Origin of the sequence: Paraburkholderia sp. BR10937 (assembly GCF_040965695.1) — a bacterium.
GTDB lineage: Bacteria > Pseudomonadota > Gammaproteobacteria > Burkholderiales > Burkholderiaceae > Paraburkholderia.
The window spans coordinates 1-56,266 of record NZ_JBFRCL010000041.1 but is presented as its reverse complement, the minus strand read 5'-3'; the positions used below and the strand labels follow the sequence as shown (position 1 = coordinate 56,266).

Sequence of the window (56,266 nt, the reverse complement as noted above, 5' to 3'; positions counted from 1 at the left end):
GCCCGATCCGGTGCAGGGCGAGCGCGTGAAGGTGTTCATCGTGAAGCGCGATCCCGCGCTCACGGAAGCCGCGTTGATCCAGTTCTGCCGCCAGCAGCTCACAGGGTACAAGGTACCGCGCATCGTGGAGTTCCGTGCGTCCCTGCCGCAATCCACCATCGGCAAGATCCTGCGCCGCCAGCTGCGCGACGAAGAAATCGCGAAAGCGGCGAAGAAGCCGCCGACGTGAGATGTCGATGCGCGATCGCCAAGGTTGCCTCAAGCGAAGTCGCGCAGCGTCACCCCGCTCGCGCTGGCGAGCCGCGCGAGCACGAAACGGTCCGAGGGACGCAACGCGCCAGTCAAGGCCGCGCCGGGCTCGAGCCGCTGCGCAATGCGTGCGTGCCACAGGGTGCCGATGTCGCTAGCGGCCGTGTCGCCGCAGCCGTCGCCGATGGCCCACGCAACGCATCCCGCGCGCGCAGCGGCGCGTGCGAGCACGCGGCCCTGGGTGAGCGCCGGGTCGTACACCGCAACACCACGCGCAAACGCTGCACCCGCACGAGGCGCGCGTTCGCCAAACGCTACGCTGAGCGGATGCGCCTGCCATGCCGCGCCTAGCACCACGGCACCGCCATCGCAGAGAAAAGCCCGCCGGTCCATCGCGTCCTCCGTGTGCCGTCCTGTCAATCCTTGCTGCCTGCCTTTTCTGCCAATCGCTACGCAGTCTTGATTAAATCGATCACGTATAGCCGCGCTCCGCACGCCACGCCTCGGGCCAGATGCCCTGCTTGCCCGGCGAGAGCACGCCCTGCGGATCGAGTGCGTCTTTCACGGTTTGCGCGAGACGCAACAGCGCGCCGTCGTTGAAGGCGTACTGCGCCGCGGCGTAATCCATGTAGAGCAGATGCGAGCGGTAGACGCCGTAGCCGGCCGCGCCCGCGTCGCTCATCAGCGCGCGTAGCAGGTCCCCCGCGCGCGCAGCATCGTCACGGCGCTCACGCGCGAAGATCGCCGCGAATACGTGATGCAGATAGCGCCCCGCCGCCGTGAAGCCGCCGTAGTAATCGAAACCGTACTCGGCCGCGCGCGCCTTGACGAGCGCGTACTGGCGCAGCGCATCGCGGCCGTCGGCGGGACACAGCGGCGAGAAGTCCACGTGCGCGCCGTCGCCGCCGCGCCAGTCGAGCATGCGAAACGCGCTCATCGCGGGAATACCGGCGAGATTGCGGTCAGCGCCGCCCCGCGGTTCGTCGCCTTCGGCATAGCGCCGCGCCGAGAAACGCACACCCGGCACGCCGGCAAACGCGCGCTCGACGATGCGCCGCTCCACGTCGATCACCTCGGGATCGCCATAGAGCGCGTAATGCAGATTCCAGCGGCCCACGCCCAGATCGCGCTGCATTGCGGCGACGGCGGACTCGGGCATCGCGCCCTCGCCTTCGTACCAGCGCGCGCGCGGCGCGAGGCTCGCGGCGCGGCGGATCGCGCCTTCGATCGCTGCGTGCTGGCGTATCGTGCCGCCGAGCTGCAGCGCGCGCAGCGTATCGACGAGCACGCCGAGATCGTCCTCGCGCGCGAACTGGATCTCGCCGATCACGAAGGCCTGCGGCGCCGGCATGAGCCAGAGCCCCATCTTCGTGACGACGCCGTAGTTCGACTGCGTAAAGAGCGCATCGAACGACGGCCCATAGCCCGGCCGGTAGAGTTGCCACGCCGTGCCGTTGTCGATCGCGCCCATGCCGGTGCGCACCACGTCGCCGTTGGCGAGCACGACCTCCATGCCGCACTGCGACGCAGCGTGGTCGCCGTAGGCGGTCGTGCCGAAGCCGCGCTCGAGTGTGTTGCCGACCACGCTGCCCCAGCCCGCCGCGGGCGGATCGACCCACAGGCGCAGATGCTGCTCGCGCAGATGCGCATGCAAATCGAAGTAGCTCACGCCCGGCTCGACGCGTGCCCATGCGAGGCGCTCGTCCACCTCGAGGATACGGTTCAGGCGCTGCAGGTCGAGCACGACCGAGCCTGCCAGACGCGGCGCCGCGCCACCGTAGGCGAAGTTGCGCCCCGTGGACACGGTCCACAGCGGCACGCGCGTTTCGTTCGCGACGCGCAGGATCGCGCGGATCTCATCGACACTCGCGGGGAGGATCGCAGCGGAAGGTGCGAAGGCGTGTGCATCGGCGAGCGGCACGAACGGATCGAAATACGGATCGAGCGCTGCGCCGCCACGGCAGACGTTCGGCGCGCCCACGATGCCTTCGAACGCGGTGAGCGCACTCGCGAAACGGGCCTCGTCGATGCGGTGAGGCAAGGTGGGCGCGGGATGGCGCGCGGCGTCGCTCATGGGCCCGCTCCGCCGGCGTCGCGCATCACCACTGCCCGGGCTTGCCGCCCAGCGCGCCGCACACGTCGAGCGCGATCTCGCGCAGCTTGGGTTCTGTCTGCGGACCGGAGAGCGCGTAGCCCGTGCGTTCGGTGCTCCAGTAAAACGTGCGGCGGTTGCCATCGCGCAACAGGCGCACGGGGTCCCTATCCCTTGCCGAACTGCCCACGTAGAGCGTGAGGCGCTCGCCCGCATCGTTCTCGTACATGAATTGCGCGGCCGGCCCCGTGTTGCCGGGCAAGAGACGCCCGCCCACGAGCGTATAGCCGTATTCGGCCAGCGACGGCACCGAGAGCGGCTTGCCGAGCCGCTTGGAGAGCCACGCGACGAGGTGCGCCTCGTCGGCCGCGCCCACTTCCACGGGATGCCGCTGCTCCGGCGAATACACCGCGTAGGCGATGTCGGCGCGGCGCGCGAACGCCTCGGGCGTTTCGCTGCGCACGGCCGCAGGCGCCGAGACGGCCGCCAGTTCTGGAGCCAGGCCCGGCGCGAGCCGCGGCACGAGCGCCGTGGCCGCCAACGCGAGCCCCGCACCCACCGCCACCCATGCCGCCGCGATACCCGCGCGCCACCACCACGGCGCGCCCGGACGCAGGACGAGCACGGCAGCGCCGGGCGCGGCATCCACGTCCGACACGCGCGCGCCTTCGCACAACGCCTGCAGCGCGGCCTTCTGAGCGCGATAGGCCGCGACGCGCGCCGCCGCGCGCGGGTCGTCCGCGAGGCGCGCCTGCAGCGCCTCGCTCTCGCCCGCCGGCAGTTCGCCGTCGACGAAAGCGCCCAGCATCGTGAGGTCCTCTTCAGGCGAAGCGGGCGGCACGCCTTCGCCGTCGCGTTCGTGGCCGAGATCGTTGTCGTTCATCGTAGCGTCCCCACCACCCTGAGCGGCGCGGTGCGTTGCGCCGGATCGCGCCCCGGGTCCTGCACCGGCCCCGTATCGAGCAACGCTCGCAGATGCTCGCGCGCCCGCGACAGGCGCGACATCACCGTGCCGGCCGGCACCCCGAGCACCGCCGCCGCCTCGCTGTAGCTCAACTCCTCCACGCACACGAGCAGCAGCACCTCGCGCTGCGCCGCCGGCAATGCATAGAGCGCGCGCTGCAGATCGCGCAGCACGAGGCCGTCCACCTCGCCGTGCGGCGCCTCGAGCGTGCGCCACGGCGCGGCTTCGTCGTCGACGGCGATCTCGCGCCGGCCGCGCAACTGATCGATGTACAGATGCCGCAGGATCGTGAGCAGCCACGCGCGCAAATTGCTCTGCGGGCGAAACGAAGTCCAGCGCGAGAGCGCACGCTCCGCGGCGTCCTGCACGAGGTCGTCAGCCCAGGCGGCGTCGCCAGTCAAGGCGCGCGCATAGCGGCGCATGGGCCCGAGTTGAGCCACGACCTGCGCTTCGAACTCCGGCGACGGATGACGCAACACGCCGCACGCCGCTCAGTAGCCACCGCCCGACGAGCCGCCCGAACTGCTCGACGACGCCCCGCCTGAATTCATGTCGCTGCAAGCCGTGAGGCCGGCACCCGCGACGCCTGCCAGCGCCGCACAAACGAGACACGCGAGAACTTTGCGAAACCGCTCCATGACCACCTCCATTGAGTTCATCGCCGATATCGCGTTAAACGTTGCAAGCGGTGCGCTTATTCCGCGCAAGCGGTGATTTCGCCTTGCGTGTGCCGCCGCACGGAACGAAGCCCTCGGGCACCGCGAGAATCGTCGCAAGCGGATCGAAATCCATCGTGTAAGCGCGGGTCCGGCCTCGAATCGGTCGAGCATGGCCCGCCGTCATGGACTACGCTGTGTGAGTGAGTGCATGCGCGTCGAAAGGTCGCGCGGGTTTGACGATCCGCGGGCGTATCGCCGGCAGGCCTCTGTCCGAAAACCGCTGTCGCTGCCCATCGCAACCTGTCATCCGGACGCGCCGCTTGCCGGCAGCCGACGACGAGGGACGCAGCGATGCATTTTTCGTCAATCTGCGGTCGCGGCCGCGAGCCGGTATAGTTCTGCAGTAAGCTTACTTTCCCGCACGCGCGCTTCGCCGACACAAGGTAGAATCGCGGCGAGCAAACGTTTCCAACTGATTGCGGCATTGCGCCGCCTGGCCAAATCTAGTCCATGCCTTCCGCAGAATCGCACCCGCAAAACGACTTCATGAACGCCGCGCGTAAGGAAAGAAAGCGCGTCGAAATCTATCTGGTCAACGGCATTCGCCTGACCGGATGCATCGAGTCGTTCGATCAGTACCTGGTGATGCTGCGCACGCCCGTCGGCCTGCAAGGCATCTACAAGCGCGCCATTTCGACCATCCAGCTCGACACCGGCACCCGTCCGGGTCCACGCCCGGGCGGCGCTCGCAGTTCGCACGGCGAGCATACGAGCCGCGGCCCGCACGGCAGTCACGGCGGCCATGGCCCGCGTGAACAACGAGAACCGCGTGAACAACGAGAACCGCGTGAATCGCGCGAGCCGCGCGAGAGCTGGTCGGCGCCGTCCGGCGCGCCATCGGGCGCATCGAGTGCCCCCGGCAATGACCGTGGCTCTCAGGACGGCCCAGTCGTCGTGACGCGCCGCCGCCGCCTATACGGCGCGGTGAACAACGGCGGTAACGGCGGCGAAGGCTCGGGCAACAGCTAAGCCGCTGGTGGCTGGCGCACCCGCTGCACGGTACGCCGATCACGCCGATATTTCAGTACAGTACGGGCGCGCCTTGGCGCGCCCGCTTGTTTGCGCGCGCAGTTTCATACAACTGCGGTGCAGTCGCGTTCAGTTTCGTCCCGTGTCTTCCGAAGCGCTCTGGCGGCCGTGGCTCACAGTCACGATTCTGGCTTTGCGTTATTCTGGGCGTGACGCATATCGCCACGGAGGCCGCCATGAGCGCATCCAAGCCGAAAGCCCCGCAACCCCCGCAGGAAGACCCGCTCGACGAAGCGCTCGACGAAACCTTCCCCGCGAGCGATCCGATCGCCGTCGACCCCTCGCCGACCGGCTCTCAACCGAAGCCTCATTCCGCAGACGAAACCCACAAGGGCCGCGACACGCATCGCCACGGCAAGCACTGAGCGCGCCCTGAACGATCGCACCATGAAGAAAGGCGGAGCGCCCACGACGCTCCGCCTTTTGCGTGTCGCATCGGCGTGTCTTGCTCAACCGGTGGCACGACCCGGCGCCTGGCGAGCACACCGGGCACACCGCGTACCGGCGATCAGCGGATCGGCAGACCGCCTTCCACTTGTTGCTGCAGCTCACGCACCTGACGCTGAACCGTACGCAGTTCAGCCTGGGCAGCCGTCTTCTGCGCCTGCAATGCGTTCGCCTGATCGCGGCCCTGCTTCTGCCGGTCCGCGACGAGCGCCTGCTGCTCGCGCGCGATGGCCAGATCCGCCTGGAGCCGGTTCGCGTGGTCCTGCGTGAGGGCGATCATGCGGTCCGTGAACGCCTTCTGCGCTTCGAGGCGCGTGCGGCGGATTTCCACTTCGGCGAGTTGCCCTGACTTCACCGCGAAGTCGCGATAGATCGCTTCAGCGCGCGTCTCGTCGCTCGTCTTGATCACGCGCCAGAACGTCTTGTTCTGGAACAGCGTGACGTAGTACGTCATTTCCTTGCCGTAAAACAGCAAGCTCGCGCCATACGAGCCGTTGTAGGTCGTGCGCAGCTCGGCGAGATCCGAGCCTCGCAGCATCTGCTGCAGCTCGGCGACGTTGCCCGCGGCGTTCTGCTTCGCTTCATCCGGCGTGAGCACGCCCGGCTGGCTCGCTGCCAAAGGCGGCGCAGGGGTCGCGGCCTGCTCGTCCTGCACTGCGGGTGCGGCGGTGGTCTGTGCTACGGGCGCCGCTGCTGCATTCGCTGCTGCTGAATTGTCAGGCGGCGTCTGTGCGCAGCCAGTACCGATTCCCCCGATTAATACCAGCGCCGCCAAGGCGGTGCGACGAACTCTCCACTTGTAGTCCATGTAGTACCTGCTTTGAACAGTTCTAATTTTTACAAATCGGCACAATTATTACTCACTTTCACGTGTTTCGGGCCCCTCGTAGAAAATTTGCCGATTACGTATCTTTTCCCGCAACACCTGGCAAGAAATTCCTGGAAATTGCGCGGTGTCCTTGCGTCGCCCGCCGTTTTGGTCCAGCGCGGCGAGGAGACCGGCCAAACTAGAGTGCCTTCTCTCAAACGCGCGCGATGCTTTCCAGTATCCTGCCCTGACCTTGCGGCGTGCCAGGCGCGACGCAGGGTCGGCATCGACACGACAAACAACATCAGTGGAGGAAGACATGAACCGAGTCATCGGACGCGCGGCGCGCCATGTCGCGCTTGCGAGTGCCCTGCTGTGCGGCGCCCTCGCCGCACACGCTCAAACCGACACGCCCGTCGGCGTCTGGCAGACCATCGACGATCACACCGGCCAGCCGAAAGCGCTCGTGCAGATCAGCGCCGACGCCAACGGCGATCTGAGCGGCAAGGTCATCAAGGGACTCGGCGCGAATGACCAGCCCGACCGGCGCTGCACGGCCTGCACCGACTCGCGCAAGGATCAGCCGATCCTCGGCATGACGATCATCGACAGCATGAAGAAGACCGGCGAGGGTTATGACGGCGGCCACATTCTCGACCCTGAGAACGGCAAGCTGTACCGCTGCAAGATGCATACGGAAGACGGCGGCCAGAAACTCGTCGTGCGCGGCTATATGGGCATTTCGCTGCTCGGCCGCTCGCAGACGTGGGTGCGTCAGCAGTAAGTGGATGCGTGAGCGGATCGACCTGAGGACCGGTGCGCAAACCGGCAAGGGGACCTGAGAGACGAAACCGGCCGAAGCGCACGCAAGAGCGGCTTCGGCCGGACTTCGTAAGCGCCTGGATTACGCCGTGTGACGATACACGGAGCGATAGTGGAAAGGCTGCGACGACGCGGACGGGCTCGCCACCGATACGAACGGCGAATTGCGCGGCGTGTTGCGCGCCGCTTCCTGCCTGCGCGCCGCTTTTTCCGCACGGCTCGCATGCTTGCGCATGCGCGTTTCGATCGTGCCGCACAACCTCACGCCGTCTTCGCCGAACAGTTCGCCCATCACGCGCTTGAGCGCGCCGTTGTAGTGCCAGGTCTTGAAGCGGCGATGGCAGGTTTGATACGAAGGGTAGCGGCGCGGCATGGCCGACCAGTTCGCACCGCTATATATGACCCACAGCACGCCGTTGAGCACCGAGCGCGTATTGGCGAGCGGCCGGCCGCGCAACTCGGTGCGCGGGCGCAGTTCGGGCAGGAGCAGCATCACGCGCTGCCATTCTTCGTCGGTAATATCGCGATGCGGGGTCATGGAAGGTCCTTTGTCAGAGGGTGTGCTGACAAACGATATCCACTCGCCCTCGTCGCCCATATCAGACGAGTCCGAATCTTGAAAATGGTGCCGCCGCGCTATTTTGAGACTGGCTCGGCACCGGCGTGGCGCCAGCTCGACACAGGAGTGTCGCCGCATATGCGCCCACGGCCCGCGCCCGCGGTGCGGGTGCCGTGCGCTCAGGTCAGGGCCGTATCGACGATGCGGCGCGGCGTTTCGAGATATTCCTTCGACTGCATTTCGACGATGCGCGACACCGTGCGCGTGAACTCGTTGGCCATCGGGCCTTCCACGTAGAGTTCCTCGGGCGGCACCGCGGCCGACATCAGCAGCTTGACCTTGTGGTCGTAGAATACGTCGATGAGCCAGGTGAAGCGGCGTGCTTCGGACTGCATACGAGGCGTCATCTGCGGCACATCGGAGAGGATCACGGCGTGAAAGCGGCTTGCCAGCTCCAGATAGTCGTTCTGCGAGCGCGGACCGCCGCACAGCGTCGCGAAATCGAACCACACCACGCCGTCTGCCTTGCGCAGCGCCTTCAGTTCGCGCTTTTCGATGCGCAGCAGCGGGCTTTCGTCGGGGACGGCGGCCAGCTCCGCGAACGAGTGTCGCAACGCCTTGTCGGCGGCGGCGCCGAGCGGCGTGTGATAGACCTCGACCTGCGCGAGCGTGCGCTGGCGATAGTCGATGCCCGCATCGACGTTGAGCACGTCGAGCTTACTCTTGATCAGTTCGATCGCAGGCAGCATGCGGTCGCGATGCAGGCCATCGGGATAGAGCAGATCGGGATCGTAGTTGGACGTCATCACGAACTGCACGCCGTTCTCGAAGAGACGGTCGAGCAGACGGTAGAGGATCATCGCGTCGGCGATGTCCGAGACGTGGAATTCGTCGAAGCAGATCAGGCGATAACGCTTCGCAATGCGGCGCGCGAGTTCGTCGAGCGGATCGGCCTGGCCCTTGAGCTCTTCGAGCTCGCGGTGCACCTCGCGCATGAATTCGTGAAAGTGCAGACGCGTCTTGCGCTGCAGCGGCACGACCGCATAGAAGCTGTCCATCAGGAAGCTCTTGCCGCGCCCAACCCCGCCCCACATGTACACGCCGCGCGGCAGGTCCGGGTGAATGAGAAACTTCTTGAAGGCGTTCGAACGTCGCGACTTGTAGGCGACCCACTCGTCGTAGCACCGCTGCAGCCGGTCGATCGCGACGCGTTGCGCCGTATCGGGCTTGTATCCCCGCTTCTGCAGTTCGTTTTCGTAGTATTCGGTGACGTTCATTTTCCGGGCCGCAAATGAGGAAAGGCGGGAGAGCAAAAGCCCACCCGCCTCCGTACGTGATGCTGGGTACTGCGGGGCAGCGCGGCCGAAAAAGCCGGCCGCCCTGCCCTTGGCGCTTACATGTTGAGCGCGCGCTTGTCAGTGGCGAGTGCAGCTTCGCGCATGACTTCGGACAGCGACGGGTGCGGATGGCAGATGCGGCCGATATCTTCGGCGGCAGCCTTGAATTCCATCGCCACCACGGCTTCCGCGATCAGGTCCGATGCATTGGCCGAGATGATGTGCACGCCGAGCAGTTCGTCGGTCTTCGCGTCCGCGATCATCTTCACAAAGCCGTCGGCCTTGTTGATGCCGAGCGCGCGGCCGTTCGCCATGAACGGGAACTGGCCCGTCTTGATGTCGCGGCCTTCCGCCTTGAGCTGCTGCTCCGTCTTGCCGACCCATGCGATTTCCGGCTCGGTGTAGATCACCCACGGAATGCAGTTGTAGTCGATGTGCGGCTTCTGGCCGTCGATGATCTCGGCCACCAGCACGCCTTCGTCTTCGGCCTTGTGCGCGAGCATCGGGCCACGCACCACGTCGCCGATCGCGTACACGTTCGGCACCGACGTTGCGCAGTGGTCGTCCACGTCGATGAAGCCGCGCTCGTTGGCCTTCAGGCCGATCGCTTCGAGACCGAGGTTGTCGGTGTTCGGCACGCGGCCAACCGACACGATCAGGCGGTCGGCTTCGAGCTTCTGCGCGTTGCCGTCCTTGTCCGTGTAGTTGATCGTGACGCTCTTGTCGGTCGTCGTCACTTCGCCGACCTTCACGCCCACGTGAATGTCGAGACCCTGCTTCTTGAAGAGCTTCGCCGCTTCCTTCGCGAGCGCCTGGTCAGTCGCGCCGAGGAATTCCGGCAGCGCTTCGAGGATCGTGACGTCGGCGCCGAGACGGCGCCACACCGAGCCCAGCTCCAGGCCGATCACGCCTGCGCCGATCACGGCCAGCTTCTTCGGCACGCTGTCGAACGTGAGCGCGCCTTCGTTGTCGGAGATGATCTTGTTGTCGACCGGAATGCCCGGCAGATGACGCGCCTTCGAGCCCGTCGCGATGATCACGTTCTTCGCCGTGACGACTTCGGTTTCGCCTTCGCCGCTCACTTCGATCTGCACGCCGGCTTCGTTCTTGCCGGTGAACTTGCCGTGGCCCTTGAGCCACGTGATCTTGTTCTTGCGGAACAGGAACTCGATACCCTTCGTCATCTTCTCGACGATGCCTTCCTTGCGGGCGATCATCTTCGCGACGTCGATCTTCACGTCGCCCACGCTGATGCCGTGGTCGACGAGGTGATGCTGGGCGTTTTCGAACTCTTCCGACGAGGCGAGCAGCGCCTTCGACGGAATGCAGCCGACATTCAGGCAGGTGCCGCCGAGCTTCAGCGCGCCGGCCGGGTTCTTCCACTTTTCGATACATGCAACCGACTTGCCGAGCTGCGCGGCGCGGATCGCCGCGATATAGCCGCCGGGGCCGGCGCCGATCACGACGACGTCAAATTCTTTGGACATGGTCATCCTTTCGAGACGTGAGCGCGGCACGCGGAGCCCGGTTTCCGGAGTCCGCGCGCACGGCGCTCAGTGTGAGACTTGATGCTTGAAGAGGCCGATCTTTACAGGTCGAGCAGCAGACGAGCCGGATCTTCCAGCGCGTCCTTCATCGCGACCAGCGACAGGACGGCTTCGCGGCCGTCGATGATGCGGTGGTCATACGACATCGCGAGGTAGTTCATCGGGCGGATCACGATCTGGCCGTTCTCCACCACGGCGCGTTCCTTCGTCGCGTGCACGCCGAGGATCGCCGACTGCGGCGGGTTGATGATCGGGGTCGAGAGCATCGAGCCGAACACGCCGCCGTTCGAGATCGAGAACGTACCACCCGTCATTTCCTCGATCGAAAGCTTACCGTCCTTGGCCTTCTGGCCGAATTCGGCGATCTTCTTCTCGATGTCGGCGAGGCTCATCTGGTCTGCGTTGCGCAGGATGGGCACCACCAGACCGCGCGGCGAGCCGACCGCGATACCGATGTCGAAGTAGCCGTGGTAGACGATGTCGTTGCCGTCGATCGATGCGTTGACGAGCGGGAACTTCTTGAGGGCGTGCACTGCAGCCTTCACGAAGAACGACATGAAGCCGAGCTTCACGCCGTGTTCCTTCTCGAACTTGTCCTTGTACTTGTTGCGCAGATCCATGACCGGCGCCATGTTCACTTCGTTGAACGTCGTGAGGATGGCGTTGGTTTGCTGCGACTCGAGCAGACGCTCGGCGATACGCGCACGCAGACGCGACATCGGCACGCGCTGTTCCGGACGGTCGTTGAGCCAGCTCGCAGCCGATGCCGGCGCGTTGACTTGCGGCAGCGACGGCTTGGCGGCAGCCGGCTTCGCAGCCGGTGCCGCTGCGGGAGCGGCCTTCGGCGCGCCTGCGCCCAGCACGTCCTGCTTCGTGATGCGGCCGTCACGGCCCGTGCCGGCGACGTCACCGCCCGACAGACCCTTCTCGGCCATCAGCTTGTTCGCTGCAGGCGAGGCGATCGTGCTGCTCGCCGTCGTTGCGGCGGCAGCGGCAGCCGGTGCAGCGGCGGGAGCCGCGGCAGCAGCCGGAGCAGCAGCGGCAGCGGGAGCCGCAACGGCGCCAGCCTTGGCTTCCGTGTCGATCTTTGCGATCACCTGTTCGCTGGTGACGGTGGCGCCGTCGCCGATGAGGATCTCGGCCAGCACGCCGGCAGCCGGCGCGGGCACTTCGAGCACGACCTTATCGGTTTCGATCTCGATGACAACTTCGTCCTGGGCGATAGCTTCGCCCGGCTTCTTCTTCCACTGCAGCATCGTGCCTTCCGACACCGACTCCGAGAACTGCGGGACTTTGACTTCTACGATAGCCATGTGATTTTCCTGAATACGTATCTGGGTACGAACCGGGTCGCGCACTTGAGCGCGGGAAAGCGCGCGTCGTTCGGCACGCCTTCCCGGTTCGATTTGCTCTAGTGCTTACTTCGCGACCTGCGCGCCCTTCAGGCGGCCGAATGCACCTTCGATCAGCGCCTTCTGCTGCTCGTAGTGCTTCGCGTAGTAGCCAACAGCCGGCGATGCGGAAGCAGGACGGCCGCTGTACGCGAGCTTCATGCCTTCCTTCATGCCTTCCTTCAGGTGGTGCTCGATGTAGAACCACGGGCCCTGATTCTGCGGCTCGTCCTGCACCCAGACCACTTCGGTCGCGTTGTCGTACTTCTTCAGCTCGGCTTCGAACTGCTTGTGAGCAAACGGATAGAGCTGTTCGATACGGATGATCGCGACGTCGTTCGCCTTCGATTCGCGGCGGTGCGCGACGAGGTCGAAGTACACGCGGCCCGAGCAGGCGACCACGCGCTTGACCTTCTTCGCGTCGATGGCTTCGTCCACTTCACCGATGACCGGCTGGAACGAGCCTTTCGCGAGTTCGGACAGGTCCGACACGGCTTCCTTGTGACGCAGCAGCGACTTCGGCGTGAAGATGATGAGCGGCTTGCGGAACAGGCGGATCATCTGGCGGCGCAGCACGTGGAAGATCTGGGCCGGCGTGGTCGGCTGAACGACCTGCATGTTGTGCTCGGCGCACAGCTGCAGGAAACGCTCGATACGTGCCGACGAGTGCTCCGGACCCTGACCTTCGTAGCCGTGCGGCAGCAGCATCGTGAGACCCGAAACGCGGCCCCACTTCACTTCGCCCGACGAGATGAACTGGTCGATCACGACCTGCGCACCGTTGACGAAGTCGCCGAACTGGCCTTCCCACGCGACGAGCGTGTTCGGCTCGGCGGTCGAGTAGCCGTATTCGAAGCCCAGCACTGCCTCTTCCGAGAGCACCGAGTCGATCACCGTGAACTGCGCCTGGTTCTCGCCGATGTTCTGCAGCGGCACGTATGTGCCGTCGTCCCAACGCTCGCGGTTCTGGTCGTGCAGAACGGCGTGGCGGTGCGTGAACGTGCCGCGGCCCGAGTCCTGGCCCGTCAGGCGAACTGCGTAGCCCGAAGCGACCAGCGAGGCGAACGCGAGGTGCTCGCCCATGCCCCAGTCGAGCTTCGCTTCGCCCTTGCCCATCGCGCGGCGGTCGTTGATGACGCGCTCGACCAGCGGGTGAACCTTGAAGTTCTCGGGGATCGTGGTGATGCGCTCGGCCAGACGCTTGAGTTCGGCGAGCGGCACAGCCGTATCGGCTGCGTCGGTCCACTTGCGGTTCAGGAACGGCACCCAGTCCACCGCGTACTTGCTCTTGTAGTTCGAGAGCACGGGGTCGACCGTGTGGTGGCCTTCGTCCATCGCGGCGCGGTAGGCCTTGACGTAGTTGTCTGCGTCTTCAGCCGTGATCACGCCCTGCTGGACGAGCTTCTCGGCGTACAGCGCGCGGGTGCCCGGGTGCTTCGCAATCGTCTTGTACATCAGCGGCTGCGTGACCGCCGGCGTGTCCTGCTCGTTGTGGCCCAGCTTGCGGAAGCAGATGATGTCGACCACGACATCCTTGTGGTACTGCATGCGGAAATCGACCGCGAGCTGGATCGCCAGCACGACCGCTTCCGGATCGTCGCCGTTCACGTGCAGCACCGGCGCTTCGATCATCTTGACCACGTCGGTACAGTAGAGCGTCGAACGCGCGTCGCGCGGGTCCGAGGTCGTGAAGCCGATCTGGTTGTTGATGACGATGTGCAGCGTGCCGTGCGTGCCGTAACCGCGCGTTTGCGCGAGGTTCAGCGTTTCCATCACGACGCCCTGGCCTGCGAAGGCCGCGTCGCCGTGGATCTGCACCGGCAGCACCTGCAGGCCGTCTGCATCGCCGCGGCGATCCATACGGGCCTTCGCCGAACCCTCGACCACCGGGTTGACGATTTCGAGGTGCGACGGGTTGAACGCGAGCGACAGGTGGACCGGACCGCCTTCGGTTGCGACATCCGACGAGAAGCCCTTGTGGTACTTCACGTCGCCTGCCGGCAGGTCGTCGACGTGCTTGCCTTCGAATTCGGCGAACAGGTCAGCCGGCATCTTGCCGAGCGTATTGACCAGCACGTTCAGACGGCCGCGGTGAGCCATGCCGATGACGATTTCCTGCACGCCCTTCGCACCCGCGTGACGAACGACTTCGTCCATCGCGGCGATGAAGGACTCGCCGCCTTCGAGCGAGAAGCGCTTCTGGCCGACGTACTTGGTGTGCAGGAAGCGCTCGAGGCCTTCGGAGGCCGTCAGGCGCTGCAGGATGTGTTTCTTTTTTTCAGCCGTGAAGCTGGGCGTCGAGCGGATCGACTCGAGACGCTCCTTCCACCAGCGCTTCTGTTCAGGATCGCTGATGTACATGTACTCGGCGCCGATCGTACCGCAGTACGTATCGCGCAGCGCCTTGACGATCTCGCGCAGCGTCGCGCGCTCGAAACCGAAATACAGGTTCGTGGCGCTGAACGTCTGGTCCATGTCGGCTTCGGTGAAGTCGTAGAACGCAGGCTCGAGTTCGGGGATGTTCGGACGTTCGCGACGCTTGAGCGGATCGAGATTGGCCCATTGCGAGCCGAGGAATCGATAAGCGCCAATCAGGGACTGAACGTAGACTTGCTTGCGTGCCGTGGCGAGATCTTCGCCGCCGCCGCGCGGAACAAAAGCATTGGCCTTCGCGCGTTGAGCGAAGGATTCGACGATCGGCCCGTGGGCGATGTCGTTGTCGGCCGTGCCACTCGACGACGGCACGTTTTGCAATGCGTCGAAGTACTCACGCCAGTTGTCCGGAACGGACGCAGGGTTATCAAGATATGCTTCGTATAGCTCTTCGACATACGGAGCATTGCCGCCGAACAAATAGGAGTTCAGCTGGAATTGCTTCATCGTTTCCGACATTTACGCTCACCTTTCTTCGAGTTTCTCGAGAAATAGCGGGTTACTCAACCTTCCGCGCCACGGCCTGACCGTTTAGCGGATTGCGAATCAAGTCTGCTTGGAAGGACCTAAATCATGCATCCGCGGAGTATAGCGCATATGCGCATCTCGCCACAGGATGCAATGCGACCGAACACCACGCGGGAACCCTTTTTACACGGGCCCTTGCGGCATTCGCAACGCACTCTTCCCGCACCGCAATGCAATCCCCGCCAGACGCAAAAAAGCCGCCCGTAAAGCGGCGGCTTTTCTGTGAGTCTTTGTGCATTGCAGTGCAAAAAAAGCGCTAAAAATGCAGATTACTCGGCAGCGCCTTCGCGGCTCGCGCGGCGACGCTCGTGCTCTTTGAGGTGGCGCTTGCGCAGACGGATCGACTGCGGCGTGACTTCCACGAGTTCGTCGTCGTCGATGAATTCGACGGCGTATTCGAGCGACATCTGGATCGGCGGCACGAGACGCACGGCTTCGTCGGTGCCCGAGGCGCGCACGTTGGTGAGCTGCTTGCCCTTGATCGGGTTCACGACGAGGTCGTTGTCGCGGCTGTGAATGCCGATGATCATGCCTTCGTACAGCGCGTCGCCCGGCTTCACGAACATGCGGCCGCGGTCCTGCAGCTTCCACAGTGCGTAGGCGACAGCGGCGCCGTCGTCCTGCGAAATCAGCACGCCGTTGCGGCGCTCGCCGAGCGAGCCTTCCTTGATCGGACCGTACGCGTCGAACACGTGGCTCATCAGGCCCGTGCCGCGCGTGAGCGTCATGAACTCGCCCTGGAAGCCGATCAGGCCACGCGCCGGAATACGGTACTCGAGACGCGTGCGGCCGCGGCCGTCCGAAGCCATATCGAGCATTTCGCCCTTGCGGCGGCCCAGTTCTTCCATCACGCCGCCCTGGTGGCCGTCTTCGACGTCCACGGTCAGCATTTCGTACGGCTCCTGCTTCACGCCGTCGACTTCGTGCAGCACCACGCGTGGACGCGACACGGCCAGCTCGTAGCCCTCGCGGCGCATGTTTTCGATCAGGATCGTGAGGTGCAGCTCGCCACGGCCCGACACTTCGAACGTCGTTTCGTCGCCGGTGTCCTTCACGCGCAGCGCGACGTTGTGGTTCAGTTCCTTCGTGAGACGGTCGCGGATCTGGCGGCTCGTCACGAACTTGCCTTCGCGGCCGGCGAGCGGCGACGAGTTCACGAGGAAGTTCATCGTGAGGGTCGGCTCGTCCACCGTGATCATCGGCAGGGCTTCAGGGGTGTCGACCGCGCAGATCGTCGCGCCGATGCCGATGTCTTCGATGCCGTTGATCAGCACGATGTCGCCAGCTTCAGCCGATTCGACCTGCACGCGCTCGAGGCCGCTGAACGACAGCACCTGGTTGATCTTGCGGTTCATCACCTCGCCTTCCGGGCCGAAGCGCAGCGCCACCGGCTGACCCGGCTTGATGCGGCCACGCTTGATACGGCCCACGCCGATACGGCCGACGTAGGTCGAGTAGTCGAGCGAGGTGATCTGCAGCTGCAGCGGGCCTTCCGGATCGGCATCGCGAACCGGCACGTGCTCGAGCACGGCTTCGAACAGCGGGCGCATGTCGCCTTCGCGCGCGTCCGGCGACAGCGAAGCGTAGCCGTTCAGGCCCGAAGCGTAGACCACCGGGAAGTCGAGCTGCTCTTCGGTCGCGCCGAGCTTGTCGAACAGGTCGAAGGTCTGGTTGATCACCCAGTCGATGCGGGCGCCCGGACGGTCGATCTTGTTGACGACGACGATCGGCTTCAGGCCGAGCGCGAGCGCCTTCTTCGTGACGAAGCGCGTTTGCGGCATCGGACCTTCGACGGCGTCGACGAGCAGCAGCACCGAGTCGACCATCGACAGCACGCGTTCCACTTCACCGCCGAAGTCGGCGTGGCCCGGGGTGTCGACGATGTTGATGTGGGTGCCTTCGTACTCGACCGCGCAGTTCTTCGAGAGAATCGTGATCCCGCGCTCTTTTTCGATGTCGTTCGAGTCCATGACGCGTTCGGCGACCTGCTGGTTGTCGCGGAAGGTGCCGGACTGGCGCAGCAGTTGGTCGACGAGCGTGGTCTTGCCGTGGTCGACGTGGGCAATGATGGCGATGTTGCGAAGAGCGCGGGACATAGGAACCTGGGTACAGTTGAGTGCGCCGCGCATGCCCTGCTGGCAGGCCCTGCGAGGGCGCGCGGCCGCCGCTTCGATCCGCCCCGGACTACTGCCGGCGGGTCAATTCAGCATCGCTGCGATGACGCACTTTTGGGAACCTGAAATTATAGCACGCGCAGATGAATTGATCTTGCGCATATCAGGGAGCACCCTGGATCGGCGCGGCCGGCGTCGCAACCGCGCAACGCGGGCCAAGATTCGACGGGCGCCGCGCGGCGCGCCGTTCACGCCGCGTTCTCCCATGCCCATGGGGCCGGATTAAGCCCCTACCCTGCAAAGGTTTCTCGGCAAAGGCAGAATAAACCTTGCCGCGTCAACTAACCGCCCCTATAATCCCTGCCTGGTCAACCATTGCAGTCGCAGCAGAATCATGACGGATCCGACTCCCATGCCCCCGCCCGAAGTCCGCGACTACGACCTCGGCGAAAGCGTCGGCTACCTGATCTCGCGGGTGAAATCGACGATGTCGAACATGGTCACCCAGCGCGCCGTCACCGAACTCGGCGTCACGAGCCAGCAGGCCAGCATCCTCTTCATGGTGGCGACCGGCAAATGCACGCTCGCGGCCGAACTCGCCCGCGAGTACGGCATCGACGCAAGCGCCGTCACGCGTCTCGTCGACCGGCTGGAGAAGCGCGGGCTCCTGAAGCGCGTGCGCAGCTCCGAAGACCGCCGCGCGGTGCGCCTCGCGCTCACGCCCGAGGGGCTTGCCATCGCCGCGCGCATGCCGGCGATTTTCCGCAGCGTGACCGAGCATCTGTCGGCCGGATTCACGCCTGAGGAAGTGGGTTTTCTGAAGAGCATGTTGCGGCGGATTCTTTCGAATAGCTGCGAAGCTAGCCAGAGTTCGAACCCGAATCCGCCCGAGAATTGATGACGGGGCAAGCAAATTTGAAAGCGCCGAACAAGAAAATAGCTGCATCGTCCAGTATCACCACACACTCTCACGCATCGAGACGAGCAATGAAATCCCAAACCGAGTTTGCGCCAGTTCCGGCCGGGCGGGCACTGTCCGGCCGGGCGGCGGTCGCCGCCGCGGTGGCGGCGCTCGCCCTTTCGGGTTGCGCGAACTACATCGGCATCAAGAGCGACAAGACCATCGATCAGCCGCAGCAGTTCGAAAGCTCGCAGAGCATTCCGTCGCAAGGCGGCCAGTGGCCCACGCTCGACTGGGCGAACCAGTTCGGCGATCCGCAGTTGCCCAAGCTGATCGACGAGGCGCTCGAAGGTAGCCCGACCATCGCTCAGGCGCAGGCGCGGCTCGCCAAGGCCTCGTCGTATATCGAAACCTCGCGCTCGGCGCTCTTCCCGAAGGCCAACCTGAGCTACTCGTGGACCCGCGAGTTGTACTCGGCCAACGCCCTCTTCCCGCCCCCCTATGGCGGCACCTGGTATAGCGAGAACAACGTGCTCGCGAGCGCCTCGTGGGATCTGGACCTCTGGGGCAAGAACCGCCAGCGCCTCGCACAAGCCGTGTCCTCGCAGCGTGCCGCGGAAGCCGACATGCAGCAGGCGCGCATCACGCTCGCCTCTTCGGTCGCCCGCACGTACAACCAGCTCGCCCAGCTCTACGAGCTGCGCGACATCGCCGTGCACGAGATCGACAACCGCAAGACCATCGGCACGATCACGAACGGCCGCGTGGTGGCGGGCCTCGACACCAACGTCGAGAAGCAGACCGCGAACGGCAACATCGCGACGAGCCAGGCGAATCTCTCGCAGATCGACGGCCAGATCGAATCCGTGCGCTATCAGCTCGGCGCGCTGCTCGGCAAGGGCCCCGACCGCGGCCTGCAGATCGCGAAACCGGTGCTCTACCCGGTCGCCAACGTCGCCCTGCCCGACAATCTGCCCGCCGACCTGCTCGCGCGCCGCCCCGACATCGTCGCCGCGCGCTGGCAGGTGGAAGCCGCGATGCACGACGTGAAGGAAGCCAAGGCCGAGTTCTATCCCGACGTCAACCTCGCAGCCGGCTTCGGCTTCGACGCGTTCGGCTGGGGCAAATTCCTGAACTTCACGAGCCGTCAGATGAACATCGGCCCAGCCGTGCATTTGCCGCTCTTCGACGCGGGCGCGTTGCGCGCGCAACTCAAGGGCCGCTATGCCGACTTCGAGCTCGATGTCGCGAACTACAACCAGACGCTCATCGGCGCGTTCCAGGACGTGGCGACGAACGTATCGTCGATCCACTCGGCCGACCGGCAGCTGGTGGATGCCGACCGCGCGCTCGACGCGTCGACCAAGGCCTGGCAGCTCGCCGTGATCCGCTACAAGGCGGGGCTCTCCGAGCAGCTCCAGGTGCTCAACGCCGACCAGAACCGCCTCGCCGCGGAGCAGACGGTGTCGAACCTGAAGGCGCAGCGCCGCGACCAGCAGATGGCGCTCATCAAGTCGCTTGGCGGCGGCTTCGAAGCGCAAGGCGCGGGGCTCACGCCGCCCGCCGAAGTCGGCAGCGAAGCGCGCGGCCAGAGCGACGTGAACGGCGCACCGTGGCGCGGTACACGCTCGCCGCAGAACGCGGCGGCAGCGGCGAACGCGGCCAACGCCGCGCCCGTGTCGAACTGACCGGCGAACCGAGCGCCGAGCAGCACACGAACATCAAAAACTGAACGAACAGCACGCAAGCATCCGGAGATCCTTCCATGAGCACCCCCCAGCAGCCGGCGGCCAATCCGCAGCCGAACGCGAACAGCGGCAAGCGCAAGCGCATGATGACGCTGCTTGTCCTCGTGATCGTGATTGCAGCCGTTGCCTACGGCCTCTACTACTTCCTCGTCGCGCGCTTCACCGAAAGCACGGACGACGCCTACGTGAACGGCAACGTCGTGCAGATCACGCCGCAGGTCACCGGCACGGTGATCGCACTGAAAGCGGACGACACGCAAACCGTGAACGTCGGCGACCCGCTCGTGCTGCTCGACCCGGCCGACGCGCGCGTCACGCTCGAGCAAACCGAGGCGCAGCTCGCGCAGACGGTGCGCCAGGTGCGCGGCCTCTTCGCCGACGACAGCCAGTACGAAGCGCAAGTCGCGCAGCGTCAGTCCGACCTCTCGCGCGCGCAGGACGACCTGCGCCGCCGCATGCAGGTCGCACAGACGGGCGCCGTCTCACAGGAAGAGATCTCGCACGCACGCGACGCCGTGCGCAGCGCCGAAGCCGCGCTCGAAGCCGCCCAGCAGCAGCTCGCCGCGAACCGCGCGCTGACCGCCAACACGACCATCGCCAATCACCCTAACGTGGAGGCCGCCGCCGCCAAGGTGCGCGACGCCTATCTGGCGAATGCGCGCAACACGCTGCCCGCGCCGGTGACCGGCTACGTGGCCAAGCGTTCGGTGCAGGTGGGCCAGCGCGTCTCACCGGGCAATCCGCTCATGTCGGTGGTGCCGCTGAACTCGCTGTGGGTCGACGCCAACTTCAAGGAAGTGCAGCTCAAGCACATGCGCATCGGCCAGCCGGTCGAGATGACGGCCGACGTGTATGGCTCGTCGGTCGTCTACCACGGCAAGGTCGTGGGCTTCTCGGCGGGTACTGGCTCGGCCTTCTCGCTGCTGCCCGCGCAGAACGCGACGGGTAACTGGATCAAGGTGGTGCAGCGCCTGCCGGTGCGTATCTCGCTGGATCCGGAAGACCTGCAGAAGCACCCGCTGCGTATCGGCCTCTCGATGCAGGTGGACGTGAACATCCGCAACGATTCGGGCACGCAGCTCGGCAATGCGCAGAACACCGTCTACGAGACCGATGTGTTCGCCAAGTACGGCGCGGAAGCCGACGCGGAAATCGCGCGCATCATCGCCGAAAACGCCGGTCCGAACGCGCACAAGGCGGCTAGCGCCAGCAACAACGCCAGCGGCGCGACCGGCAACGCATCCGCAAAGGCGCAGGTGTCGTCTGCTCACGCGGCGAAACCGGGCGCAAAAGGCTGATTGAAGCCCTGATAAAAGCACTCGCAAACGCCGGCGCGGGCTGATCCTCAGCCCGCGCCGCTTTGTTTCGCGCGGCCTCCAACCGGTCAACAAGAAAGGACGCAATGGCAGCAGCACAACAACCCGTCGCGCATCCGCCGTTACAGGGCGCGCAACTCGTGATCGGCACCATCGCGGTGTCGCTCGCGGTGTTCATGAACGTGCTCGACACCTCGATCGCGAACGTGTCGATCCCGTCGATCTCGGGCGACCTCGGCGTGTCGTCGGACCAGGGCACGTGGGTCATCACCTCGTTCGCGGTGGCCAACGCGATCTCCGTGCCGCTCACCGGCTGGCTCACACAGCGTTTCGGCCAGGTGCGCCTGTTCATGGCGTCGATCATCCTGTTCGTGATCTCGTCGTGGATGTGCGGCCTCGCGCCCACGCTGCCCTTCCTGCTCGCCTCGCGCGTGCTGCAAGGCGCCGTGGCCGGCCCGATGATCCCGCTCTCGCAAACGCTGCTGCTCGCGAGCTATCCGCGCGCGAAGGCGCCCATGGCGCTCTCGATGTGGTCGATGACCACACTGATCGCGCCGGTGGCCGGCCCGATTCTCGGCGGCTGGATCTCCGACAACATCTCGTGGCCGTGGATCTTCTACGTGAACATTCCGGTGGGCATCGTCGCGGCGCTCGCCACGTGGGCGATCTTCCGCAATCGCGATTCGGAGGTGCGCAAGGCGCCGATCGACGGCGTGGGCCTCGCGCTCCTCATCATCTGGGTGGGCTCGCTCCAGGTGATGCTCGACAAGGGCAAGGACCTCGACTGGTTCTCGTCCACCACGATCATCGTGCTCGCGCTCACCGCCGTGATCGCCTTCGCGTTCTTCGTGGTGTGGGAGCTGACCGCCGATCACCCGGTGGTCGACCTGTCGCTGTTCGCGCGACGCAATTTCACGGGCGGCACGATTGCGCTTTCGGTGGGCTACGGCCTGTATTTCGGCAATCTCGTGCTGCTGCCGCTGTGGCTGCAAACCACGCTCGGCTACACCGCAACGGACGCGGGCCTCGTGATGGCGCCGGTGGGCTTCTTCGCGGTCATGCTCTCGCCGATCACGGGCAAGATCCTGCCGCGCACCGACCCGCGCTATATCGCCACGACCGCCTTCCTCGTGTTTGCGCTGTGCTTCTGGATGCGCTCCCAATACACGACCGGCGTGGACACCTGGGCGCTCACGCTGCCGACGCTGATTCAGGGCATCGGCATGGCGGGCCTCTTTATTCCGCTTGTGTCGATCACGCTTTCCGGCTTGCCGGGCCATCGCATTCCCGCAGCATCGGGCCTATCCAACTTCGTGCGGATCATGTGCGGCGGCATCGGCACGTCGATCTTCGAAACCGCGTGGGATCACCGCACGACGTTCCACCACGCACGCCTGACCGACGTGGCGACGCCGGGCAACCCGGTGTTCAACCAGTCGATGCAGCAGTTCCAGCACGGCCTCGGCATGGACACTGCGCAGGCGCATGGCCTCTTCGACCGGATGCTCTCGCAGCAGGCCGCGCAGCTCGGCGTGAACGATCTGTTCTGGATTTCCTCGATGATCTTCATCGTGCTGATCGCGCTCATCTGGATCACGCGGCCCGAGCGTGCCGGTGGCGCGGACGCGGGTGCGGCAGCTTCGGCTGCGCATTGAGGTCGATGGGCTAGCCCTCGCGGCTGCCGATAGCAAAACGGCACGTCCGGTTGTTCACCGGCGTGCCGTTTTTGTTGGTGCGATTGTTTGTGCGCTCCGCGCGCGATGCGAGTGCGCTCAGGCTGCGCCGCTGACCACCAGCCGCTCGGGCGCAAGCACGCCGTTCGCGGCCTTCGCGACGCCGAGCAGGCGCCCATCCTCTGCATAGACGCGCACGCGTTCAGCCGCTTCGCAAACCGCGCGATCGAGCACCAGCTCGTTGAGCGGCAAGCGCTGGCCATGCGTGAAGCGGCGCGCCGCCTCCGCGTTGAGCGTCACGGCGGGAAACGTGGAGAGCAGCGCATCGACGGGACGCAGCCAGGTGTCGCGCTCGGGCTCGTCGGCGGCGGTGAGCGCGTCGAGCGTCACCGCATGCTCGAGCGTGAGCGCGCCCACAGCCGTGCGCCGCAGCATCACGAGATGCGCGCCGCAGCCGAGCGCCTCGCCGATATCTTCGGCCAGCGTGCGGACGTACGTGCCCTTGCTGCACGTCACGCGAAATGTCACTTCGGGAATCTCGGGAAGCGCGCAGGCGATCATCTCCAGCGCAAGGATCTTCACCTCGCGCCCTTCTCGCTCGACCGTCTGGCCCGCACGCGCATACTCATAGAGCGGCTTGCCGTCGCGCTTGAGCGCCGAATACATCGGCGGCACCTGCACGATGTCGCCGAGAAACCGCGTCATCGCCTCACGCACGGCGGTTTCGTCGCAGGTGACCTCGCGCGTTTCGATCGCCTCGCCTTCGGCGTCGCCGGTGGTCGTGCGAATGCCGAGGCGCATGGTCGCCTCATAGGTCTTGTCGGCTTCGAGCAGATCCTGCGAGAACTTGGTCGCCTCGCCAAAGCACAGCGGCAGCAGACCCGACGCGAGCGGGTCGAGCGTGCCGGTGTGGCCGGCCTTCTTCACGCGGTACAGGCGCTTCGCACGAATCAACGCGTCGTTGCTCGAAAGGCCAACGGGCTTGTCGAGCAGCAGCACGCCGTCGAGCAGGCGGCGCGGGACCTTGGATCGGGCCGCGTCAGGTCGCGCGCCCTGATTCTGTTTGGATGATGCAGTCATTGCCCGCGTCAGTCGTCCTTCGCGCGCGTCGCGTTCGCCTCGTCGATCAGGCGCGACATCTCGACACCCTTCTCGACCGACTGGTCATAGTGGAAATGCAGCGTCGGCACCGTGTGAATGTGCAGGCGCTTGAAGAGCTGATTGTGCAGATGGCCTGCGGCGTGATTGAGCGCTTCCTGCGTGGTCTTCGGGTCGCCCGTGAGGGTCGTGAAGTAGACCTTGGCGTGCGCGTAGTCGGGCGTGAGCTCCACGCTCTGGATCGTCACGAGCCCGATTCGCGGGTCCTTCACTTCGCGCATCAGCTCAGACAGATCGCGCTGGATCTGATCCGCGATCTGCACGTTGCGATTCGGGGAAGTACGTTTTTTCGGCATGATGGTTCCACCTCTTTATCTGCGAGGCATTCAGGCGGCGTTGCGTCCATGAAGGCGCGCACGGCCGCGCAAAAAACAAAACGGGCGGGGCTGGCCAGCGCCTGCCCCGCCCGTTATCGCCAAACCCGCGGCAAATCCGCGGTCAGGCGGGCGACCCGAAGGCCTGCCCGCGGGCGCCGCTGTATTACAGCGTACGCGCGACTTCGGTGATCTCGAACACTTCGAACTGGTCGCCTTCGACGATGTCGTTGAAGTTCTTGATCGACATACCGCACTCGAAGCCTTGCTTGACTTCCTTGACGTCGTCCTTGAAGCGCTTGAGCGAGTCGAGTTCGCCGGTGTGGATGACCACGTTGTTGCGCAGCACGCGCACCGACGACGTACGTTTGACGATACCGTCCGTGACCATACAGCCTGCCACTGCACCGACCTTCGGCACCTTGAAGACCGCACGCACTTCGACCATACCGGTCACGACTTCGCGCTTCTCCGGCGCCAGCATGCCCGACATTGCCGCCTTCACCTCATCCACTGCGTCATAGATGATGTTGTAGTAGCGGATGTCCACGCCGTTGGTCTCGGCCAGCTTGCGCGCCAGTGCATCGGCACGCGTGTTGAAGCCGATGATGACCGCCTTAGAAGCCGTTGCCAGGTTGACGTCGCTTTCGCTGATGCCACCCACCGCAGCGTGCACGATCTGCACACGCACTTCGCTCGTCGAGAGCTTGAGGAGCGCGTGAACCAGCGCTTCCTGCGAGCCCTGCACGTCGGCCTTGACGATGAGCGGCAGGTTCTGCACTTCGCCTTCGCCCATTTGCTCGAGCATGTTTTCGAGCTTCGCGGCCTGCTGCTTCGCGAGCTTGACGTCGCGGAACTTGCCTTGACGGAACATCGCGATTTCGCGCGCCTTGCGCTCGTCCGGCAGAACGATGACTTCTTCGCCCGCGCCCGGCACTTCCGACAGACCCTGGATCTCGACCGGAATCGACGGGCCCGCTTCCTTCGTGGGCTTGCCGGTTTCGTCGAGCATGGCGCGCACGCGGCCATAAGCGCTGCCAGCCAGCACCACATCGCCACGATTGAGCGTACCGGACTGGACGAGGATCGTTGCAACCGGACCCTTACCCTTGTCGAGCTTCGCTTCGATGACGAGACCCTTGGCCGCTGCTTCGACCGGTGCCTTCAGTTCCAGCACTTCGGCTTGCAGCAGCACGTTTTCGAGCAGGTCGTCGATGCCCGCGCCGGTCTTCGCCGACACCGGCACGAACGGCGAGTCGCCGCCGTACTCTTCCGGCACGACGCCTTCGGCCACGAGTTCCTGCTTCACGCGCTCGGGGTTCGCATCGGGCTTGTCGATCTTGTTGATCGCCACGACGAGCGGCACACCCGCAGCCTTGGCGTGCGAGATCGCTTCCTTCGTTTGCGGCATCACGCCGTCGTCGGCTGCGACCACCAGAATGACGATGTCGGTTGCCTTCGCACCGCGAGCACGCATGGCCGTGAAGGCCTCGTGACCCGGCGTGTCGAGGAACGTGATGACGCCACGCGGCGTTTCGACGTGGTAAGCGCCGATGTGCTGCGTAATGCCGCCCGCTTCGCCCGCGGCAACCTTGGCGCGGCGGATGTAGTCGAGCAGCGAGGTCTTGCCGTGGTCGACGTGACCCATGACCGTGACGACCGGCGGACGCGGCAGCTGCTCGGCGTCCGTGGACGTCGCCTGTCCTTCGACCAGCAGCGCTTCCGGATCGTCGAGCTTCGCGGCAACCGCACGGTGGCCGAGTTCCTCGACGATGATCATCGCCGTTTCCTGGTCGAGCATCTGGTTGATGGTGACCATCTGGCCCATCTTCATCATCGCCTTGATGACTTCCGATGCCTTCACGGACATCTTGTGCGCGAGGTCGGCGACCGTGATGGTTTCCGGCACGTGCACTTCACGCACGATCGGCTCGGTTGGCGCCTGGAACGTCGAAGCGTCCTGGTGACGGCCACGGCCCTTCGGGCCGCCGCGCCAGCCGCGGTCCACGCCGCCCGACGAGTCGCCGCGCGTCTTGATGCCACGGCGCTTGGCCGCGTCGTCCTGCCAGCCGCCCTTGCCTGCGCCCGGCTTCTTGTTGCGGTCGCCCGCACCGGCACCCGGCGCACTCGTCGAAGGCGCGGCCGTCGTGGGCGGCTTCTTCGCCGCGGCGCCTGCACCGGCGGCCGGACGCGCCGGCGCGCCTTCCGGACGGGCCGGCTTGTGCAACGTGCCCTTGGCTTCGGCGGGCTTGGCCGGCTCGACCGGCTTGGGCGGCTCGGGCGCCTTCACCTGCGCCTTGCGCGGCGTATTCATCATTTCGCGGATCGCGCGCGCTTCGGCTTCGGCAGCCGCGCGGCGGCGGGCGATCTCGTCCTGTTCCTTCTGCGCCTTGTCGGCGGCTTCGCGTGCGGCGGCTTCGGCCTTCTGGGCCGCTTCGCGCTGCGCGGCGCGCTCGGCTGCGGCGCGCTGTTCTTCCTGCTGGTCCTGCGCTTGCTTCACTTCTTTCGCTTCCGCTTCGGCATTGCGCTGCGCAGCCACGGCCTGAGCGGCCAGCTCGCGAGCGGCGGCATCGGCCGCTGCCTTCTTTTTGGCAGCTTCATCTTCGGCACGGCGGCGCTCGGCCTCGGCGGCCTCTTCGCGCGCACGGCGCTCCGACTCTTCACGCGCGAGCAGTTCCTGGCGCTCCTTGAGCTCCTGGGCCTGACGCTCGAGCAGTTCTGCCTCGCGGCGCGCTTCTTCCTCGCGGCGCTGCAGCTCCGCCTCTTCGGCGGCAGCGGCTGCGTCGGCTGCATGATTCGATGCATCCGCCTCACCGGCGGACTCGTCGCGGCGGACGAACGTGCGCTTCTTGCGCACCTCGACCTGAATGGTGCGTGCCTTACCCGTCGAATCGGACTGCTTGATCTCCGACGTATGCCGTTTCGTCAGCGTGATCTTGCGTTTGTCTGCATCAGTCGAGCCGTGAGACTTGCGCAAGTGATCGAGCAGACGCGCCTTGTCGGTCTCCGACAAAGCATCGCTCTCGCTCGCTTTCGTGACGCCCGCCGCCTGCAGCTGCTCGAGCAGCACGCCGGCAGGCATTTTCAGTTCCGCGGCAAATTGGGCTACGTTGTTACTCGCCATTCATTCCTCTTAATGCAAGGACCGATTCCTTGCGGTTGACATCGGGTCATGCGGCCTTCGGTGCCTCGCGTTCTGCAAGGCTCCGCCGCGTTCAGTTCAGTGGGTCATGGTCGCTTCCTGCTCGTCGCGCCCTGATGCAGTTTCCCGTTGGCGGGTTACTGGAACCAGTGCTCACGTGCCTTCATGATCAACGCCTTGGCGGCGTCCTCTTCCATTCCCGTCATTTCGACCAGCTCGTCCACGGCCAGCTCGGCGAGCTCGTCGCGGGTGTGAACTTCATGCTGCGCCAGTTTCGCGAGCAGGTCCGGGTCGATACCGTCCAGGCTCTTCAGGTCCAGGGCGGCGCTTTCCACCTTCTCCTCGTTCGCGATGGCCTGCGTGAGCAGCGCGTCGCGTGCACGGTTGCGCAGCTCGTGCACAGTGTCCTCGTCGAACGCCTCGATTTCCAGCATTTCGTTGAGCGGCACGTAGGCGATCTCTTCGAGGCTCGTGAAGCCTTCGTCGATCAGGATGTCGGCGACTTCCTCATCCACGTCGAGACGCGCCATGAACAGGTCGCGCAGCACCGTGCGCTCCTGATTCTGCTTTTGCGCAGATTCATCCGGCGTCATGATATTGATTTGCCAGCCGGTCAGTTCGCTGGCGAGACGCACGTTCTGGCCACTACGGCCGATCGCGACTGCGAGTTCGCTCTCGTCGACCACGACGTCCATCGAGTGCTTTTCCTCGTCGACGACGATCGACTGCACGGCAGCCGGCGCGAGCGCGCCGATCACGAACTGGGCGGGATCTTCCGACCATAGCACGATGTCGACGTTTTCGCCACCGAGCTCGTTGCGCACGGCCTGCACGCGCGAACCGCGGATGCCGACGCAGGTACCGATCGGATCGATGCGCTTGTCGTAAGCCACCACGCCGATCTTGGCGCGCACGCCCGGATCGCGCGCCGCCGCCTTGATCTCGAGGAGACCCTGTTCGATTTCGGGCACTTCCATTTCGAACAGCTTCATCAGGAACTCGGGCGCCGTGCGCGAGAGTTCGATCTGCGGGCCGCGCGCGGTGCGGTCGACCTTGCCGATCCAGGCGCGCACGCGGTCGCCCACGCGCAGGTTTTCCTTCGGAATCAGCTGGTCGCGGCGCAGCAGCGCTTCCACACGGCCGGATTCGACGATGAAGTTGCCCTTGTCCATGCGCTTGACCGTACCGGTCATGATGCTTTCGCCGCGCTCGAGGAAGTCGTTCAGGATCTGCTCGCGCTCGGCGTCGCGCACCTTCTGCAGGATGACCTGCTTGGCGGCCTGCGCGCCGATACGGCCGAACTCGACCGAAGGTACCGGCTGCTCGACGAAACCGTCGATCTGTGCTTCCGGGTCTTGCTCGCGGGCTTCGAACAGCAGGATTTCCTGGTCCGGCTCCTGCAGTCCCGCCTCGTCCGGCACGACGCGCCAGCGGCGGAACGTTTCGTGTTCGCCGCTTTCGCGATCGATATGCACGCGGATATCCGCATCCTCGTCGAAGAGTTTCTTGGAGGCCGACGCAAGCGCCGCTTCAAGGGCGGCGAACACCACGTCCTTGTCGACATTCTTCTCGCGTGCCAGCGCATCCACCAGCATCAACACTTCGCGACTCATTGTTTGCGGCTCCTAAAGTCAACTTTGGGGACAAGGCGTGCTTTGTCGATGTCCGCGAGCGTGAAATCGAGCATCGCAGGACCCGCCTTCCCTTCGAATTCCAGACCGATGGATTCGCCTTCGGGAGCATGCACGATACCCCGGTACGATTTCCGTCCGTCCAATGGCTTTTTCAACGTGATTACCGCTTCGCAGCCTGCGAAGCGTTCGAAGTCCGCCAGTTTCTTCAGCGGACGGTCGAGACCCGGCGACGAAACCTCGAGTCGCTCGTAGTCGATGTTCTCGACCGTCAGAACGTGCTGCAGCTGACGCGTGACCTTCTCGCAGTCCTCGATCGCGATCCCCGCGGGCTGATCGATGAAGATGGTCAGCATGCCGCGCCCGGTGCGCTCGAGGTCGACCAGCTCGTAACCGAGCCCGGTGACCGTGGTTTCAATCAGTTCCGTCAGTTGCACAATGCCCACTCCAGATGTTCTGCGCAGCGGGCCAGCAACTTCCTTCGCTCTAATTCTTGCTTCGCTAGGGATTCGCGGGCCGCGCGCCAGGTGAGCGCGCGCGCTTCTCACCTACTGCCCCCGATGACGAACGACCTGGATGGTTAGACGGCCCCCAAATTGACAATGCCGAACGTGAAACGTCGGCATCTGTTGGTATCCAATTTGAGGCGAACCAAAAAAAAATGGGCGAAACGCCCATCTTCTCACTTAGCCAGGTGGTCGCACCTGGGGCGCGAATTACTACCCAGATGACAGCCGCACGCCCAGCGACTTTGTGATTCTAGCCTTTTTTGCACATTAACGCAAATCACCGGTCAAGCCCAATGCGCCTTTTGCCGTTATTTATGGGCTCGCAAGGGGATTTTCCGGTGTTTTACGCGCGAACCGCGCGCATTGCCGCCGTTGCATGGCCGCGACGCCCGCCGCATGTCGCAGACGGGCGTGGCGCGCTTCGCGCGTCAGTGGCCGCGAGTGCGGTTGCGCGGCGTGCCGCGCTGGCCGCCACGGCTGTTGCCGCCCGCGCGATTGCCATTGGGGTTGGCATTGCCGCCGCCGTTGCCGGGACCGCTACGGCGATTGCCGTTGGCATTGCCGCCCGCACGCTTGCCCTGCGCGCCCGGCGCACGGTTGCCGTCGACCTCGCGGCCGCCTGCACGGTTGCCGCCACGGCCGCCGAAACCGGAGCCCGCGCCGAAATTGCCGTGACCGGCACCCGCGCCGCCGCCGAAGCCACCCGCTGCGCCGCGCCGTCCCTGGCCCTGACGCGGCTGCGCCATCGCACCGTGTGAGCTCAGCACCGGCTCGCGGTTGATGAAGCCCATCGACGTCTGCATCGGATCGGGCTGGCGACGCTCCTGTTCCTTGCCGCCGCGACCGCCCTTCTCTTCGCTCGGCGCCTTCAGGCCGACCGCGGCCATCAGCGCGCGCACCTGGTTGTCTTCGAGCTCTTCCCAGCGGCCGCGCTTGAGTCCCTTGGGCAGCGCGATCGGGCCGTGGCGCGTGCGGATCAGGCGGCTCACCATCAGGCCCGCCGCCTCGAACATCCGGCGCACTTCGCGGTTGCGGCCTTCGGCCAGCGCAACGTGATACCAGTGATTCGTGCCTTCGCCGCCGCCGTCGCGGATGCGCAGGAAGCTCGCAGGGCCGTCCTCAAGCTCGACGCCCTTGAGCAGCTTCTGGCGGTTCCCCTCGGTCAGCTCGCCCACCACGCGCACGGCGTATTCACGCTCCACGCTGTAGCGCGGGTGCATGAAACGGTTGGCCAGATCGCCCGAGGTGGTCAGCATCAGCAGACCTTCGGTGTTGAAGTCCAGACGGCCGACGGCCAGCCACTTTGCCGTTTTCATCGGCGGCAGGCGGTCGAACACCGAGGGACGGCCTTCCGGATCGGCATGGCTCACGATTTCGCCGGTCGGCTTGTGGTAAATCAGCACGCGCGGCGGCTTGTTCTGCAGCTTGCGCTTGATGGGCTTGCCATTGATGCGGACCTGGTCGGTCGGCAGAATGCGCTGGCCGATGTGCGCGGGCTCGCCGTTCACCGAGACGCGCCCGGCGATGATCAGCTCTTCCATGTCGCGGCGCGAGCCCATGCCCGCATCCGCCAGCACCTTGTGCAGCTTCGGTGCGTCGTCGTCCGGGCTGAGCACGCGCTTGGGCTGCTGGGCGCGGCCGCGGCGCAGCATCGGTGCGCGCACGCCCGATCCGGCGCCGTTGTCGGCGTCGAATGCCGGCGACGTCACATAGAGGAACAGGTCGTCCTGGGTGGACTCGCCCGCGGCGGCTGCCGGCTGGCCTTCGCCTCGGCCCTGGCCCTTCTGGCGCTTGCCCGCACCCTGCTGGCGCTCGCCCTGCTGGCGTTCGCCCTGACGCTCACCCTGAGCGGCGGCGCCCGCGTTCTGCCGGCGGCCCGGCTTCTTCGCGCCTGCGTCCTTGCGCGGTGCACGGCCGGCGGGAGCCCGCTCAGGCGCCGCTTCCGGCGCGTCAGCGGGCGCTGCCGACACGTCGGCGCCTTCCGCGCCTTCGGTCGGCTTTGCCTTCGCGCCCGCGCGGCGGCGCGCGATCAGGCTGCGCGGCCCGCGGCGCAGACCGCGGCGCGGACGCTCTTCGCCCTCGCCGCCCTGTGCTTCGCCTTCGACCTGCGAAGCACGCGTGTCGTCGTCGCGCGCGGAGGACGCGCGGCGCGCGGATTCGGACGCGTCGGTCGAATCGGTGTCGTGGATATCAGTCAAAACAACCTCAAAATGTCAGGTTGCGCGCCCGCTTGCGGGGCGCGTCAAAAATGCTTGTTGCTTCAGATGCCGCGTCGTGCGGCTTCGTCGTCCGTCGTCGAGACGGGGTCGTCCTGCGCCGCGTCGCGGCGGTCTTCGTGTTCTTCTTCGCCCGCCGCATCTGCTGCGTGCGCGGCATCCTGCGCGTGAGCGTCGGGGGCTGACCCGTGCTGCGCGAGGCTGGCTTCTTCATGTACCGCTTCGCCCGAGGCATCGGCTGCGTATGCAACGTTTGCGCCTGCCGCCTCGTGCGTTTGTTTCGCTTCTTCCGCTGCGAGCGTCTCGTGCGCTGCGCTTTCGGGCTGTGCGGGCGTTTCGAAGCCCGACTCATCGCCCGATGTTTCGACGCCAGACGTTTCACCCTGCGCTACCGGTGCCAGCGCATCTTCCGCGCCCGCGACATCGGCGGCAGCCTCGGGCTGGCCTTCCGCGACGAACTGCGCCGCGGCGCTGTCGGGAAACTCGATCGCATGCTGGGCAAGCAGTTGCTCGCCGAACTGGCTCGACGGATCGTCGAGCGGCGGCAATTCGTCGAGCGACTTCAGGCCGAGATCGTCGAGAAACTCCCGTGTCGTTGCATAGAGCGCCGGGCGGCCCGGCACGTCACGATGACCGATGACTTCGATCCAGTTACGGTCCTCGAGCTGTTTGACGACCTGCGTGTTGACCGTGACGCCGCGAATTTCCTCGATGTCGCCGCGCGTGACCGGCTGCCGGTACGCGATGATCGCGAGCGTTTCAAGGACCGCGCGCGAGTAGCGCGGCGGCTTTTCGGGGTGCAACCGGTCAAGGTACGTCCGCATGGCCGGCTTGCTCTGAAAGCGCCAGCCCGACGCGAGCCCCACCAGCTCGACGCCGCGCCCGGACCATTCATGCCGCAGGTCTTCGAGCAGGTTGCGGACCGTGTCGGCCGAAATGTCGTCGGCAAACAGTTTGCGCAGTTCGCCGATCTTCAACGGCTCCTGCGTGCAGATCAATGCAGTCTCGAGGACGATTTTCGCCTCTTGGGTATTCATGCAGCCAGGTCAGACCCTAAGTAAGGTAAATCAGGTTCAAGGAACCGGATCAGACAGACGAAAGACGATATGGAACTTGGAGACGCGCTCGCCCGATTCTGATCGGTCATATTGATGGGAGCACGCACCGGGGGGCCGAAATTCAGGCAAAGAGCCAGGCCCAGCCGGAGGGAGCCGCGAAGTTCCCGCAGGGAATCGCTTGACTGAGCGCCATATTACGCAAAAACGCTGGGTGCGTAAAGACGCCATTCCGCATGAGCGGCCTCATTTTAATCCGGACCCCGCCACCGCTTTATGCCCGCTCGCGCCACGCCGGTGCACGGCGCAGCGCGAGCCGCCTCAGTGCGCTCCCACTGTCTCCAGGTAGCGCGCGAGTCGCGCGACGCCCGCGTCGAGCCGCGCCGGATCGCAGGCATAGCACCAGCGCACGAAGCCTTCCCCTTGCGGTCCGAACGCGCTGCCCGGCGCGAGGCCGAGGCCCGCGTCGCGCACCAGCGCCTTGCACAGCTCGAGGCTGTTCTGCGCCCCCGCCAGCCGGAAAAAGAGGTACATCGCGCCGTGCGGCACTCTCACATCGACGCCGGGCAGTTTTGCCAGCGCCGCGGCGAGGTAGTCGCGCGAGGCCCGCAGATCGGCCACCAGCGCGTGCGTGAACGGCTCGCCGTGCTCGACTGCCGCAATGCCGGCCTGCTGTACGAACGAAGGCGCGCACGAGGTGTTGTACTCGACCAGCTTGCCCAGATCGTCGGTCAGGCTACGGGGCACGACCATCCAGCCAAGCCGCCAGCCGGTCATGAGCCAGGCCTTCGAGAACGAATTGACGCAGATCAGGCGCTCTTCGCGCGACGCAAGATCGAGGAACGAGGGCGCGGTGCGCTCACCCGCGTCGCCGTAGTAGAGGCGCTCGTAGACCTCGTCGGCGACGATCCAGATGCCGAGGCGCCGGCAATGCTCGAGCACCGCGCGCTGCTGGTCGCGCGTCATCACCCAGCCGGTCGGATTGTTCGGCGAGTTGATCATCAGCAGGCGCGTCTCGGGCGTGAGCGCCGCCAGCAGCCGGTCGAGATCGAGCGTCCAGCCGCGCTCGCCGTAGCCGAGCGAGACCGTCTCGACCGTGGCGCCGAGAATCTTCGGGATTTCGACGAGGTTCGGCCACAGCGGGGTCACCGCCACCACCCGGTCGCCCGCGCCGACGACGAGCTGTGCCGCCAGCATCAGCGCGTTGACGCCGGCGCTCGTGACCGCCACGTTGTCCACCGACGTCGCGCCGTGCAGTTCGCTCACGTAGCGCGCGAGCGCTTCACGCAGCGGCGCGATGCCGAGGTTGTGGGTATAGAACGTGTCGCCGCGCCCTAGCGCCTCGGCCGCCGCCTCGCGGATGAACGGCGGCGTCACGCGGTCGGACTCGCCGAACCAGAACGGCAGCACGTCGGCAACGCCGAACCCGGCATTCGCCACTTCGCGGATCTGCGACGAGCGCAACGCACGCACCGCTTCTCGCGGCAGGGAAAGGGAGGACGACGGTTCGAAATCGCTCATCGGGGTTCCGGGTGGCACAGCATGTGGGAAAGCATCGAGTGTAGCGCGCGGCCCCGCGCGACGAGGTCCGCGCCTGCAAGCGTTGGCGCGGCGGCTTCAGTGCTGCGCTTCGGGCTGACCGGCAAGTTGACGGATCAGCGACCAGACCGCTTCGGCGGCCGGCGAAAGCGAGCGGTCGCGCCGCCGCACGAGCTCGACGGTGCGCTCCGCGCGCGGCACGAGAGGCCGCGCAAGCAAAGGCGCACCCGCCGGTACGGGTAGCGCGAGCCAGGGCAGCACGCTGATGCCCACGCCCGCCTCGACGAGTCCGAAGACCGTGGCCGGATGACCCAGTTCCTGTACCACGCGCGCGCGTACGCCCTGCTCGCTCATCACGGCGTCGATGAGCGGACGGCTTCCCGATGCGTAATCGAGCATCACCAGACGCTCGCCGTCCAGCTCCTTCCATGAGACTTCGTGGCTCAACGCGAGCGCGTGATCGCCGCGCACGACCACGCAGAACGAATCCGTGGTCAGGCATTGCGTTTCGAGATCCTCGGTGGCAAAGGGTCCGATGATGACGCCGAAGTCCACCTCGCCCGAGCGGATCTTGCGCACGACGTCGCTCTGCACGTCGTCGCGCAGTCCAAGCGTGATGTAGGGAAACTGCCGCCCGCATGCGGCGACGACCTGGGGCATCAAGCGGCACGCGACCGTCGGACTGGCCGCCACGACGACGCGGCCGCGCCGCTGCTCGCCGATCTCGCGAATTTCGCGCAAGGCGTCGTCGAGATCGCCCAGCAGGCGCGGAATGCTCGCGATCAGGTTCGCGCCGACATCGGTGAGCTGCACCTCGCGTGTGGTTCGGTCGACGAGCTTCACGCCGATTTCGGCTTCGAGCTCGCGCACACAGCGGCTCACCGCCGACTGCGTGAGCCCGATTTCGTCCCCGGCCCGGCTAAAGCTCTGCAGCCGGGCGACCTCGATGAACACCCGCAACTGCCGCAGCGTCACATTCATCCGCTTGCCTCATGAATTGTCCGTTTTCATGCAATTTTATGCCGGACACCCATCGTTGCGGGCAGAGGAACCTCGCTGCCCATTGTTCGCCGCAATGCAGCAATACGGCGCAAGCGCACGTCCGACGGGCTTGCCTGCACAAGATTGGTGATTCTCCCGATTTTCTCGATAAGTGTTTTCGAGTCTTATACGCCCCTGGCAATCTCCCGCGCGGGCTTGGCGCCACGCGGCTTCAAGACGAGAACGTACGTGCTGGCACGGTTTTCGCATTAAGGCACGCACAGGTTCGATGGACGTACCGGAAGCATGTAGTCCGGGACGATCCAGCCGGGCCCGCCTGGTACTCCGGCATCCGGCCGGGAGTACATGAAGAGTGCGCAGCGCGGGGCAGCGCACCGGAGATAGCTTCGCTGAGGTGAAACATGATGCTGTTCGACGATTTGAGAGACAACGAATGGGCGCTGGTCGAGGCGTTGTTCTGTGCTGAACCGGCACGGAGCGAACGGCGCGGACGGCCTCGCGTCGAAGCGCGTGCTGTGGTCAACGCGGTGCTCTGGGTGCTTTCGACGGGTGAAGGCTGGTCCAAGCTGCCGGGCCGCTACCCCTCGCCGCCGACTTGCCGCCGTCGTTTCGACGAGTGGCAGGCAGACGGCACGCTTGCGGAGATCGTCAAGCGACTGAGCACGAACGGGCGCGAAATTTCGCTGCGCGGCCGTATCGGCGCCACGGCGACCAAGCCGCCCGCGCCGCCCAGCCGTGATCGCCTGCGCGGCGCGTTCTGGACCAATCCGGAATCGTGGCGCGCGCCGGTCAAGATGGCCTGAGCCACGCTTGAACTGCTTTTCCGCCGGGCGCTTTGTGCGCCCGGCGTGTTTTTCTCCCAACCCTTCCGCACTGCGTGGCCGCTGCAGACCGCTTTCCGGTCATCTACTGACAGCGCCGCCCCTCTCCGGCCGATGCATGCTGCATCGACGTCGCTGCGTCCGCAACCAGGCGACCGGCACCGCGCGATACATCTCTTTACCAATATTTACAGCGCGCTTTCGCGCCCGACGTTAGCTTAGGAGCATGTCCACTAACGTCAAGAAACTGGATTGACGGGGAACCACCATGAAATCCATGAACCTGCACATCCGGGGCATCATGGTTTCGCTGTCCGCCCTCGCCCTTTTCGCGCCGACGGCGTCGTTCGTGTCGTTCAGCGCCGCGGCCCAGCCGCCGCATGCCTCCGTACCGAAATGGTCGATCTCGCGCACCGGCGCGCACGCCATGCCGCCCGTAGCGCCTGGCCCGAACGCGGGCAAACCGCCCGTGCCGCGCGGCGACCTGCGCGGCGACATTGCGGACAATGCCCGCCGCAGCGCGCCGCAGAGGCAGGAACCAACGCAGCGCCGCTAAGCCGGCCAGCGAAACACCATCGAGGGGACTGCAGGAACCGATGAAAGAGCCGCGATGACGGAGGACGGCAAGAGCGTCCGGTACGTCGCGGCTCAGCATATACCCTGCCCCGGGGAACCAGCGCGTCTCATGTGCGGTCTACTCTTACGCCATCAAGCACAGCGTGGCAGCAGTAATTCCGGTAAGCCCGTATCTTTCGATGCGGGCTTTTTTTTGGCGGGACGAAGAGAACAGGGTGCTACTGGCTGGCTTCGAGGCCGGATTGGGGCACGCGCTCCGCGACGTAGTCGGCCACGCGATGTGCGCTCCACTGCACCGTGCGCTCGTCGCGAGCGAGCCGGGCGAATTCGGCGCGGCCGCGATCGGTCAGCACCGCGATATCGACCGGCGCATGAAAACCCGGCGCCGGCGCAACCGTGCGTTGCCGGACGATGTCCATCATGCCGAGATCGCGCAAATACTGGAACACTTCAGGGCGACGCGCCCACGGGACCTGCCGATACTGCACCCGCCTCAGCGCTTCGAGTACTGCTTCGTTGGAATACGTGGTCATCTCACTTCTTTCTTAAAATGCAGTCCTGCGATCATTGAGCCTCACGCGAGCCGGCTGCGGCGCAATGCGGACCTGAGAACGGCGCAGTCTGTGCCCTGGCGGGCCCACGCGCCCTATCCGTGCGATGTGCAGCGGCAGGGACTGCAGGTTATCCGGGCCCCCGTGAAAGCGACTTCACCGCTTCCCGCACGGCCAACGCCGCGCCACGCTCGCGGCGCAAAGGTCGGTTGGACGCGCATTTTCCCGAAAACAATACGTTACCTCATCCAAATTGATTCTATTCGTTTTGTTTGTGCTATTTGTTGCGCTCGGCCTGCTGTGGCGCAGCGCGCGCTGGCGTGTCGCGGTCTGCGCGGCCGGGGTCTTCTGGCTGCTCGCGACCGGCTGGCTCACGGGGGTGCTGCTCGATATCGCCCAGCCGGAGTTGTATCGCACTCCCTACGATCAGGCGAAAATCGGCCCGGCGCACTTCGGTGCGCGCACTGCCATCATCATGCTGGGCGGCGGCACCGAATCCCGTGGCGGCCAGCTGGTCCCCGCGCGCGACGTCTACGCACGCATCGCCCTTGCCGCCGAACTGTACGCGCAGTGCGCGCGCGCGGGCGGCACGTGCCGCGTGATCGTGAGCGGCGGCAACCCGGAGCACCATGCGAGCGCCGAGGCCGACAACTACGCGCCCTACCTGCTGCGCGCCGGTGTGCCAGGCGCCGATCTCGTGCTCGAAAACCAGAGCCTTACGACGTATCAGAACGCGCGCAACGTTGCGCCGATCGTCCGGGCCGGGAACGATGAAACGCTCCTGCTCGTGACGTCCTCGTACCAGATGCGCCGCGCGATGCTCGATTTCCGGCGCTTCGACATGCACCCGCTGCCCGCGGTTTCCAGCGTGCGCCACGTCGAGCGCGGCCTGCTCCCGCGCATCGCGAATCTCAAGTCTGCCGAAACGGCGCTCCACGAATCGATTGGAGTCGCGCAGTTTTATGTCTATCGGATGATCGGCTGGTTCTAGTATGACGGTTAGGCGACAACAGATGTAACGAGATGTAACACCCGTGCGAACGGCTTACGTGATGTCATCTGGCGCGAGTATTTGATCGTTAGAATGGCATGTCCATCCTGCTTGGACAGGTAACGGCTGGGTCCATAAACCGCTCCTTCGGAGGTAGAGATGAAAAAAGTGTCCCTCGCAGTCCTGATTTCACTTTCCGCACTGGCGGGCGCTGCGCATGCGCAGTCGGATAACGGCATCACGATGAGCACAGATCCGGCCAAGGCGGACGACGTCCTGCAACGCGCGCAGGCCCTGCAACAGCAACAGGAAGCCGCGCCCGCGCCGGCGCCCATGCCGCATCACAAGTCGGGGCATCCGCATCACAAGAAGGCCCCCGCCCAGTAAGAACGGGCGAAGCCTGGCCGCGCGCTGCCCCGCGTACGCGGGCAGCGCCTTCCCTGCAATGCAGCCGATGCCGGTCTAGCCGCCATCGGCTTTTTTTCGCCGCGCCACTCCGCTGCGCTTGCGGTCCCGCGTGCACCGCCGCCGCGCCGACGCGTCGGCGCGGTATGCTAAAGTCGCGCACCTCGAGAATGCCCCGGTCGGCAGACGCGGTCGACCAGACGCGGTCGGCATAGACCCAACCTTTTGTGCGCGCCACGCGCGGAGAAACGCAATGAGCAACATCCAGCTCGACATCGAATGGACCGAAGCGGCCTCACGCAAGATCGAAAAACTGATGCCGCGCGGCGGCAACCAGGACGCGTATCTCGCGCTGCCCCCCATCGAATGCCTGCCGATGGAAGGCGACGTGCTGTTTCTCGGCCCGGCGGGCAAGCAGCAGCCGTTCATCGTGGCGGAGCGTCAATACCATCACGAAGGCGACGCGGACTGGACCATCATCCTGATTCTCGACGTGCCCAACACGGCGCACTGAGCGGCAAACCATGCCCGCCAGCAGGCGGCATGCAAGGCGCTCGCACCCGACGCGGGCGCCCTCTCGCGGCATCACCTCCTCCCGCCTTGCATGGCATGCCTCGCCGCGCCAGGCACGGCGAGTGCGCGCAGTTTCTACCCATGGTCCCAGACTTGACGACAGGCCCTGGCGGTGACCGCCGTCGGGCGAGCGCCTGCTTTGGACGGCAGTTGCTCGGCCCGCGCGGTAGAGGCGCCCACGCACCGCCCACGCCGCCGTGCGTCCCGAGCCATGCCGAACGATCCGTCGAACGCGAAGGCGACTGCCACCGCCAGCCTGCTCGCCCAACTGCAGCCGCATACCGACAGCTGGGGCGCGCAGTGGCATGGTTGCGCGCTCGCCAGCGCATTCCAGCCGGTGCTCTCCATCCCGCATGCCATCGCGCTCGACTACGGCGGCGCGACGCACGTGCTGTGCGCGGACTTCCCGCCCGAGCACGGGCCACGCGAGCGCCCGTGGCGCGAGCCGGGTTGAGCCGCGTCGCAGACCGGCAATCCGCCGCGCGGTCCGGGGAACTATTCGGTGACGCGCCGGCGCCCCGCCTTCAACTCACCGGTGCGCGCCTTGCTGTCGAGCCGGCGCAGCTTCGAGGCACGCGTAGGGCGCGTCGCCACGCGCGCCTTGCGCGTCACGCTCACGCTGTCGACCAGTTCCTCGAGGCGCGCAAGCGCGGCCACGCGGTTCTGTTCCTGGGTGCGGTATTCCTGCGACTTGATCACGACCACGCCCTCGCTCGTAATCCGCCGGTCGGCGAGCGCGAGCAGGCGCATTTTGAGCACCTCGGGCAAGGACGAGGCGCGGATGTCGAAGCGCAGATGAATCGCGCTCGACACCTTGTTCACGTTCTGGCCGCCCGCGCCCTGTGCGCGAACGGCGACGAGTTCGATTTCCTGCAACGGGATGGGCGCGCGTGCGGTCATGGGCAACCAGAAAGAAAGCAGGCCGCATCGGGCCGGACACGCGGCAGTGTCGCACAGCGCAGCTGAATCGACACAGGCATGACACAGGCGTGACACCTCCTCGCGCAAGCGGCGGGTCGATGCGCCGCAGGCATGCGCAATACCGCCCCCGCAGTCGGCGCGCGGCGCGCGGCGCGCGGCGCAGCCAGTTTGCCGCCGCGCGGCGCATGAACCATACTTGCGACATTCCCTTGGGCGAACCCTCAGGAGCACGCACCCCATGAAGCTGCGTCCCGCATTCGTTGCCGAACTGGCGGTCAACCTGCTGCTTCCCTGGGTCGCCTACCGTCTCGCCGAGCCGCACTGGGGCGAAGTCGGCGGCCTCATTGCCTCGGCCGCGCCGCCGCTTGCCTGGAGCATCGTCGAACTGGTGCGCTTTCGGCGGGTGGATGCGCTCTCCGCCGTCATCCTGCTCGGCATCGTGCTCTCTCTGCTCGCCGTGGCGTTCGGCGGCAGCCCGCGCGTGCTGTTGATGCGCGAAAGCCTCGCCTCGGGCGCGATCGGCGCCGCGTTCCTGATCTCGCTCCTCGCGAAGCGCCCGCTCGTGTTCTATCTCACGCGAGCGACGGTCGCGCGCGAGACCCGCGAGGGCGTCGCGCGCCTCGAACAACTCTGGAAGGAGAATGCGAGCTTCGCGGCGGCCATGCGGCTGCTCACGTTCATCTGGGGCTTCGGGCTTTGTCTCGATTCCGCGCTGCGCACTTATCTGGCCGCCACCTGGCCGATCGAGCGGTTTCTCGTCGTCTCGCCGATCATCGGTTATGGCGTGTTCGGCGGCCTGATGGCCTGGACCTTCTGGTACCGCACGCGCATGCGGCGCATTCACGGCACGCACGGCCTGCTCGGCGACGCGGCCGCGGCAACGAACGCGAGCACGCTCAGCGTGGACTGAGACGGCGGCGCCAGCTTCCGCCCGGTCCGGCACGCATCGGCGGTCAGATCGCGCCCGAAATACGTTAGACTCAGCGCCACAGTCCGCGGCGTACCGTCCGCTCTCGAACTTCCCCGGCAGTCGATGCGCTACTCCGTAGAAATCAGGAAATTCCTCTATAGCCAGTACTTTTACGGCGGCCTGCGCATCGCGATCGGCATCTCGCTTCCCGCCGTCCTCTGTCTGTTCGTCTTTCACAAGAGCGAGCTGGGCTTCACCATCTCGACCGGCGCGCTCGGCGCCTGCGTGGTCGACATGCCGGGGCCGCTCAAGTACAAGCGCAACGAAATGCTCGCGTGCAGCGTGATCGGGTTCCTCTCCGCTTACGCCACGGGCCTCGCCACCTTCAGTCCCATCGCGCTCTGGGCCTCCGTGGTGCCGCTCACCTTCGTGCTCTCGCTGATCGTGGTCTACGGCAACCGCTGGCCGCAGATCAGCTTCGCCACCCTCTTCATGATGGTGATGACGCTCGAGGAGCATTTCACACCGCACCTCGCGCTCGTCAATGCGCTGTGGATTCTGCTGGGCGGCCTCTGGTACACGGCGTGGTCGACCTTGATCAGCCAGCTCATGCTCGATCGCATCGAGCAGCAGGCGCTCGCCGAAAGCGTGTTCGCCTGCGCCGACTACCTGCTCGCGCGCGCCCAGTTCTTCGACCTCGACAACGATCTCGACGAGTGCTATCGCAACCTCGTCGCGAAGCAGATCGCCGCTGTGGAGCGCCAGGACGCGGCGCGCGACATCGTGCTGCGCAACCTGCCCAAGCTCAGGGCCGGCAAGATCGATGCGCGGCGCGCGATGCACTTCAACCTGTTCATCAACACGGTCGATCTGCACGAGCTGTTCGTTGGCGCGCACACCGACTACCCGCTCGTGCGCAACACCTTCGGCGGCTCCGACCTGCTCGTGTTCTACCGCGACCTGATCCGCAAGGCCGCCGCCGATCTCGAAGACATCGGCCTCGCGGTGCTGCAAAACGAGGCGCCGCGCGCGAGCGTGAACGTGAAGGCCGAATTGCGCGCCATCGAATACGAACTCGAGCTGCTGAAAAAGCGCGACCTGGCCGCGACCGACCCGGAGGCCTATGCGGCGATCTCGGCGTCGTTCCGGCGCATCTGGAGCGCGACACGCCTGATCGACCGCATGCGCCGCAGCCTCGCGAGCGAAGTGCCGACGACCGAAACCGAGCTGCGCATCGACGAGGCGCTCACGCGCTTCGTGACGAACCGCCGCGTGTCCTGGCTGCAGATCTTCTCGAATCTCACGATGGCCTCGCCGAGCTTTCGCCACGCGCTGCGTGTGACGATCGCCGTGGCGGTGGGCTTCTGGCTCGGGCGGCTTCTGCCGCTCACCAACGCCTACTGGATCGTGATGACGAGCATCATCATCCTGAAACCTGGCTACTCGCTCACGCGCCAGCGCAACGCGCAGCGTATCGTCGGCACGCTGATCGGCTGTATCGCGAGCATCGCGTTGATCCTGCTCGTGAAGCAGCCGCTCGTGCTGCTCGTCTCGATGTTCGCGGCGATGGTGATGAGCTACAGCCTCCTGCTGTTCAACTACACGGCGAGCGTGGTGTTCACGTCGGCCTACGTGCTCCTGATGTTCCATCTGCTCGCGCCGGGCAGCATGCGCATCATCGGCGAGCGCGCGATCGACACGGTGGTGGGCTGCATGATCGCCATCGCCGCGAGCCATCTGTTCCCGTACTGGGAATACCGCCTGATGGGCAAGCTCGTGCACGACATGATCGCCGCGACGCGCAGCTATCTCGAGGCGAGCTGGTGGTGGAGCGGGCGCACGAGCGCGCCGCAGCCGGCGTTCGCGGGGGCCGCGGTGAGCGAGGCCGGCGCACGCGTGGCCGCCCATGCGGCGCCCGCGGCGACGCGCGCGGCCGATGCGGGCGGCGTGGCGAATCCGCTGCTGCCCGGCAGCGCGAGCGCGATGGCGAGCGCTTCGGCGAACGCGGCGAGCGTCATCGACGATCCCGTCGCTGCCACCGCCGCGACCCTCGACGACTCGCCCACAGCCGGCGCGCCGGGCTCGCCCGTGTCGGCCGTGGGCGCGAAGGCCGCTGCGCAAACCGCGCAGGCCACCGCGGGCGCAGCCGCAGCGGCACCGTCGCTCGCGCGCGACTTCCGCTACCGGCTCGCGCGCAAGAACGTGCACGTGGCGTTCGCGAATCTCGGCCAGGCGTTCCAGCGCATGATGCTCGAACCGAAGGCCGCGCAGAAGTTCGTGCCCGAGCTCAACGACCTGCTCGTGCGCAGCCACGTGCTCGCCTCGCAGATCACTGCCACCGCCCCGCTCCTGCGCAGCACGGCGCGGCCCGACCAGCCGGAGCTCAAGCTCGACGCACTCGAGCGCGCGCTGTCGTGCGTGCGCGAGAACCTCGTCGCGGCCGAAGCGGGCACGCCTGCGCCCGCCGATCAGGCCGACATCACGAAGCAGCTCACGCGCGAACTCGATGCGATGGTGGTGGAAGCCGAGCGCGCGCTCGGCGCTTCGGCGGAACTGCCCCAGGAACTCAAGCTGCTCGCCCACCAGTGCAAGCAGATGATCACGGCGTCCTGGCTGATTCGCCGGGACGCGAGCATCATCCGGCTACCGGAGGAATAAGCAGGAGACCGACCGGCGCGTCACTGCGTCGAGCCGCCGGCTTGCGAGGCGGCCGTGCTCGCGGACGCATGCGCCGCGCTGGCGCCCATAGTCTCTTCGTACTCGCGCTTGCTTTTCAGCGCGTTGAACAGCACGGTGCCGATCACGAACAGCACCACCACGATGATGAGCACGGCAACGCCAACGGTGGGGTTCTTCTTGCGCGGTTCGTTCATCGGTCGTGCCCAGCCTCGAATTGGATGACAGGAACGGGCATTCTACGCCGCCATGCCTTGCAGACGGCTTGCGCCGCAGGCCGCCAGATGCCGCTAGGTGCCGCTAGGTGCCGCTGCGCACCGGTAGGGCCGTCGAATATTTGAGCTGCTCCATCGCGAAGCTCGAACTGACGTCGAACAGCGGCACGGCGCGAATGAGCTGCTTGTAGACGCGGTCGAAATCGTCGATATCGGAGACCACGATGCGCAGCAGGTAGTCGGTCTCGCCGCTCATGCGATACGCCTCGACGATCTCGGGAATCTCCTGCACGGCGCGCGTGAAGGTCTGCGCCCATGCCTCGGTGTGCTGGTTCGTGCGCACGGCGACGAACACCGTCGTCCCCACGCCGAGCTTGCGCGGGTCGCACAGAGCGACTTGCGCGCGGATCACGCCCGTTTCCTTCAGGCGCTGCACGCGCTTCCAGCACGGCGTTTGCGAAAGATTGACGCGCTGCGCCAATTCCGCGACCGGCATGGTCGCGTCCTGCTGAAGCAGCTCAACCAGCTTTCTGTCGATGAGATCCATTTCCGCACTCCCCGAAGCGTAGAAATTTATTCTACACGATGGGCAAACGGGAAAAGAATAGGAAAACGCTTTCCAGGCGCGAACGGCTATAAATCTTCTTGTAGAAACCGGAAGAAAAACACACCATGAACGCCCCTGCCGAACTCGCCCTGTTGAGCGCCGTCCACACCGCAGAGCAGCATGCTGCCGCCGTCGCGCGCTTCACCGCCGCACTCGACGCCGCCTTCGATGCGTGCGCGACGCCCGCCGACCCGTCGCGCTGCGCCCGCTTCGCGCGCGGCATGCGCGCGGCGCTCACGCGTGCGCGCGCCGACCCGGCGCTCATCACGCACGCGCAGCGCGAAGGCAGCGCCGAGACGTACCGGCGTCATGTCATCGCGGCCGACAGCCGCGGCCGCTACACGGTCGCGGCGCTGGTCTGGCAACCGGGCCACGCGAGCCCGATCCATGCACATCACACGTGGTGCGGTTACGCCGTGCTCGACGGCACGCTGACCGAAACGCTCTATGCGTGGGACGGCGCCCGTCAGGGCGCCGACGTGGTTCGCTCGCATCCGCGCGCGAGCGGCGCGGTGTCGTTCGGCGGCCGCGGGCGCGCCGGCATTCACCGGCTTTCGAACGGCAGCAACGTGCAGGCCGTGTCGCTGCATGTCTACGGCGTCGCCGCCGAGCACATCTCAACGCAGGTCAACGACGTGCTGCCTCTCGTGCGCAAGACGGCGCTTGCGACTTAACGCGACTGAGCCATATCCATCGATGGCGTCATAGTGCGTTGCAGTGCGCCCTCGTTGATTGCGGAGCGCGCCGCGCGGCCTGACCGCCACGATATCGCCAATCATCAGCAGATCGAACGAAAACGCAAGCTGACTGAGCAAGGCCGCCGCGCAGCGGCCGGGCGCTCGCGCAACTGCGACGCGACAAGGTGATTTGAGCTGGCGTGAGCGGCACAGACCGTCAGCCGCGGCTGCCCGCGGTGGGAATCTGCGGCGGCGCGCCCTCGGGCCCCGCCGTCGGCGGCGGCGCAGGCCGCGGCTCGTGCGAGGCATCGCGCGCAACGCCGCCCCCCACGTGCACGCCAGACGGATGCGGATGACCATGCGGCTCCTCGACATCGCCGCTGCGCGAGGACATGTGCACCTGCATCTGCGGCACCGGCATCTCGATGCCGGCCTCGTCCATGTGGCGCTTCAGGCGCGCATTGAACGCACGCGCCACGCTCCACTGCTGCAGCGGTCGCGTCTTGATCTGCCCTTTCACGACCATCCAGTTCGGGTCGAACCGGTCAAGGCCCCACACTTCCACGGGCCCGAGTATCTCGCGGCGATAGCGGAAGTCGGCCACGAGTTCCGCGCCGGTCTCGCGAATCATGCGCGTCACCGTATCGAGATCGACCGAGAACGGCACCCGCACTTCGAACACGGCGAACGCGAAATCGCGCGAGAGGTTCTTCACGATCTTGATCTGCGAGAACGGGATCGCGTGGATCGCGCCCTGCCCGTCGCGCAGCCGCACGGTGCGGATCGACAGATGCTCGACCGTGCCCGCATGGCCGTTGTCGATGTCGATCCAGTCGCCCACCGAAATCGTCTCTTCGATGATGATGAACAGACCGGTGATGAGATCGGCCACGAGCGACTGCGCGCCAAAGCCGATCGCAAGACCGATCACGCCCGCGCCGGCGAGCAGCGGTGTGACGTTGATACCGAGATTCGCCGCGGTGACGATGCCCGTGATGGTGAGGATCGTCACGAGCACCGCGTTGCGCACGAGCGGCAGCATGGTGCGCGCGCGCGTGCTGGGCGCGCGGCCCTTGGTGCGCGGACCGCTCGGATTGAGCGCTTCGAGAATCGCGGTGTCGACCGTGATCCAGACGAGCCAGGCGAGGAACACCGTCGACACGATCGCGAAAATGGCGTGCGCGATGCCGCGCGCGGCCACGCTCGCCTCGATGATCGCGGCGAGCGAAATGTCCCAGAGGCGCGCACACGACTCGAAATACGCGAACCAGATGAACACCACGAGCAGCGTGCCGGCAAAGCGCAACAGGCGCCGCAGATACGGCGAGCGCCGCCGCACGCGCGCGGGGTTCGGCCGCGTGATGCGCAGCACGACCGCCGAGAGGAAGAACGCGAGCACGAGCAGGAGCGCGGAGACCACCGAGATCTGCAGCACGTCGTCGCGGCTGCCGATGCCGCCGAACGTGGCGACGATCGAAGCGCCGGCGAGCAGCAGCATCGGCAGCTGCCAGAGCGAGGCGAGCACGTCGAGGACTTCGGTGAGCGCCTTGTGGCCGTGACGCAGCGAATAGCTGCGGTTGCGGATCAGATGCGCGACCGGCCTCCGGAAGCCAAAGGCGAATACTACCGTCAACACCGCGGCCGCCATGTTCGCGGCGGTGCTGACCAGGGCAGCCAGGTTCGCGCCCAACTGGCGCGCGACTTCGAAATTGGTCGCGGCGTCGCCGAGCGCGGCCAGCACGCCGATCGCAAAGAGCAGCCGGCGCGCGCGCGCGATCAGGAGGCGCACGGCCGCGCGCCGGTGCCCCGAGCCGAACAGCGAAAACATGATCAGGCAGATCGACGAAAACACCGCGCCCGCGACGATCGCGTAGGCGATCACGAGCGCGAGCGTGCGCCCGAGCGCGTCCGGCAGCGAACGCTCGACCACGAGCGCGCCGAGGAACGCCACGATCCATGGCGCCGCACGATGCACGACGAAAATCAGCAGATCGATGGTGCGCGGATCGGGCCGCAGGCCGGTCTCGACATCGAAACGCCTGAGCAGCCGCCGCTCGATCCAGCGCAGCACCGCGGCGCACGCGCCCCAGCCGGCCAGCATGGCGAACAGATCGAACACGATGCGGCCGAGGCTTTCGCCCTCCCCGCCCGAGGCGATGTCGTAAAGCTCGACGCCGGCTGCCCTGAAGCGCCCCGCCCAGTAGTGAAACGGACTGCGGCCGCGGCGCGCGTCCGCCTCGACCGAGGCGAGCCCGGACGCGATCGCGCCCAGCAGCCCCGCCGAGTTCGCCGCCGCGCCCGAAGCGGGCGCGGGCGCCGCGTTTTGCGACGCGCTGCGCAGCTTCTTGAGCTGATTCAGGAGCGCGGTGCGCTGGCGCTCGTTGTCGAGCGTATTGATGACGCTGTCGAGCGAGCGCGTGAACTCGGCCTGGCTCGCCGGTGACGGCGCCGAGGCTGCCTCGGCCGCCGAAGCTCCCGAGGCAGCCGCCGGCGCCCCGGTGATGATGCTCTTGAGCACCGGCAGCACGGGCGCCGGCGCGGCTTGGGCGGCGGCCCGCAGCGGCGTGGCGAGGCACGCCGCGAGGCATGCGAGGAGCATGAGCGCGCGCAGGAACGCGCGAACACCCTGGCGCGCCGGCGTGGCGCGTGAAAGAAGTGCACGATCCGCCGGCCCGAAGCGCATGCGCGACGGCCCGGCGCCCGCGCCATCGCGTCCGATGCTGGTATTCATGGCGGAGGGGCAAAAACAGGACTTTCCAGTTTAGCCGCACTCCACCTCGCCGCGCCGCGCGCGTGCGTAACAGTTTGTCAGCGCGCAGGGCGCGCCGCGCCGCGCCTCAGTAGGCCACCGTTGTGATCTGACGAATGAAGCGGCCCTGCTCCAGCTCGTCGACGAAGGCGATCGCGTAGTCCTCGGCCGAAATGCGGCTCTCGCCCTTCGCATCGGCGATCAGCGTATTGGCGCCCGTGCGGAACGTGCCCGTGCGCTCGCCGGGTGCGATGATCGCGGCCGGCGCGAAGAAGGTCCAGTCGATGTCGGTGACCGTGCGGTAGTAGTCGAACGCCTCGCGATGGGCGAGCGCGATCGCCTTGTAGGCGTCGGGGAAGCCTGCGGTATCGACGAGCTGCTTGCCGGGCGCGACCTCCAGCGAGCCGGCGCCGCCCACCACCACGAGGCGCTTGAGCCCTGCAGCGCGCACGCCGTCCACGAGCGCGCGGCTCGCGACCAGCAGGTCGTCGAGCTGATCCTTGGGCGGCGCGTAGGCGCTCGCCACCACATCGTGGCCGCGCACCGCGGCGGCGATGCTCGCCGCGTCGAGCAGATCGGCCTTCGCCGCGTGGACGTTCGGTGCGGCCGCCACGCGCTCGGGCTGGCGCACCAGCGCGCTCACCTCGTGGCCGCGGCGCGCCGCTTCGGCGGCGATGCGCGAACCGACCATGCCCGTTGCGCCAAAGAGGGCGATTTTCAGCGTCTTGCTCATGAACTGACTCCTGTTTTCCGTATTTATGTAACTAACGAAGTTACATTTTGGGGGCGAAAAAACGGGGCAATGCCCCGCTGATGATTCTGGTTGCGCGCAGCCCGCTCAGGCTCGCCGCGCCCGCGCGCGTTCGAGCTTGCGCTCGCTGCGCGCCATGTCGTCGACGACGTCCGCGAGCGTGCGGGTGGCGAGCGACGCCTCCATGGCGCGCTGTGCGTCGTCGATCACGCCGCGCAGCGTCTGCTGGATATGACGCCCGACGAGGCAGGCCGGATTCGGCTCCTCGCGGTGCATGGCGAACAACTGCGCGTCGTCGACCGCGTGGTAGACGTCGAGCAGCGTGATTGCCTGCGGCTCGCGCGCCAGCAGCGCACCGCCGCCCGCGCCCAATTGCGACGTCGTGAGGCCCGCGCTGGCAAGCATCGACAGGAGCCGGCGAATCAGCGCGGGATTCGTGTTCACGCTCCCCGCGATGATCTCCGACGACAGCGGCACGCCCTCCTGCTGCGCCAGCAGTGCGAGCACGTGAACGGCAAAAGCGAAACGGCTACTCGTATTCACGGCGAACCTGCCACTGCTGAGCGGCGCGCGAATGGTGCGAACCACGTGCGCCAAAAAGTGTAACCATCATAATTACATTAATTCGTAGCGTCAACCCGTGAGCCGCGGGCCGCACGGTTGCGGCCTCACTTCGCAGCATCCGATGCCGGCGCCGACGCGGCGGCGTTGCTCGCCCAGCGTTGCAACGAGTGCCCCGCACTCGTCAAACCGGTGCCGGTGGCCGCGGCGGCCTGCCCGAGCAAGGCTTGCGCCGTGCTTGCCGCGCCACGCAACTGGCCCTGCGCCGCCGAAGCCAGCTCGGCCGTGGACGCGCTCGCCTGCTGGCCTTGCGAAGCCGCCGAATCGAGCTTCTGCTGCGCTGCACCGAGTTGCTGGTTCACGAAGCTCGCGGCCTTGTCGAGCGTTTGCGCCGCCTGCTGCGCGGCCTGGCTGGCGGCGTCCTGGGTGGCCTGCTTCACGGCGTCGGCGGACTGCTTGCCCAGATCGGGTGCGGAAGCGTCGTGCTTGTTGCAGCCGGCGGCGAGCGCCGCACACACGAGCAGGGAGGCCAGCGTGAGCCTTTGCGTCGAAACCTTCGAATACATGGTCATCCTGAAAAATTCGCCGCATGAAGCGGCTTGCATAGATGAAAACGCGGCAATGATACGCCGTCGCGCAACGCCGTTTCTGACGAAATCAGCGAAAAGCCCGCGCGCTCGAAAACCGGCCGCGACACCGCGCTCGCATCGGCGCTCAACACCGTCGAGCGTGCCTCGCGCGCGAGCGCTTCGAGCCGCGCCAGCAACGCCGTCGCGAGGCCGCGGCGCGACCACGCCGGCGCGACGTAAAGCATCTCGACGTGATCGAGCGGAAAGAGCTGCCCGAATGCCGCTGGCGCGCCGTCACAGTGCACCACGAGCGTGACCCCGCGTGAAAGACGCGCGTCGAAGTCCGCGAGATCGTCGGCGGCCGCGGCCCACGCGCTGCGCTGCGCCGCGTCGTAGAACGAGGCAGCGAGTGTGCACACGGACGCGCGGAACAACGCGGCCAACGCGCTCGCATCGCGGCCCGGCACGTAGGGCCGCCAGTCGATGGTGTGCAGTGCGTCGCCCGCGACGCCGTGCTTTGCGAAATCGTCAAACATGATGGAGTAGACTGCCCACGCGCACGATCTGTTCCACCGTCCACCTCTGGAGACAAACGATGGCCGTCAAGAAGATCCTGTTCCTCACCGGCGATTTTGCCGAAGACTATGAAACGATGGTGCCGTTCCAGGCGCTGCAGGCCGTCGGCCACCGCGTCGACGCCGTGTGCCCCGGCAAGAAGGCCGGCGAGCGCGTGAAGACCGCCATCCACGACTTCGAGGGCGACCAGACCTACACCGAAAAGCCTGGGCACCAGTTCGCGCTCAACGCGACTTTCGACGAAATCGACGCCGCCAGCTACGATGCGCTCGCCATTGCGGGGGGACGCGCGCCCGAATACCTGCGCCTCAACCCGAAGGTCATCGAGATGGTGCGTCACTTCGCCCACGGGAACAAGCCCATCGCGGCGATCTGCCATGCGGCCCAGCTGCTCGCCGCGGCCGAGGTGATCCGCGGCAAGCGCATTTCGGCCTATCCGGCCTGCGCGCCCGAGGTGCGGCTCGCGGGCGGCGAATATGCCGACATCGCCATCGACAGCGCCGTGACGGACGCGCCCTTCGTCACGGCGCCGGCGTGGCCTGCCCACCCCGAATGGCTGCGCCAGTTCCTCGCGCTCCTCGGCACGCGCATCGAGCCGTGAGCGAGCGCTGATCCAGTCGCGCGCCGCCCCTTTTTCGCACGGGGCGCGGCGCGCGCCGGCCGCCAATTCGGACTGGTCCGATATCGCCGCAACGCCCCGCTGGCCAGAATAGCCGCCACTTGTTCTGGAGTACGGAGTGGGTGTCGTGGAACTAACGGACTGGCTTGTGATACTCGCGATCGCCCTGGCGGCGATCCTCTTTTTATGCAGGCGCGGCGGCCGCAAAGGCAGCTTGAGCGACCGCGCGCGCCACCTGCGCGGCACGCGTCTGCTCCTGCACGGGGCGTTCGCGCTGTGGGCCGCGCTGCTCATGCTCGTGCGCGGCTTCGTCTTGCCGCTGGGCGAGCCGTTCGGCATCGCCATCAGTCATCACACCATGCTGGCCATCGCGCTAGCGCTCGCTGGCATGGGCGCCATCTGGACGTTTCGCGCGAGCCGCCTGCTCAAGCCGCGGCGCATCTTCAGCCCGTGCTGAGCGCTTGTCTGGGGGGCTATGCGCCTGCCGGCGGTCGCAACCCCGTGGTGGGCCCCGTCCGCAATTCGCTTCGCACGGTGCCCTTCGGGCTCGCGCCACCCGCGCCATCGCTCGCACCATATCCTGCAAGACCGCCGGGCGAGACTTCCGAGCGCTCCGCGCGTTCGAGCGCGCTGATGATCTGTTCCGCGTCGCCGGGCAACGGCGGCGCGACTGCAAGCGCATCGGGCAGCGACAGATAGAACGTCGTCCCCTCGCCTTCCGTCGACTCCACCCAGACGCGCCCACCGTGCCGCTCGACCACGCGGCGCACGAGCGCGAGCCCGATCCCCTCGCCCGACGCCACGTTGCCGTGCATGCGCTGGAACGCCTGAAAGAGCCGCGGCAGGCCCACCTCGGGGATGCCGAGCCCGTTGTCGCGCACATAGAAAATCTGCAGCGACTCCACGCCCGGCGGGGCATGAGCCGTGCCGATCTCGACGCGCCCCTCGCGCGCCGGATCGAGATAGTTCAGCGCGTTGCCGATCAGGTTTGCAAACACCTGCTCGAGCGCCGTCGGGTCGCCCCATACGTCGGGCAGCGTTTGCACGCTCACCTGCGCGCCGCGTGCGCGGATCGAGGCGTGCATCGCGTCGACCACGCGCTGCACCAGCTCCTGCACGCTCACGCGCTGTCGCCGGTACTCCACGCGCCCCACGCGCGCGAGCCGCAGCAGCGCGTCGATGATGTGCGATGCGCGCAGCACGGCCGTTTGCAGATAGCGCAGCGCCTCGCCGATGTCCTCGTTGATGGTCCGCTCGATGCGCGCGCGCGCCTGCGGCGAGAGCGACGAATGGGCGATGCGCTCGTGCAGGTCGTTGCACGCGTGATTGAGCTCGCGCGAAAAGCCCTGCAGGTTCACGAGCGGCGCGCGCAGATCGTGCGACACGCCGTGGATGAACATCTCGTTTTCCTGCGTCTGCTGGCGCAGGTTTTCGTTGATGCGCGCGAGCTGGTCCGCGCGCCGCGCGAGGTCCGCCTGAAAACCGAGGCGCAGCCGCTCGGCTTCGATCAGCCGGTGGCTGATATGGTGCAGCGTGAGGTCGAGTTCGGCGATTTCATCGCTGCCCGCCGTGAGCGGCGTGAGCGGCTCGTTCGCGGCCAGCCGGTTCGCGTTGTCGGACAGCGCATCGAGCCGCCCGCGCACGCCGCGCGTAAACACCCAGACGGCAAGCGCGACCAGCACGATCGAGCCGAGCACGGCCGTCATCACGAGCGTCTGCTGCTGGGCGCGCGCCGCTTCGGCGGCGGACACCCGCAACACGTCGAGGCGGCGCTCCTCGGTCTGTAACGAGACGATCTGCGTGCGCACGCGGTCCAGCACGTCGGCGGCCATGAGCGCGCGAAAGCGCTCGGCGAGGTCGGCGCGGCGGCCCGAGCGCAGCAGATCCTGCACGCGGTCCGACCATTGGCGATAGTTCTGCACGGCGTAACGGATCTGCACGGCGCGCTCGACCTGCGAGGGATTATCGGAGACGAGATCGACGAGCCGGTCGATGCGGCGGTCCACGTCCATCCACATCGAAACCGGTGTGGCGTAGCTCGTGTCGTTGGCCGCCACCGCACCGCGCAGCTTGACCGACTCGACCAGCACCGGTTCGAGCACGCGCGAAGCCTGCGCCAGCACGGCCTGGCTGTGCTGGCGCCAACGCTCCGCGGCAGCGGCGTCGGTCTCGGCCTTCACGATGGCCGACAGCAGGCTCAGTTCGAATACGGCGGGAATCGCGATCAGCAGAAGCCCTTTGGTCGTGAGGCGCATTGCGTGGCGAGTACCGGGCTACCGGACGTGCGTGAGGTGGCAATCTGGCCATTATGTCGGCGTTTGCGCCCCATGTGCGCCCGAAGTTCATCCTTCACGAAAACGCAAGATGATTTCGATTAGCCGACAGTCCATTGATTCGGAAAGGAAAATCGAATCAGTCGCCCTATTCTGGCGCGAGATTTCCCCACCTTTGCGCGCAGGTCCCGAGTTTGTGCCGGAACGTGGTGCATGCGCCCCAGATCCCAGCACCCGCTCTGACGACACGGTATCGACTTTTTTCCGCATCGGTGCACGGCCGCACCGGCTTGACGCCTGGTGCGGCCGCAAATTCCCCAGTTTGGCGCCGAAGCTGGCCCGCATCTTGCTGACTATGCGCCCATTTTGGGCAAACTGGGTACGCCAGATGGACAATCTAAAAACCGGCACCGACACGCTATTTCTGCTGTTGGGCGCCGCCATGGTGCTCGCCATGCACGCGGGGTTCGCGTTTCTCGAACTCGGCACCGTGCGCAAGAAGAATCAGGTCAACGCGCTCGTGAAGATCCTCGTCGATTTTTCGATTTCGACGATCGCCTACTTCTTCATCGGCTATACGCTCGCCTACGGCGTGCAGTTCTTCTCGCACGCCGACGTGCTCGCCGAGCACAACGGCTACGCGCTCGTGCGCTTCTTCTTCCTGCTCACCTTCGCGGCGGCCATTCCGGCCATCGTGTCGGGCGGCATCGCCGAGCGCTCGAAGTTCAATCCGCAGCTGTTCGCGACCTTTGTGATCGTCGGCTTCATCTATCCGTTCTTCGAAGGGATGGTGTGGAACAACCGCCTCGGTTTCGAAGATGCGATGACGCACGTGTTCGGCGTGCCGTTCCATGACTTCGCGGGTTCGGTGGTCGTCCACGCGTTCGGCGGCTGGATCGCGCTGCCGGCCGTGCTGCTGCTCGGGCCGCGCCACGGCCGCTATACGCGCGACGGCCGCATCGCCGCGCATCCGCCTTCGAACATCCCGTTCCTCGCGCTCGGCGCGTGGGTGCTCGCGGTGGGCTGGTTCGGCTTCAACGTGATGAGCGCGCAGACCGTCGACAAGATCAGCGGTCTCGTCGCCGTCAACTCGCTCATGGCGATGGTGGGCGGCACGCTCGCCGCGTGGTTCGCGGGCCGCAACGATCCGGGCTTCACCTATAACGGGCCGCTCGCGGGGCTCGTTGCCGTGTGCGCGGGCTCGGACATCATGCACCCGCTCGGCGCGCTCGCGACGGGGGCGGTCGCCGGTGCGCTGTTCGTGTACATGTTCACCTGCGTGCAGAACCGCTGGCGCATCGACGATGTGCTCGGCGTGTGGCCGCTGCACGGCCTGTGCGGCGCGTGGGGCGGCATCGCCGCGGGCATTTTCGGCCAGCGCTGGCTCGGCGGGTTGGGCGGCGTCTCGCTCGGCGCGCAGATCGTCGGCACGCTTGCGGGCATCGTGATCGCCTTCCTCGGCGGCCTCGTGGTGTACGGCCTGCTGCGCAAATTCGTCGGCCTGCGCATCGATCGCGAACAGGAATTCAACGGCACCGACCTGTCGATCCACAAGATCACGGCCACGCCGGAACGCGAAACGGTCTCCTGACCGGCGCGCCAGACGCTCATGCGGGCGGCGCCCTGCCGCCCGCACGCCGTACGTATCACTCAGGGACCGTCAAAGCTGGCCCATGCCGCCGGCGACGATCACTTCGGTGCCGATCATGAAGGCCGATTCGGCCGCGCTCAGATGCAGCACGGTCGAAGCGATCTCCTCCACCGTCGCAAAGCGCTTGAGCGGCACCAGCCCGCGGATCGATTCCTCGGTCGCCGCGAGCGTGGCGGCATCCATGCCGAACTTGTTGTAGAGCGGCGTCTTCACGGGACCGGGGCTCACCACGTTCACGCGAATGCCGCGCGGCAGCAGTTCGGCCGAAAGCGTCTTGGCGAACGAGATCAGCGCGGCCTTGCTCGCCGCATACACCGACGAAGTGGGCATGCCGATATGGGCGTTGATCGAGCCGTTGAGCACGATGGCCGCACCGTCGTTGAGCACTGGCAAGAGCGACTGAATCTGGAAGTAAGCGCCCTTCACGTTGGTGTCGAAGGTGACGTCCCAGAGCGCTTCGTCCACTTGCTCGAACGGCGCGAGCTTCGCCACGCCCGCATTGATGAACACCGCGTCGAGGCGCAGGCCGGCGTCGCGCACGGCGGCGGCCAGTTCGCGGGCACCGGTGATCGAGGCCGCGTCGTTGCGCCATGCGTGTGCGTTCGGGCCGAGCGCGCGCCGCGCGGCTTCGAGACCGGCTTCGTCGCGGCCCGTGACGATGACGTGGGCGCCTTCGGCGGCGTAGGCTTGCGCGGCAGCGAGGCCGATACCGCTGGTTCCGCCGGTGACGAGGACAGTTTTGTTTGCAAAGCGGTTCATGACGTTCTCCTTGAAGGGGATAGTCTCGATCTGAGACTGTGAAGCCATATTGCCGGGCGGCGCGCTTTCTGCCGTACGACGGTTTTGGCGCAAACGTTCGAAGCCGTCGAACGTTTGCGCGGGCAGCTAGCTTCAGCCCGTGACTTCGATCCCGTCCACGAGGCGCCTGGCAAGACGCGGCTCGCGCAGCCGGTCGATCCACCATTGCAGTGCGCGCCCCACGTGTTCGCCGCGCCACGCCACGTAAAGCATGTTCGGCTCGCGCGGGTTCGCCGTGACCTTCTCGACCAGTTCGCCGCGCTCGAAGAGCTTCGCGGCGCGCCGCCGCGGCACCCAGCCGACGCCGAGGCCCTCGCGCTGCGCGAGGATCTTCGCGCGCATCGACGGCACTGCCAGTACCTCCTGCCCCCCGAACAAGCCATAGCCGCGCCCCGGCGTGAGCCGCGCCGAATCGCCGACCGCCACGCCGCGCTCGGCCAGCATACGCTCGCGCGTGAGCGGCGCCTGCTCGCGTGCGAGCCGATGGCGCGGCGCCACGGCGAACGCCCACTCCACCACGCCGAGTTCGAACCAGTGCAGGCCGTCGATGGCG

Annotated in this window: 52 protein-coding genes and 2 pseudogenes (1 of these 54 cut by a window edge); 20 read left to right on the top strand and 34 right to left on the bottom strand. The window is 66.2% G+C overall.

Annotated elements, in window-relative coordinates; translation table 11 throughout:
• On the top strand, positions 1-229 hold the 3' portion of the coding sequence (locus tag AB4Y44_RS28790) for an AMP-binding protein (protein WP_368701505.1). The gene continues 1,577 nt to the left of window position 1, outside the view; the window shows 229 of its 1,806 coding nt (coding positions 1,578-1,806); its start codon lies beyond the left edge, outside the window; it ends in the stop codon at positions 227-229.
• 29 nt (positions 230-258) lie between these two features.
• Here the strand turns inward: AB4Y44_RS28790 and AB4Y44_RS28785 are convergent, their stop codons facing one another.
• From AB4Y44_RS28785 to AB4Y44_RS28765, 5 genes are all read right to left on the bottom strand, one after another.
• Positions 259-642, bottom strand: coding sequence for a hypothetical protein (locus tag AB4Y44_RS28785; protein ID WP_368701504.1), 384 nt, complete (start codon positions 640-642; stop codon positions 259-261).
• A gap of 79 nt (positions 643-721) precedes the next feature.
• A complete protein-coding gene (locus AB4Y44_RS28780; protein WP_342920638.1) occupies positions 722-2,323 on the bottom strand; it encodes an FAD-binding oxidoreductase in 1,602 nt (533 codons plus the stop codon).
• A gap of 25 nt (positions 2,324-2,348) precedes the next feature.
• A complete protein-coding gene (locus AB4Y44_RS28775) occupies positions 2,349-3,149 on the bottom strand; it encodes an anti-sigma factor (protein WP_342920705.1) in 801 nt (266 codons plus the stop codon).
• 71 nt (positions 3,150-3,220) lie between these two features.
• Entirely contained in the window at positions 3,221-3,727 is a 507-nt protein-coding gene (locus AB4Y44_RS28770; RefSeq protein WP_342920706.1) for a sigma-70 family RNA polymerase sigma factor, read from the bottom strand.
• A 69-nt stretch (positions 3,728-3,796) separates the two neighbouring features.
• Entirely contained in the window at positions 3,797-3,943 is a 147-nt protein-coding gene (locus tag AB4Y44_RS28765) for a hypothetical protein (RefSeq protein ID WP_368701503.1), read from the bottom strand.
• 531 nt (positions 3,944-4,474) lie between these two features.
• Between AB4Y44_RS28765 and hfq the strand changes: the two genes are divergently transcribed.
• Together hfq and AB4Y44_RS28755 are read left to right on the top strand one after the other, a co-directional pair.
• Positions 4,475-4,993 carry an RNA chaperone Hfq gene (gene hfq / locus AB4Y44_RS28760; RefSeq protein WP_368701502.1) on the top strand — a complete coding sequence of 173 codons (519 nt, stop codon included), beginning with the start codon at positions 4,475-4,477 and terminating at the stop codon, positions 4,991-4,993.
• Positions 4,994-5,229: 236 nt separating this feature from the next.
• Complete coding sequence (locus AB4Y44_RS28755) at positions 5,230-5,418, top strand: hypothetical protein (protein ID WP_342920641.1); 189 nt, start codon at positions 5,230-5,232, stop codon at positions 5,416-5,418.
• Positions 5,419-5,561: 143 nt separating this feature from the next.
• Here AB4Y44_RS28755 and AB4Y44_RS28750 read toward each other — a convergent pair whose 3' ends face one another.
• Both AB4Y44_RS28750 and AB4Y44_RS28745 read right to left on the bottom strand, forming a co-directional pair.
• Positions 5,562-6,308 (bottom strand): DUF2968 domain-containing protein, encoded by a 747-nt coding sequence (locus AB4Y44_RS28750; RefSeq protein WP_368701501.1) that lies wholly within the window; start codon positions 6,306-6,308, stop codon positions 5,562-5,564.
• Positions 6,309-6,356: 48 nt separating this feature from the next.
• Positions 6,357-6,497: pseudogene (locus tag AB4Y44_RS28745) on the bottom strand (helix-turn-helix domain-containing protein); the annotation flags it as partial.
• Positions 6,498-6,627: 130 nt separating this feature from the next.
• On the opposite strand from AB4Y44_RS28745, the gene AB4Y44_RS28740 reads away from it, so the two are divergent.
• On the top strand, positions 6,628-7,092 hold the full coding sequence (locus AB4Y44_RS28740) for a DUF2147 domain-containing protein (RefSeq protein ID WP_342920643.1): 465 nt from the start codon (positions 6,628-6,630) through the stop codon (positions 7,090-7,092).
• A gap of 120 nt (positions 7,093-7,212) precedes the next feature.
• On the opposite strand, the gene AB4Y44_RS28735 is transcribed toward AB4Y44_RS28740, so the two are convergent.
• The 6 genes from AB4Y44_RS28735 to typA all read right to left on the bottom strand — a co-directional run bounded on the left by AB4Y44_RS28735 (position 7,213) and on the right by typA (position 17,021).
• On the bottom strand, positions 7,213-7,668 hold the full coding sequence (locus AB4Y44_RS28735) for a transposase (protein WP_368701500.1): 456 nt from the start codon (positions 7,666-7,668) through the stop codon (positions 7,213-7,215).
• Positions 7,669-7,868: 200 nt separating this feature from the next.
• Positions 7,869-8,966, bottom strand: a complete 1,098-nt coding sequence (zapE, locus tag AB4Y44_RS28730) for a cell division protein ZapE (protein WP_342920645.1) — start codon at positions 8,964-8,966, stop codon at positions 7,869-7,871.
• 116 nt (positions 8,967-9,082) lie between these two features.
• Positions 9,083-10,513, bottom strand: coding sequence for a dihydrolipoyl dehydrogenase (gene lpdA / locus AB4Y44_RS28725; RefSeq protein WP_254314223.1), 1,431 nt, complete (start codon positions 10,511-10,513; stop codon positions 9,083-9,085).
• Between the two features lie 101 nt (positions 10,514-10,614).
• A complete protein-coding gene (gene odhB / locus AB4Y44_RS28720) occupies positions 10,615-11,886 on the bottom strand; it encodes a 2-oxoglutarate dehydrogenase complex dihydrolipoyllysine-residue succinyltransferase (protein WP_342920646.1) in 1,272 nt (423 codons plus the stop codon).
• A gap of 105 nt (positions 11,887-11,991) precedes the next feature.
• Complete coding sequence (locus AB4Y44_RS28715; RefSeq protein WP_342920647.1) at positions 11,992-14,856, bottom strand: 2-oxoglutarate dehydrogenase E1 component; 2,865 nt, start codon at positions 14,854-14,856, stop codon at positions 11,992-11,994.
• 338 nt (positions 14,857-15,194) lie between these two features.
• Complete coding sequence (gene typA / locus AB4Y44_RS28710) at positions 15,195-17,021, bottom strand: translational GTPase TypA (protein ID WP_342920648.1); 1,827 nt, start codon at positions 17,019-17,021, stop codon at positions 15,195-15,197.
• A gap of 412 nt (positions 17,022-17,433) precedes the next feature.
• On the opposite strand from typA, the gene AB4Y44_RS28705 reads away from it, so the two are divergent.
• The 4 genes from AB4Y44_RS28705 (at position 17,434) to AB4Y44_RS28690 (ending at position 22,659) form a co-directional block, all read left to right on the top strand.
• Entirely contained in the window at positions 17,434-17,937 is a 504-nt protein-coding gene (locus tag AB4Y44_RS28705) for a MarR family winged helix-turn-helix transcriptional regulator (RefSeq protein ID WP_368701499.1), read from the top strand.
• An 89-nt stretch (positions 17,938-18,026) separates the two neighbouring features.
• Complete coding sequence (locus tag AB4Y44_RS28700; RefSeq protein WP_342920650.1) at positions 18,027-19,628, top strand: efflux transporter outer membrane subunit; 1,602 nt, start codon at positions 18,027-18,029, stop codon at positions 19,626-19,628.
• Positions 19,629-19,705: 77 nt separating this feature from the next.
• On the top strand, positions 19,706-20,986 hold the full coding sequence (locus tag AB4Y44_RS28695) for an EmrA/EmrK family multidrug efflux transporter periplasmic adaptor subunit (protein ID WP_342920651.1): 1,281 nt from the start codon (positions 19,706-19,708) through the stop codon (positions 20,984-20,986).
• A gap of 104 nt (positions 20,987-21,090) precedes the next feature.
• Complete coding sequence (locus AB4Y44_RS28690; protein WP_342920652.1) at positions 21,091-22,659, top strand: DHA2 family efflux MFS transporter permease subunit; 1,569 nt, start codon at positions 21,091-21,093, stop codon at positions 22,657-22,659.
• 117 nt (positions 22,660-22,776) lie between these two features.
• Here AB4Y44_RS28690 and truB read toward each other — a convergent pair whose 3' ends face one another.
• The 9 genes from truB to AB4Y44_RS28645 form a co-directional block, all read right to left on the bottom strand.
• Positions 22,777-23,757 (bottom strand): tRNA pseudouridine(55) synthase TruB, encoded by a 981-nt coding sequence (truB, locus tag AB4Y44_RS28685; RefSeq protein ID WP_368701498.1) that lies wholly within the window; start codon positions 23,755-23,757, stop codon positions 22,777-22,779.
• 8 nt (positions 23,758-23,765) lie between these two features.
• Positions 23,766-24,131: a 30S ribosome-binding factor RbfA gene (gene rbfA / locus AB4Y44_RS28680; protein WP_042272510.1), complete on the bottom strand. Its 366-nt coding sequence runs from the start codon at positions 24,129-24,131 to the stop codon at positions 23,766-23,768.
• A 184-nt stretch (positions 24,132-24,315) separates the two neighbouring features.
• Positions 24,316-27,273, bottom strand: coding sequence for a translation initiation factor IF-2 (gene infB, locus AB4Y44_RS28675; protein WP_368701497.1), 2,958 nt, complete (start codon positions 27,271-27,273; stop codon positions 24,316-24,318).
• A 155-nt stretch (positions 27,274-27,428) separates the two neighbouring features.
• Complete coding sequence (gene nusA, locus AB4Y44_RS28670) at positions 27,429-28,904, bottom strand: transcription termination factor NusA (protein ID WP_069267875.1); 1,476 nt, start codon at positions 28,902-28,904, stop codon at positions 27,429-27,431.
• Complete coding sequence (rimP, locus tag AB4Y44_RS28665; RefSeq protein WP_028204813.1) at positions 28,901-29,359, bottom strand: ribosome maturation factor RimP; 459 nt, start codon at positions 29,357-29,359, stop codon at positions 28,901-28,903. The genes nusA and rimP overlap by 4 nt, the downstream gene beginning before the upstream one ends.
• Positions 29,360-29,859: 500 nt before the next feature.
• A complete protein-coding gene (rluB, locus tag AB4Y44_RS28660; protein WP_368701496.1) occupies positions 29,860-31,629 on the bottom strand; it encodes a 23S rRNA pseudouridine(2605) synthase RluB in 1,770 nt (589 codons plus the stop codon).
• 62 nt (positions 31,630-31,691) lie between these two features.
• Positions 31,692-32,684, bottom strand: coding sequence for an SMC-Scp complex subunit ScpB (gene scpB, locus AB4Y44_RS28655; protein ID WP_368701495.1), 993 nt, complete (start codon positions 32,682-32,684; stop codon positions 31,692-31,694).
• Positions 32,685-33,023: 339 nt separating this feature from the next.
• Complete coding sequence (locus AB4Y44_RS28650) at positions 33,024-34,223, bottom strand: pyridoxal phosphate-dependent aminotransferase (RefSeq protein WP_368701494.1); 1,200 nt, start codon at positions 34,221-34,223, stop codon at positions 33,024-33,026.
• A 96-nt stretch (positions 34,224-34,319) separates the two neighbouring features.
• Positions 34,320-35,222 carry a LysR substrate-binding domain-containing protein gene (locus tag AB4Y44_RS28645; RefSeq protein WP_368701493.1) on the bottom strand — a complete coding sequence of 301 codons (903 nt, stop codon included), beginning with the start codon at positions 35,220-35,222 and terminating at the stop codon, positions 34,320-34,322.
• A gap of 425 nt (positions 35,223-35,647) precedes the next feature.
• Between AB4Y44_RS28645 and AB4Y44_RS28640 the strand changes: the two are divergent.
• Positions 35,648-36,034: pseudogene (locus AB4Y44_RS28640) on the top strand (transposase); the annotation flags it as partial.
• Between the two features lie 307 nt (positions 36,035-36,341).
• A complete protein-coding gene (locus tag AB4Y44_RS28635; protein WP_342920659.1) occupies positions 36,342-36,620 on the top strand; it encodes a hypothetical protein in 279 nt (92 codons plus the stop codon).
• 238 nt (positions 36,621-36,858) lie between these two features.
• Here AB4Y44_RS28635 and AB4Y44_RS28630 read toward each other — a convergent pair whose 3' ends face one another.
• Entirely contained in the window at positions 36,859-37,173 is a 315-nt protein-coding gene (locus AB4Y44_RS28630; RefSeq protein WP_069267881.1) for a hypothetical protein, read from the bottom strand.
• 286 nt (positions 37,174-37,459) lie between these two features.
• On the opposite strand from AB4Y44_RS28630, the gene AB4Y44_RS28625 reads away from it, so the two are divergent.
• From AB4Y44_RS28625 to AB4Y44_RS28610, 4 genes are all read left to right on the top strand, one after another.
• Positions 37,460-38,182, top strand: coding sequence for a YdcF family protein (locus AB4Y44_RS28625; RefSeq protein ID WP_342920660.1), 723 nt, complete (start codon positions 37,460-37,462; stop codon positions 38,180-38,182).
• A gap of 159 nt (positions 38,183-38,341) precedes the next feature.
• Entirely contained in the window at positions 38,342-38,569 is a 228-nt protein-coding gene (locus tag AB4Y44_RS28620; protein ID WP_342920661.1) for a hypothetical protein, read from the top strand.
• A gap of 271 nt (positions 38,570-38,840) precedes the next feature.
• Positions 38,841-39,101, top strand: a complete 261-nt coding sequence (locus tag AB4Y44_RS28615; protein ID WP_028212153.1) for a hypothetical protein — start codon at positions 38,841-38,843, stop codon at positions 39,099-39,101.
• Positions 39,102-39,371: 270 nt separating this feature from the next.
• Positions 39,372-39,614, top strand: a complete 243-nt coding sequence (locus AB4Y44_RS28610) for a hypothetical protein (RefSeq protein ID WP_342920662.1) — start codon at positions 39,372-39,374, stop codon at positions 39,612-39,614.
• 41 nt (positions 39,615-39,655) lie between these two features.
• Here AB4Y44_RS28610 and arfB read toward each other — a convergent pair whose 3' ends face one another.
• Positions 39,656-40,060 (bottom strand): alternative ribosome rescue aminoacyl-tRNA hydrolase ArfB, encoded by a 405-nt coding sequence (gene arfB / locus AB4Y44_RS28605; protein WP_342920663.1) that lies wholly within the window; start codon positions 40,058-40,060, stop codon positions 39,656-39,658.
• Positions 40,061-40,319: 259 nt separating this feature from the next.
• Here arfB and AB4Y44_RS28600 point away from each other — a divergent pair, with 259 nt between their 5' ends.
• Complete coding sequence (locus AB4Y44_RS28600; protein ID WP_368701492.1) at positions 40,320-40,991, top strand: VC0807 family protein; 672 nt, start codon at positions 40,320-40,322, stop codon at positions 40,989-40,991.
• A 123-nt stretch (positions 40,992-41,114) separates the two neighbouring features.
• Positions 41,115-43,649 (top strand): FUSC family membrane protein, encoded by a 2,535-nt coding sequence (locus tag AB4Y44_RS28595; RefSeq protein ID WP_368701491.1) that lies wholly within the window; start codon positions 41,115-41,117, stop codon positions 43,647-43,649.
• A gap of 20 nt (positions 43,650-43,669) precedes the next feature.
• Here the strand turns inward: AB4Y44_RS28595 and AB4Y44_RS28590 are convergent, their stop codons facing one another.
• Both AB4Y44_RS28590 and AB4Y44_RS28585 read right to left on the bottom strand, forming a co-directional pair.
• Positions 43,670-43,864, bottom strand: coding sequence for a hypothetical protein (locus tag AB4Y44_RS28590; protein WP_368701490.1), 195 nt, complete (start codon positions 43,862-43,864; stop codon positions 43,670-43,672).
• A 103-nt stretch (positions 43,865-43,967) separates the two neighbouring features.
• Positions 43,968-44,429: an Lrp/AsnC family transcriptional regulator gene (locus AB4Y44_RS28585; protein WP_028204798.1), complete on the bottom strand. Its 462-nt coding sequence runs from the start codon at positions 44,427-44,429 to the stop codon at positions 43,968-43,970.
• A gap of 125 nt (positions 44,430-44,554) precedes the next feature.
• Here AB4Y44_RS28585 and AB4Y44_RS28580 point away from each other — a divergent pair, with 125 nt between their 5' ends.
• Positions 44,555-45,163, top strand: a complete 609-nt coding sequence (locus AB4Y44_RS28580) for a cysteine dioxygenase (RefSeq protein WP_368701489.1) — start codon at positions 44,555-44,557, stop codon at positions 45,161-45,163.
• A 220-nt stretch (positions 45,164-45,383) separates the two neighbouring features.
• Here AB4Y44_RS28580 and AB4Y44_RS28575 read toward each other — a convergent pair whose 3' ends face one another.
• From AB4Y44_RS28575 to AB4Y44_RS28555, 5 genes are all read right to left on the bottom strand, one after another.
• On the bottom strand, positions 45,384-47,765 hold the full coding sequence (locus tag AB4Y44_RS28575; protein WP_368701510.1) for a mechanosensitive ion channel family protein: 2,382 nt from the start codon (positions 47,763-47,765) through the stop codon (positions 45,384-45,386).
• Positions 47,766-48,003: 238 nt separating this feature from the next.
• Positions 48,004-48,648 carry an NAD(P)-dependent oxidoreductase gene (locus AB4Y44_RS28570; protein WP_368694663.1) on the bottom strand — a complete coding sequence of 215 codons (645 nt, stop codon included), beginning with the start codon at positions 48,646-48,648 and terminating at the stop codon, positions 48,004-48,006.
• Between the two features lie 105 nt (positions 48,649-48,753).
• The gene (locus AB4Y44_RS28565; protein ID WP_342920669.1) at positions 48,754-49,209 is read right to left on the bottom strand and encodes an Rrf2 family transcriptional regulator; all 456 of its coding nucleotides are present in this window, start codon (positions 49,207-49,209) and stop codon (positions 48,754-48,756) included.
• Between the two features lie 125 nt (positions 49,210-49,334).
• Positions 49,335-49,793, bottom strand: coding sequence for a hypothetical protein (locus AB4Y44_RS28560; protein WP_342920670.1), 459 nt, complete (start codon positions 49,791-49,793; stop codon positions 49,335-49,337).
• Positions 49,794-49,795: 2 nt separating this feature from the next.
• The gene (locus tag AB4Y44_RS28555; protein ID WP_368701488.1) at positions 49,796-50,332 is read right to left on the bottom strand and encodes a GNAT family N-acetyltransferase; all 537 of its coding nucleotides are present in this window, start codon (positions 50,330-50,332) and stop codon (positions 49,796-49,798) included.
• A 59-nt stretch (positions 50,333-50,391) separates the two neighbouring features.
• Between AB4Y44_RS28555 and AB4Y44_RS28550 the strand changes: the two genes are divergently transcribed.
• Positions 50,392-50,973 carry a DJ-1/PfpI family protein gene (locus AB4Y44_RS28550; protein WP_368701487.1) on the top strand — a complete coding sequence of 194 codons (582 nt, stop codon included), beginning with the start codon at positions 50,392-50,394 and terminating at the stop codon, positions 50,971-50,973.
• Between the two features lie 145 nt (positions 50,974-51,118).
• Entirely contained in the window at positions 51,119-51,448 is a 330-nt protein-coding gene (locus AB4Y44_RS28545; RefSeq protein WP_368701486.1) for a hypothetical protein, read from the top strand.
• Between the two features lie 16 nt (positions 51,449-51,464).
• Here the strand turns inward: AB4Y44_RS28545 and AB4Y44_RS28540 are convergent, their stop codons facing one another.
• Positions 51,465-53,246 (bottom strand): ATP-binding protein, encoded by a 1,782-nt coding sequence (locus AB4Y44_RS28540; RefSeq protein WP_368701484.1) that lies wholly within the window; start codon positions 53,244-53,246, stop codon positions 51,465-51,467.
• A gap of 406 nt (positions 53,247-53,652) precedes the next feature.
• On the opposite strand from AB4Y44_RS28540, the gene AB4Y44_RS28535 reads away from it, so the two are divergent.
• Entirely contained in the window at positions 53,653-54,855 is a 1,203-nt protein-coding gene (locus AB4Y44_RS28535; protein WP_368701483.1) for an ammonium transporter, read from the top strand.
• Between the two features lie 69 nt (positions 54,856-54,924).
• Here AB4Y44_RS28535 and AB4Y44_RS28530 read toward each other — a convergent pair whose 3' ends face one another.
• Positions 54,925-55,674 (bottom strand): SDR family oxidoreductase, encoded by a 750-nt coding sequence (locus tag AB4Y44_RS28530; RefSeq protein ID WP_368701482.1) that lies wholly within the window; start codon positions 55,672-55,674, stop codon positions 54,925-54,927.
• A gap of 132 nt (positions 55,675-55,806) precedes the next feature.
• Positions 55,807-56,266 (bottom strand): LysR substrate-binding domain-containing protein (locus AB4Y44_RS28525; protein WP_368701481.1); only part of this gene is annotated, 460 nt, incomplete at its 5' end.

Excerpts from the sequence above, each read along its gene's own strand:
- AB4Y44_RS28785 (WP_368701504.1), bottom strand. The coding sequence starts at position 642 with ATGGACCGGCGGGCTTTTCTCTGCGATGGCGGTGCCGTGGTGCTAGGC.
- AB4Y44_RS28780 (WP_342920638.1), bottom strand. The coding sequence starts at position 2,323 with ATGAGCGACGCCGCGCGCCATCCCGCGCCCACCTTGCCTCACCGCATC.
- AB4Y44_RS28775 (WP_342920705.1), bottom strand. The coding sequence starts at position 3,149 with ATGCTGGGCGCTTTCGTCGACGGCGAACTGCCGGCGGGCGAGAGCGAG.
- AB4Y44_RS28770 (WP_342920706.1), bottom strand. The coding sequence starts at position 3,727 with ATGCGCCGCTATGCGCGCGCCTTGACTGGCGACGCCGCCTGGGCTGAC.
- AB4Y44_RS28765 (WP_368701503.1), bottom strand. The coding sequence starts at position 3,943 with ATGGAGCGGTTTCGCAAAGTTCTCGCGTGTCTCGTTTGTGCGGCGCTG.
- hfq (WP_368701502.1), top strand. The coding sequence starts at position 4,475 with ATGCCTTCCGCAGAATCGCACCCGCAAAACGACTTCATGAACGCCGCG.
- AB4Y44_RS28755 (WP_342920641.1), top strand. The coding sequence starts at position 5,230 with ATGAGCGCATCCAAGCCGAAAGCCCCGCAACCCCCGCAGGAAGACCCG.
- AB4Y44_RS28750 (WP_368701501.1), bottom strand. The coding sequence starts at position 6,308 with ATGGACTACAAGTGGAGAGTTCGTCGCACCGCCTTGGCGGCGCTGGTA.
- AB4Y44_RS28740 (WP_342920643.1), top strand. The coding sequence starts at position 6,628 with ATGAACCGAGTCATCGGACGCGCGGCGCGCCATGTCGCGCTTGCGAGT.
- AB4Y44_RS28735 (WP_368701500.1), bottom strand. The coding sequence starts at position 7,668 with ATGACCCCGCATCGCGATATTACCGACGAAGAATGGCAGCGCGTGATG.
- zapE (WP_342920645.1), bottom strand. The coding sequence starts at position 8,966 with ATGAACGTCACCGAATACTACGAAAACGAACTGCAGAAGCGGGGATAC.
- lpdA (WP_254314223.1), bottom strand. The coding sequence starts at position 10,513 with ATGTCCAAAGAATTTGACGTCGTCGTGATCGGCGCCGGCCCCGGCGGC.
- odhB (WP_342920646.1), bottom strand. The coding sequence starts at position 11,886 with ATGGCTATCGTAGAAGTCAAAGTCCCGCAGTTCTCGGAGTCGGTGTCG.
- AB4Y44_RS28715 (WP_342920647.1), bottom strand. The coding sequence starts at position 14,856 with ATGTCGGAAACGATGAAGCAATTCCAGCTGAACTCCTATTTGTTCGGC.
- typA (WP_342920648.1), bottom strand. The coding sequence starts at position 17,021 with ATGTCCCGCGCTCTTCGCAACATCGCCATCATTGCCCACGTCGACCAC.
- AB4Y44_RS28705 (WP_368701499.1), top strand. The coding sequence starts at position 17,434 with ATGACGGATCCGACTCCCATGCCCCCGCCCGAAGTCCGCGACTACGAC.
- AB4Y44_RS28700 (WP_342920650.1), top strand. The coding sequence starts at position 18,027 with ATGAAATCCCAAACCGAGTTTGCGCCAGTTCCGGCCGGGCGGGCACTG.
- AB4Y44_RS28695 (WP_342920651.1), top strand. The coding sequence starts at position 19,706 with ATGAGCACCCCCCAGCAGCCGGCGGCCAATCCGCAGCCGAACGCGAAC.
- AB4Y44_RS28690 (WP_342920652.1), top strand. The coding sequence starts at position 21,091 with ATGGCAGCAGCACAACAACCCGTCGCGCATCCGCCGTTACAGGGCGCG.
- truB (WP_368701498.1), bottom strand. The coding sequence starts at position 23,757 with ATGACTGCATCATCCAAACAGAATCAGGGCGCGCGACCTGACGCGGCC.
- rbfA (WP_042272510.1), bottom strand. The coding sequence starts at position 24,131 with ATGCCGAAAAAACGTACTTCCCCGAATCGCAACGTGCAGATCGCGGAT.
- infB (WP_368701497.1), bottom strand. The coding sequence starts at position 27,273 with ATGGCGAGTAACAACGTAGCCCAATTTGCCGCGGAACTGAAAATGCCT.
- nusA (WP_069267875.1), bottom strand. The coding sequence starts at position 28,904 with ATGAGTCGCGAAGTGTTGATGCTGGTGGATGCGCTGGCACGCGAGAAG.
- scpB (WP_368701495.1), bottom strand. The coding sequence starts at position 32,684 with ATGAATACCCAAGAGGCGAAAATCGTCCTCGAGACTGCATTGATCTGC.
- AB4Y44_RS28650 (WP_368701494.1), bottom strand. The coding sequence starts at position 34,223 with ATGAGCGATTTCGAACCGTCGTCCTCCCTTTCCCTGCCGCGAGAAGCG.
- AB4Y44_RS28645 (WP_368701493.1), bottom strand. The coding sequence starts at position 35,222 with ATGAATGTGACGCTGCGGCAGTTGCGGGTGTTCATCGAGGTCGCCCGG.
- AB4Y44_RS28635 (WP_342920659.1), top strand. The coding sequence starts at position 36,342 with ATGAACCTGCACATCCGGGGCATCATGGTTTCGCTGTCCGCCCTCGCC.
- AB4Y44_RS28630 (WP_069267881.1), bottom strand. The coding sequence starts at position 37,173 with ATGACCACGTATTCCAACGAAGCAGTACTCGAAGCGCTGAGGCGGGTG.
- AB4Y44_RS28620 (WP_342920661.1), top strand. The coding sequence starts at position 38,342 with ATGAAAAAAGTGTCCCTCGCAGTCCTGATTTCACTTTCCGCACTGGCG.
- AB4Y44_RS28615 (WP_028212153.1), top strand. The coding sequence starts at position 38,841 with ATGAGCAACATCCAGCTCGACATCGAATGGACCGAAGCGGCCTCACGC.
- AB4Y44_RS28610 (WP_342920662.1), top strand. The coding sequence starts at position 39,372 with ATGCCGAACGATCCGTCGAACGCGAAGGCGACTGCCACCGCCAGCCTG.
- arfB (WP_342920663.1), bottom strand. The coding sequence starts at position 40,060 with ATGACCGCACGCGCGCCCATCCCGTTGCAGGAAATCGAACTCGTCGCC.
- AB4Y44_RS28600 (WP_368701492.1), top strand. The coding sequence starts at position 40,320 with ATGAAGCTGCGTCCCGCATTCGTTGCCGAACTGGCGGTCAACCTGCTG.
- AB4Y44_RS28595 (WP_368701491.1), top strand. The coding sequence starts at position 41,115 with ATGCGCTACTCCGTAGAAATCAGGAAATTCCTCTATAGCCAGTACTTT.
- AB4Y44_RS28590 (WP_368701490.1), bottom strand. The coding sequence starts at position 43,864 with ATGAACGAACCGCGCAAGAAGAACCCCACCGTTGGCGTTGCCGTGCTC.
- AB4Y44_RS28585 (WP_028204798.1), bottom strand. The coding sequence starts at position 44,429 with ATGGATCTCATCGACAGAAAGCTGGTTGAGCTGCTTCAGCAGGACGCG.
- AB4Y44_RS28580 (WP_368701489.1), top strand. The coding sequence starts at position 44,555 with ATGAACGCCCCTGCCGAACTCGCCCTGTTGAGCGCCGTCCACACCGCA.
- AB4Y44_RS28575 (WP_368701510.1), bottom strand. The coding sequence starts at position 47,765 with ATGCTCCTCGCATGCCTCGCGGCGTGCCTCGCCACGCCGCTGCGGGCC.
- AB4Y44_RS28570 (WP_368694663.1), bottom strand. The coding sequence starts at position 48,648 with ATGAGCAAGACGCTGAAAATCGCCCTCTTTGGCGCAACGGGCATGGTC.
- AB4Y44_RS28560 (WP_342920670.1), bottom strand. The coding sequence starts at position 49,793 with ATGTATTCGAAGGTTTCGACGCAAAGGCTCACGCTGGCCTCCCTGCTC.
- AB4Y44_RS28555 (WP_368701488.1), bottom strand. The coding sequence starts at position 50,332 with ATGTTTGACGATTTCGCAAAGCACGGCGTCGCGGGCGACGCACTGCAC.
- AB4Y44_RS28550 (WP_368701487.1), top strand. The coding sequence starts at position 50,392 with ATGGCCGTCAAGAAGATCCTGTTCCTCACCGGCGATTTTGCCGAAGAC.
- AB4Y44_RS28540 (WP_368701484.1), bottom strand. The coding sequence starts at position 53,246 with ATGCGCCTCACGACCAAAGGGCTTCTGCTGATCGCGATTCCCGCCGTA.
- AB4Y44_RS28535 (WP_368701483.1), top strand. The coding sequence starts at position 53,653 with ATGGACAATCTAAAAACCGGCACCGACACGCTATTTCTGCTGTTGGGC.
- AB4Y44_RS28530 (WP_368701482.1), bottom strand. The coding sequence starts at position 55,674 with ATGAACCGCTTTGCAAACAAAACTGTCCTCGTCACCGGCGGAACCAGC.